This window comes from Micromonospora sp. MH99 (assembly GCF_021442385.1).
In the GTDB taxonomy this organism is placed as follows: Bacteria; Actinomycetota; Actinomycetes; order Mycobacteriales; family Micromonosporaceae; genus Micromonospora.
On record NZ_MUZA01000012.1, the window covers coordinates 57672 to 115342 of the forward strand.

General features: G+C 71.3%; 43 protein-coding genes (1 of these 43 only partly in view). 22 read left to right on the forward strand and 21 right to left on the reverse strand.

All coding sequences use genetic code 11. The features are described 5' to 3' along the window. The first annotated feature begins 165 nt into the window (after positions 1-165). From B0E54_RS09220 to B0E54_RS09240, 5 genes are all read left to right on the forward strand, one after another. Positions 166-1089 (forward strand): hypothetical protein, encoded by a 924-nt coding sequence (locus tag B0E54_RS09220; RefSeq protein ID WP_234582880.1) that lies wholly within the window; start codon positions 166-168, stop codon positions 1087-1089. Positions 1090-1108: 19 nt separating this feature from the next. Then, positions 1109-2875, forward strand: coding sequence for a hypothetical protein (locus tag B0E54_RS09225; RefSeq protein ID WP_234582881.1), 1767 nt, complete (start codon positions 1109-1111; stop codon positions 2873-2875). A 10-nt stretch (positions 2876-2885) separates the two neighbouring features. After that, a complete protein-coding gene (locus B0E54_RS09230; protein WP_234582883.1) occupies positions 2886-3245 on the forward strand; it encodes a hypothetical protein in 360 nt (119 codons plus the stop codon). A 666-nt stretch (positions 3246-3911) separates the two neighbouring features. After that, the gene (locus B0E54_RS09235) at positions 3912-5405 is read left to right on the forward strand and encodes an arabinofuranosidase catalytic domain-containing protein (protein ID WP_234582884.1); all 1494 of its coding nucleotides are present in this window, start codon (positions 3912-3914) and stop codon (positions 5403-5405) included. Positions 5406-5723: 318 nt separating this feature from the next. Then, a complete protein-coding gene (locus tag B0E54_RS09240) occupies positions 5724-6293 on the forward strand; it encodes a hypothetical protein (RefSeq protein ID WP_234582886.1) in 570 nt (189 codons plus the stop codon). A 762-nt stretch (positions 6294-7055) separates the two neighbouring features. Here the strand turns inward: B0E54_RS09240 and B0E54_RS09245 are convergent. After that, entirely contained in the window at positions 7056-8009 is a 954-nt protein-coding gene (locus tag B0E54_RS09245; RefSeq protein WP_234582888.1) for a phosphatase PAP2 family protein, read from the reverse strand. Between the two features lie 85 nt (positions 8010-8094). Next, entirely contained in the window at positions 8095-9735 is a 1641-nt protein-coding gene (locus tag B0E54_RS09250) for an MDR family MFS transporter (protein WP_234582889.1), read from the reverse strand. A 177-nt stretch (positions 9736-9912) separates the two neighbouring features. Here B0E54_RS09250 and B0E54_RS09255 point away from each other — a divergent pair, with 177 nt between their 5' ends. After that, a complete protein-coding gene (locus B0E54_RS09255) occupies positions 9913-10530 on the forward strand; it encodes a TetR/AcrR family transcriptional regulator (protein ID WP_234582890.1) in 618 nt (205 codons plus the stop codon). Between the two features lie 120 nt (positions 10531-10650). Here the strand turns inward: B0E54_RS09255 and B0E54_RS09260 are convergent, their stop codons facing one another. Together B0E54_RS09260 and B0E54_RS09265 are read right to left on the reverse strand one after the other, a co-directional pair. Continuing rightward, a complete protein-coding gene (locus B0E54_RS09260; protein ID WP_234582891.1) occupies positions 10651-12243 on the reverse strand; it encodes an arabinofuranosidase catalytic domain-containing protein in 1593 nt (530 codons plus the stop codon). A gap of 189 nt (positions 12244-12432) precedes the next feature. Continuing rightward, a complete protein-coding gene (locus B0E54_RS09265) occupies positions 12433-14268 on the reverse strand; it encodes an RICIN domain-containing protein (protein WP_234582892.1) in 1836 nt (611 codons plus the stop codon). A 300-nt stretch (positions 14269-14568) separates the two neighbouring features. On the opposite strand from B0E54_RS09265, the gene B0E54_RS09270 reads away from it, so the two are divergent. The 4 genes from B0E54_RS09270 to B0E54_RS09285 are packed head-to-tail and all read left to right on the forward strand — an operon-like array spanning position 14569 to position 19393. Further along, positions 14569-15813, forward strand: a complete 1245-nt coding sequence (locus tag B0E54_RS09270; RefSeq protein ID WP_234582893.1) for an extracellular solute-binding protein — start codon at positions 14569-14571, stop codon at positions 15811-15813. Positions 15814-15831: 18 nt separating this feature from the next. Further along, a complete protein-coding gene (locus tag B0E54_RS09275; protein ID WP_234582894.1) occupies positions 15832-16803 on the forward strand; it encodes a carbohydrate ABC transporter permease in 972 nt (323 codons plus the stop codon). Continuing rightward, entirely contained in the window at positions 16800-17624 is an 825-nt protein-coding gene (locus B0E54_RS09280) for a carbohydrate ABC transporter permease (RefSeq protein WP_234582895.1), read from the forward strand. The genes B0E54_RS09275 and B0E54_RS09280 overlap by 4 nt, the downstream gene beginning before the upstream one ends. A gap of 56 nt (positions 17625-17680) precedes the next feature. Beyond that, positions 17681-19393: an amylo-alpha-1,6-glucosidase gene (locus B0E54_RS09285; RefSeq protein ID WP_234582896.1), complete on the forward strand. Its 1713-nt coding sequence runs from the start codon at positions 17681-17683 to the stop codon at positions 19391-19393. Between the two features lie 48 nt (positions 19394-19441). On the opposite strand, the gene B0E54_RS09290 is transcribed toward B0E54_RS09285, so the two are convergent. Then, a complete protein-coding gene (locus B0E54_RS09290) occupies positions 19442-20455 on the reverse strand; it encodes a LacI family DNA-binding transcriptional regulator (RefSeq protein WP_234582897.1) in 1014 nt (337 codons plus the stop codon). A 252-nt stretch (positions 20456-20707) separates the two neighbouring features. Between B0E54_RS09290 and B0E54_RS09295 the strand changes: the two genes are divergently transcribed. Together B0E54_RS09295 and B0E54_RS09300 are read left to right on the forward strand one after the other, a co-directional pair. Beyond that, positions 20708-21157 (forward strand): iron chaperone, encoded by a 450-nt coding sequence (locus tag B0E54_RS09295; protein WP_234582898.1) that lies wholly within the window; start codon positions 20708-20710, stop codon positions 21155-21157. A gap of 45 nt (positions 21158-21202) precedes the next feature. Further along, on the forward strand, positions 21203-21514 hold the full coding sequence (locus B0E54_RS09300; protein WP_234582899.1) for a hypothetical protein: 312 nt from the start codon (positions 21203-21205) through the stop codon (positions 21512-21514). 71 nt (positions 21515-21585) lie between these two features. Here B0E54_RS09300 and B0E54_RS09305 read toward each other — a convergent pair whose 3' ends face one another. Beyond that, positions 21586-24432: a glycoside hydrolase N-terminal domain-containing protein gene (locus B0E54_RS09305; protein ID WP_234582901.1), complete on the reverse strand. Its 2847-nt coding sequence runs from the start codon at positions 24430-24432 to the stop codon at positions 21586-21588. 479 nt (positions 24433-24911) lie between these two features. Here B0E54_RS09305 and B0E54_RS09310 point away from each other — a divergent pair, with 479 nt between their 5' ends. The 4 genes from B0E54_RS09310 (at position 24912) to B0E54_RS09325 (ending at position 29258) form a co-directional block, all read left to right on the forward strand. Further along, positions 24912-26486, forward strand: a complete 1575-nt coding sequence (locus B0E54_RS09310) for a glycoside hydrolase family 43 protein (RefSeq protein WP_234582902.1) — start codon at positions 24912-24914, stop codon at positions 26484-26486. Between the two features lie 44 nt (positions 26487-26530). Beyond that, positions 26531-27595 carry a LacI family DNA-binding transcriptional regulator gene (locus tag B0E54_RS09315; protein ID WP_234582903.1) on the forward strand — a complete coding sequence of 355 codons (1065 nt, stop codon included), beginning with the start codon at positions 26531-26533 and terminating at the stop codon, positions 27593-27595. A gap of 101 nt (positions 27596-27696) precedes the next feature. Then, a complete protein-coding gene (locus B0E54_RS09320) occupies positions 27697-28104 on the forward strand; it encodes a YciI family protein (protein WP_234582904.1) in 408 nt (135 codons plus the stop codon). A gap of 8 nt (positions 28105-28112) precedes the next feature. After that, positions 28113-29258 (forward strand): RNA polymerase sigma factor, encoded by a 1146-nt coding sequence (locus B0E54_RS09325; RefSeq protein WP_234582954.1) that lies wholly within the window; start codon positions 28113-28115, stop codon positions 29256-29258. Positions 29259-29390: 132 nt separating this feature from the next. Here B0E54_RS09325 and B0E54_RS09330 read toward each other — a convergent pair whose 3' ends face one another. Beyond that, positions 29391-30284: an SGNH/GDSL hydrolase family protein gene (locus B0E54_RS09330; protein ID WP_234582905.1), complete on the reverse strand. Its 894-nt coding sequence runs from the start codon at positions 30282-30284 to the stop codon at positions 29391-29393. A 290-nt stretch (positions 30285-30574) separates the two neighbouring features. Between B0E54_RS09330 and B0E54_RS09335 the strand changes: the two genes are divergently transcribed. Next, entirely contained in the window at positions 30575-32203 is a 1629-nt protein-coding gene (locus B0E54_RS09335) for a lectin (protein ID WP_255786739.1), read from the forward strand. Between the two features lie 165 nt (positions 32204-32368). Then, on the forward strand, positions 32369-33082 hold the full coding sequence (locus B0E54_RS09340; protein WP_234582908.1) for a hypothetical protein: 714 nt from the start codon (positions 32369-32371) through the stop codon (positions 33080-33082). A 17-nt stretch (positions 33083-33099) separates the two neighbouring features. Here the strand turns inward: B0E54_RS09340 and B0E54_RS09345 are convergent, their stop codons facing one another. Continuing rightward, positions 33100-33936 (reverse strand): alpha/beta fold hydrolase, encoded by an 837-nt coding sequence (locus B0E54_RS09345; protein WP_234582909.1) that lies wholly within the window; start codon positions 33934-33936, stop codon positions 33100-33102. 47 nt (positions 33937-33983) lie between these two features. Continuing rightward, on the reverse strand, positions 33984-34547 hold the full coding sequence (locus B0E54_RS09350; RefSeq protein WP_234582910.1) for an alpha/beta fold hydrolase: 564 nt from the start codon (positions 34545-34547) through the stop codon (positions 33984-33986). A 292-nt stretch (positions 34548-34839) separates the two neighbouring features. Between B0E54_RS09350 and rph the strand changes: the two genes are divergently transcribed. Next, a complete protein-coding gene (gene rph, locus B0E54_RS09355; protein WP_234582912.1) occupies positions 34840-37467 on the forward strand; it encodes a rifamycin-inactivating phosphotransferase in 2628 nt (875 codons plus the stop codon). Here the strand turns inward: rph and B0E54_RS09360 are convergent. The 8 genes from B0E54_RS09360 to B0E54_RS09395 all read right to left on the reverse strand — a co-directional run bounded on the left by B0E54_RS09360 (position 37458) and on the right by B0E54_RS09395 (position 50754). Continuing rightward, positions 37458-38399, reverse strand: coding sequence for a hypothetical protein (locus B0E54_RS09360; protein ID WP_234582913.1), 942 nt, complete (start codon positions 38397-38399; stop codon positions 37458-37460). The genes rph and B0E54_RS09360 overlap by 10 nt on opposite strands. Before the next feature lie 134 nt (positions 38400-38533). Next, a complete protein-coding gene (locus tag B0E54_RS09365; RefSeq protein ID WP_234582914.1) occupies positions 38534-39589 on the reverse strand; it encodes an enediyne biosynthesis protein in 1056 nt (351 codons plus the stop codon). Beyond that, positions 39586-41556 carry a CRTAC1 family protein gene (locus B0E54_RS09370; protein WP_234582915.1) on the reverse strand — a complete coding sequence of 657 codons (1971 nt, stop codon included), beginning with the start codon at positions 41554-41556 and terminating at the stop codon, positions 39586-39588. Before B0E54_RS09370 ends, B0E54_RS09365 begins: the two co-directional genes overlap by 4 nt. Before the next feature lie 94 nt (positions 41557-41650). After that, the gene (locus B0E54_RS09375) at positions 41651-43009 is read right to left on the reverse strand and encodes a cytochrome P450 (protein ID WP_234582916.1); all 1359 of its coding nucleotides are present in this window, start codon (positions 43007-43009) and stop codon (positions 41651-41653) included. Then, the gene (locus B0E54_RS09380; RefSeq protein WP_234582918.1) at positions 43006-43545 is read right to left on the reverse strand and encodes a flavin reductase family protein; all 540 of its coding nucleotides are present in this window, start codon (positions 43543-43545) and stop codon (positions 43006-43008) included. The genes B0E54_RS09375 and B0E54_RS09380 overlap by 4 nt, the downstream gene beginning before the upstream one ends. After that, on the reverse strand, positions 43542-43982 hold the full coding sequence (locus tag B0E54_RS09385; protein ID WP_234582956.1) for a thioesterase family protein: 441 nt from the start codon (positions 43980-43982) through the stop codon (positions 43542-43544). Before B0E54_RS09385 ends, B0E54_RS09380 begins: the two co-directional genes overlap by 4 nt. A 2-nt stretch (positions 43983-43984) precedes the next feature. Beyond that, complete coding sequence (locus tag B0E54_RS09390) at positions 43985-49774, reverse strand: SDR family NAD(P)-dependent oxidoreductase (protein ID WP_234582920.1); 5790 nt, start codon at positions 49772-49774, stop codon at positions 43985-43987. Then, positions 49771-50754: a DUF1702 family protein gene (locus B0E54_RS09395; RefSeq protein ID WP_234582921.1), complete on the reverse strand. Its 984-nt coding sequence runs from the start codon at positions 50752-50754 to the stop codon at positions 49771-49773. Before B0E54_RS09395 ends, B0E54_RS09390 begins: the two co-directional genes overlap by 4 nt. Positions 50755-51038: 284 nt before the next feature. On the opposite strand from B0E54_RS09395, the gene B0E54_RS09400 reads away from it, so the two are divergent. The 3 genes from B0E54_RS09400 to B0E54_RS09410 are packed head-to-tail and all read left to right on the forward strand — an operon-like array spanning position 51039 to position 54228. Further along, entirely contained in the window at positions 51039-51608 is a 570-nt protein-coding gene (locus B0E54_RS09400) for a DUF5987 family protein (RefSeq protein WP_374109257.1), read from the forward strand. Further along, positions 51605-53242 carry an FAD-dependent oxidoreductase gene (locus tag B0E54_RS09405; protein WP_234582922.1) on the forward strand — a complete coding sequence of 546 codons (1638 nt, stop codon included), beginning with the start codon at positions 51605-51607 and terminating at the stop codon, positions 53240-53242. The genes B0E54_RS09400 and B0E54_RS09405 overlap by 4 nt, the downstream gene beginning before the upstream one ends. Continuing rightward, on the forward strand, positions 53239-54228 hold the full coding sequence (locus B0E54_RS09410) for a carboxymuconolactone decarboxylase family protein (protein ID WP_234582924.1): 990 nt from the start codon (positions 53239-53241) through the stop codon (positions 54226-54228). The genes B0E54_RS09405 and B0E54_RS09410 overlap by 4 nt, the downstream gene beginning before the upstream one ends. A gap of 56 nt (positions 54229-54284) precedes the next feature. Here B0E54_RS09410 and B0E54_RS09415 read toward each other — a convergent pair whose 3' ends face one another. From B0E54_RS09415 to B0E54_RS09430, 4 genes are all read right to left on the reverse strand, one after another. Further along, the gene (locus B0E54_RS09415) at positions 54285-54734 is read right to left on the reverse strand and encodes an SCP2 sterol-binding domain-containing protein (RefSeq protein ID WP_234582925.1); all 450 of its coding nucleotides are present in this window, start codon (positions 54732-54734) and stop codon (positions 54285-54287) included. Positions 54735-54767: 33 nt separating this feature from the next. Beyond that, positions 54768-55751, reverse strand: a complete 984-nt coding sequence (locus B0E54_RS09420; RefSeq protein WP_234582927.1) for a DUF1702 family protein — start codon at positions 55749-55751, stop codon at positions 54768-54770. 195 nt (positions 55752-55946) lie between these two features. Next, positions 55947-56756, reverse strand: coding sequence for a TIGR03084 family metal-binding protein (locus B0E54_RS09425; RefSeq protein WP_234582929.1), 810 nt, complete (start codon positions 56754-56756; stop codon positions 55947-55949). Between the two features lie 129 nt (positions 56757-56885). Next, positions 56886-57671: the 3' portion of an NAD(P)/FAD-dependent oxidoreductase gene (locus B0E54_RS09430; protein WP_234582930.1), read on the reverse strand. It continues 540 nt past the right edge of the window; only the last 786 of its 1326 coding nucleotides appear in the window; its start codon lies off the right edge, out of view; it ends in the stop codon at positions 56886-56888.

Consider the following 57671-nt stretch of genomic DNA (forward strand, 5'->3'; position numbering starts at 1 on the left):
GCGCCGCAGCCGGAGCCTCCGCCTCACGCGTCCTCCGTCGCGACCGAACCTCCCAACGCGACACCCGTCGCGGACGAACCTCTCAACGCGACACCGGTCGAGGCCTCGTCGTGGGGAGGGTCGCCAGTCGTCGGCGGTGCCTCGGGCGCGCTGTCGGGGGCTGCCGTGTCGCCCCCGCTGTGGGATCTGCTCGTGTGCGCGGTGCTGTTCGCCGGCTGGGTGCTGGTGCTCCTGCTCATCGCGCTCGCCAGGGGCGCCGAGGAGCCGTCCGAGGTGCCGGGTCGACTGGCCCTGTGGCACTACGTGCTCGCCGCCCTCGCCGTCGCCATCTACCTGTTGACGGCCGTCCGGGGCGTACCCGAGTCACCTGGGCACCTGTGGGCGCGCGCGGCCCGTGGTGACGGGCGTGACGGTGACCTGCGGCGAGGGCTCCAGCTTCTGGTGCCCACGCTCGTGGTGACAGTCGCGGTGGCGCTCGTCGCGGGCCTGACAGTGCCGCTGCCCGACGCCGTCTCCGAGGCGACGTCCACCTCGGTGACCCCGACCCCCGGGGACGAGGTGCCCACCGGGACGCCGCCGACGCCCGACCCGGTCCCGACGACGTTCGGCCCGGAGACACCGACACCGACGGTGAGTGACGATCCGGACGCCCGACGACGTACGCAGGCCGAGGCGGTGGACGCGCTGCTGTCGGAGTCGATCGCCTCGCGCGGCGACCTGGCCACGGCCATCGCGGCAGTGGGTGAGTGCCGTGACCTGAACCGCTCGCTCGGCCTGTTGAACGGCGTGACACGCCAACGCCGCGCCCAGCGCGACCAGGCCGCCGCACTGACCGTCGACGCGCTCACCGACGGTCCGGCGATGCGCTCCCACCTCGTCTCCGCCTTCACGTACGCCGGGGACGCGGACGCGGCCTACGCCGCCTGGACGCGACGCTCCATCAACTCCGGCTGCTCGCTCGACGCCAACTGGCAACGGGGCAACCAGCTCTCCGAGCAGTCCCAGAAGGCCAAGAACGAGTTTCTGCGCCGGTGGAACCCGATCGCCGTCTCATGCGGGCTGCCCACCCGCACCAGCAAGGAAATCTAGGGAGCCCGGAGATGACGACGTGACGGTGACCGAGGCGGCACAGACCGACCACTTCGATTTCCCGTCGTACCAGATGCCGCCGCGGCTGTCCGACACCACGCGGCACCTGTGCGGCGCGGCCTACCTCGACCAGGACTACGCCGAGACGGTGATCAGAGAGGTGATCGAGGACGAGCGGCGTGCCGTCGCGCCCTCGTTCGGCTTCGACCTCAACGCGGTCGTCCGACACTGCTTCCGGGCACAGCGCCGCTACCTGGTCCGCGACAGCCTCCTGTTCGGGCTGCTCGTCATCGGTGTGCTGACCTCGATCACCGCCACGGTGGGCTGGGTGGTGCTCGGGCTCATCGTGCTGCTGGCCCGGTCCCGGGAGTTGCGCGAGCTGTCCCTGCCGGTCCGCTTCCTGTTGTTCGGCACGCTGATCACCATCGTGCTGTGCACCGGCGGCCTGTCGCTCGTGCTGCCCCTGGTCAGTGTGTCCACCGGCCTTCAGATCTTCATCGACTCCCTGCTGGGTACCGGGTCCGACCTCAGTGGCGACTCACTGGTCGAGGCGCTGCAGATCAGGATGGCGGCCGGCGTCTTCGGGTTCCTGGCCTGGCTGCCCCTCCTGCTCGGTATCGCCACGCTCGTCGTCCTCGTCCGGTTCGAGCGCACCACCCACCGGATCCTGACCGGCGAGCTGGGCCCCGGCAGGCCACCGGTCCTGCCGACTCTGCCCAACGAACGGGTGGCCCGCCGACTCGACCTGGTGGCCCGCGCCCAGTACGGCAACATCACCGTCCAGGAGCGGGATCCCTTTCTGGGCTGCGGTGCGGCCGAACACGGCTGGTCGTACGCCATCCCGGTGCGGCCCGCCTCCCGCCGGGTCGCCGGCCAGGACGGCGGCCCGGAGGCCCCACCGATCGACCAGGCGGAGCTGGGGCCCGCGCTGACCGCGCACGTCCGGGCGGCGGTCCGGCGGATGCGGGAGGATCCACTCCCCCGCGCCGTCCGGGTGCCGGGGCTCTCCCTGGTGCCGCACATCGTCGCCGACGGGGTACGCCGGCAGGGTGACCCGCTGCTCGACCCGGAGACCGGGATGCCGCGCAGCCGCGCCTCGGAAGAGGTGATCGACGTGATCGTCCGGCATCCACAGGGTGGCCTGCGCTACTACGACCGGATCGTCGTCAGCGGCGCCGGCAAGCCCCTGCACACCGCGGACGGACGACTCGTGCTGCCCGAGCAGAGCCTCGGCATCGACATCTCCGCGTTCGTGCACGTCGCCGTCGAGGGTGGGTTGCTCTACGTCGAGTTCGTCACCACGGTGATGCCACCCATCAAGGGCCGGTACGCGCTTGTCGATCGGCTGCAACCCGAGCAGTCGATGGTCCGGATCGTGCGTGACGTGCTGGCCAACATGGTGACCGACTCGGTGCTCAGCGGCTGGCGCCTCGTCAAGCGGCTGCGGCACGATCGAGGCATGAAGACCCGGATGGACGACGCGTTCGCCGCGAGCAAGCAGTTCCGGACGCACGACTACGGCGCCCGGGTCAGTGTGCGTCAGCTCGTCGCCGAGCGGAACGCGGTCAAGCACCTGCAACTGCTCGACGAGTGGAAGTACACCAAGCTCCTGGAGCGGGCCGTGTTGGAGGCGGTCGTGTCGTTCCTGAGCGAGCGTGGCCTGGACACCGGCAATCTGGTGCAGCGCGCGTCCGAGGCCCAGAACATCTTCGGCAACGTCAACAACATCTTCGGCGGTCAGCAGGCGTTCGACAGCTCCAATGTCAAATTCGAACAGCACAACTAGGAGGCCCTCGATGGCGGACCCGGATCAGCCGGCCCGGTCGATCGTGTTCCACAACACGATCCATGGTGGTATGCAAGCCTTCGCCAGCGACCATTTCACGATGGTCCAGCACAACGGGACCAACGACCTCGCCGAGCGGTTCGACGCGCTGCTGCGCACCCTGAAGGAGCATGTCGGCGACTTCGAGGACCCGGAGCGCGCCGACCGCGAAGTGGCCGCGATCGAGGTCGCCCGCGAGCAACGGCAGCCGGATCCCAAGCCGGTGCTGACGTCGTTGGAGACACTTGCCGCGCTGGCCACGGTCGGCGGCACGCTGGCCGAGGCGGTCCAGGCCGCCATCGACATCGTTTCTCAGCACTGGCCGCTCTGACCGGTGGGGACGTTCCCGGGCCGTGAGCGGGCCCGGTGGCCGGTGCGACGCGCACTCCCGGGAGGGTCCGCAGGTCCTCGGCGGACCCCTGGGTGAGTCACGCTGCTGTTAGCGCCAACACCGTCGGTCCGACCGTGCGCGCGGCGGAATGTGGACCCCGCCGACCAGGAGCAGCCGGGCAAGATACCAACGGTCGTCTATGGACATGCCATCCTGTTAACGCTAACGTAGCCGACGACCGTCGATATCTGAGCGTAATCCGACCGTCACGAAGGGCCTGTCATCGCTGGTCCCGGCTGTGCGGTCGACATCGTTCGCGGCGTGGGCGGGTGGAGCGTGGCCGGCACGGGACGGCCCGAGATCACCACCGGGCGACTCGCGCCGAGGGCCGGACGATTCCAGGCCACGGCCACTTCATCGATCACCGCCGCGTCCCCGGGCAGGGCCGCGGGCGGTGGCCGGCAACCGTATCGCCACGTACCGAACCGCCTGTCCCGCCGACCGCGCCGTCGTGACGGCTCTCCCGGCGCAGCACGGCCCCGGTGTCGTCGTACGCGGCCGCAGACCGGGCCACGCCCGCCGTCCCCCTGCTCAGAGTCCGGGCCCGAGCAGGGGGAACGGGCCGGCCCCCGCACATCGTCAATCTCTCACCGATGAGGAGAGCACGTGCGACTCAGACAACCCCAACACCGGCGGCCTGCGCTCATCGCCGCCGCCGCCACACTCGTGCTCGTCGGCGCCGCCCTCACCCAGACCGGCGCCTCGGCGGCCGCCGCCGGATGCCAGGTCACCTACTCGGTCAGCTCCCAGTGGCAGGGTGGCTTCGGCGCCAACGTCACCGTCACCAACCTGGGCGACGCCGTCAACGGATGGCGACTGACCTGGACCTTCGCCGCCGGTCAGGCCGTCACCCAACTGTGGAACGGCAGCTACACGCAGGCGGGCAGCGAGGTCACCGTCACCAATGCCCCCTACAACGCCAGCATTCCCACCAACGGCAGCACGAGCTTCGGCTTCAACGGCAGTTGGACCGGCAGCAACCCCGAGCCGGCGTCCTTCGCCCTGAACGGCACCACCTGCACGGGAGGGGTGAGCCCGACGACCCCGCCGCCCACCACGCCACCACCCACGACGCCGCCGCCCACGACGCCACCGCCGACCACCCCGCCGCCCACCACCCCACCGCCGACCACGCCGCCGCCGAGCACGACGCTGCCCTGTGACATCTACACGGCCGGTGGCACACCCTGCATCGCGGCGCACAGCACCACCCGAGCCCTGTACGCCTCCTACAACGGCTCGCTCTACCAGGTACGCCGATCCTCGGACAACAGCACCCGCAACATCGGCGTGCTGTCGCCCGGTGGGCGGGCCAACGCCGCCAGCCAGGACAGCTTCTGCGCGAACACCACCTGCGTCATCACGATCATCTACGACCAGTCCGGACGTGGTAACAATCTCGGTTACCAGGGTGCCGGCGGCGTCGGTGGCGCCGTCCAGCCGGCGGTCGCGAACAAGGAGTCGGTGACGGTCGGCGGCGACAAGGTCTACTCGCTCTACATCCCCGGCAGGAGCAGCTACTGGCGCGACGGTCACCTGACCGGGGTGCCGACCGGCGCCGCCCCCGAGGGCATGTACATGGTCACCAGTGGCACCCACGTCAACAGCGGCTGCTGCTTCGACTACGGCAACAGCGAGACCACCCGCCGGGCCGACGGCGCGGGCGCGATGGACGCGATCTACTTCGGCACCAGTTGCTGGTTCGGCGGCTGCTCCGGCTCCGGCCCCTGGGTGCAGGCCGACCTGGAGTACGGCCTCTACCCCGGCGGCAGCAGCTCCTGGAACAGCAACCAGCGGGCCTTCACCAGCAAGTTCGTCACCGCCACCCTGAAGAACAACGGCACCTCACGCTTCGCCATCAAGGGCAGCAACGCTCAGTCCGGCGGCCTCTACACCCTCTATGACGGGTCGCTGCCACGCGGGTACAGCCCGATGAGGAAGCAGGGCGCGATCATCCTCGGCAGCGGCGGGGACTGCTGCATCGACAACACCAACCAGAGCGTCGGCACCTTCTACGAGGGGGCGATGGTCGCCGGCTACCCGTCTGACGCGACCGAGAACGCGGTGCAGGCGAACATCACCGCCGCCGGCTACCGCTGAGATCCCGCGGTCGCCACCTCCGCCTCGGCGGGTGTGGCGGCCGCGGCCAGGTCCGCTACGCCGCGTGGCCCGACTCGGGAAAGCTCCCGGATCGGGCCACGCGTGCGTTCGGGCCGCGCGTCGCGCACGCGCCCCACCCGCCACGACAGACCGGATCGAATACGCCTGACCGACGCCGTACATCCACCGGGAACCGGCAAAGGACGTTGTCGGTGGTGCCGCGCAGGGCGGATCGGTCGACCGATCGGTCCCCGAGCGGTACTCCGGCCGGGGTGAGCCCGCGCGGCGACGCCGAGCGACGGCAGGCATCATGTCGGCGTGAACTCAACCCTGGCCGCCCTGCTCGGCTCCGCCATCACCGCCTTCGCATCGCTGTCCGTGGTGTGGGTGCACAGTCGGATCAAGCGGCGGCAGCGGGAGCGCGCCGAGCTTCAGCGGGCGTACGTCCTGGTTCTGTCCGGCGCCCTACGCCTCGCCCACAAGGCCGAGGCGTTGCGGCAGACCAGGTACTGGCGATCGGGCCTGCCGGAGGCGGGTAACGAGCTGCTCGGAGGGCACAAGCCGCTGGGGCCGATGGGGCTGCACGACTGGCTGGCCCGGGACATGGTCACCGTGGAGGCCGCCTGGTCGGAGATCTGGACCCGCGCGGACCAGGACGGTATCGCGTTGGCCAACGGCCTCATGACCGCGTTCAACGCGGTGCTGGCCGCCGCGCTGCGGGCCAGCGGAACGGAGCCGTTCGAGGCGTCCGACGAGATGACGATCGCCAGCCGCCGCCTCGGCGAGGCACGTCGGCAGCTCGCCCTGCACGCCCGCCGGGTCGCCAAACTGGGCCCGCGCGACGTCGACCTGTTCACCGAGCGCGAGTACGGCGTACCGGTGGGCTGAGATCTCGTGGCCGTGTCGCAGCTGGTTTCGCCGCCCGCAGAGCGATTGGAGACGCCGCGTGGACTCCACGGTGCTGCATTCGATGGCGCGTCGCTACCTAGAGGCGCGCTACCTGTCGCTGCAAGCCGAGTACCGCACACTGTCGAACTCAGGTCGCCAGCCCGACGATTATCACCACACGGTGGATGCGCGGCGGATCTTTCCCCGTTACCAGGTGGTGGAGGCCATCCTCGTTGACGTCGAACGACTCGATCCCGACCGCCTTCCCAGCCTCGACGATGTCGCCGGAGCGCTGCTGGCTGCCGCATACGGCGCGCACTCCGATTTCACCACGTCGCCGACGGACGACGTGGCGGCGCAGGCAATCGCCGATGAGCGCCGGCTGTTCGCCGCGCAGGTCCCGCGGTGGAGAGGGCAGCCGGACCTGCGCGGCGGCCCGCTCCCGTACCGCCGGGTTCTGACGACCGGGGAGTCGTCGGCCTGGCGCACGTCGCTACAGAAGCGGTGGGGTGTACGCGACGACTGTTGGCACCCCTTGGTGAGCGATGAGGTCCCAACCGATGTCCTGGTGCTGACCGGTGAGTCGATGTGGGAGCACGACGGGGTCGATCAGGTCCGCCGGGCACTGCTGAACCTGCGACGGCGGCGTGTTGTCGAGATTCGCGAGTGGGGCCCCGACCACATCCTCGACCTCGAGATCTTCGCCCCGCGTTACACAGGCGCCGAGGGCGTGTGGACCGACGAGCAGCACGACTGGGTCGCCTACGCGTCGCACGAGGGGACTGTCGCGTTCGGCGGCGTGCTCGCGACAGGTCTGTGCCGCTCATGGGCCGATGTCGGTGAATGGCGGTGGCCCGGGTGGCCGCAACGCCTCACCGAGTGAGTTGCGCGTCTGCCGGGGCCTTGTCCTAGCCACGCACGAGCCGGGGTCTTGTCGTAGCCACGCACGCGTCGGGCCATCCGTGGCCCGTCCGGGTCGGGCCGCTCGACGGGCGTGGGCAGGAGGAGGTGGACGACCCCGAGCATCAGTGCCACCACCACACCGTCGAGCCAGTAGTGGTTGCCGGTGGCCACGACGACAAGCAGGGTGACGAGCGGGTGGGCCAGCCACAGCCACCGCAGGCGTCCGCGGGTCACCGCGACGAGGGCCACGGCCACGGCCAGCGCCCACCCGACGTGCAGGGACGGCATGGCCGCGTACTGGTTGCTGAGGGTGTCGGTGTCGGGTGGACCGTAGACCGTGGGCCCGAACCGGCGGCCGGTGTCCACCAGGCCCGTGAGCGCGGTCAGCCGGGGCGGCGCGAGCGGGACCAGGAGGTGCAGGGCCAGAGCCGCCGCGGTGAGACAGGCGAGCACGCGACGCGTCCACAGGTAGTGCGCCGGGTGTCGGAGGTACAGCCAGACGAGGGTGATCACCGTGGCGGGGAAGTGCACGTACGCGTAGTAGCCGTTGGCCAGGTGTGCCACCAGGTCGTTCGCGAGCAGCGGATGCTGGACGGCAGCCTCGTCGGGCAGGTGGAACAGCCGCTCGAGGTGCCAGATCGACTCGCCGTTGGCCAGCGCGGTCGACACCCGACCGGCCACCGCCATCCGCGCCAGCTTGTAGAGCAGGAACAGCGTGGCGACCAGCAGCAGCTCGCGCGCCGCGCGGCGTGCCGGAGCGGCCCGCCGGCCGGGTGCCACCGGCTGCGGCACCACCAGTTCGGCGATATCCACAGGCGCCTCGATTCAGTCACTGTCGCCGGGTGAAATGGGGCCGCCACCGTCTCCGAGACGGTGGCGGCCCGCTGCGGGTCGGACGTCAGCGCCGGTCGGGCGCCCCCTTCGGCGCGGGGTCGACGGAGACCTGGTCGAACGCGGGCGCCCCGTCGACCGCGTCGGCGCCGAGCGCCGTCGTCGTGGCGGCGTCCGGCAGGTCGAGGCTGGTCCGCAGGGTCACCGGCCGGAGCAGGAGCGCGGCGATGACACCGACCACCCCGATCGCGGCCGAGATGAGGAAGATGTGCCCGGTGGCGTCGCCGTACGCGGCCCGCACGATGTGCTGGATCCCGTCGGGCAGCGCGGTGATGTTGAGGTTGCTGTCGCCGCCGGCGCCGGAGGCGGGGATCCCGGCGGCGGTCAGGTCACGCGTGATCTGGTCGGTGACCCGGTGGGCCAGGACGGCGCCGAGCACCGAGACACCGATGGTGCCGCCGAGCGACCGGAAGAACGCGACGCTGGAGCTGGCCGCGCCGATGTCCTTGAGGGCCACCGTGTTCTGGACGGCGAGGACGAGGTTCTGCATGGTCATGCCGACGCCGGTGCCGACGATGAACATGGCGACGCCGACCAGGACGAGCGACGTCTCGTGGTCGATGGTGCCGAGCAGCGCGAACCCGGCGACCAGGATGATCGAACCGGCGACGATGTACGGCTTGATCCGTCCGCTCTTGGTAATCAGCCGACCGGCGACGATCGAGGAGCCGAGGACACCGGCCATCATCGGGATGGTCAGCAGACCGGCCTCGGTCGGGCTGTAGCCGCGGCCGATCTGGAAGTACTGGCCGAGGAAGACCGCGCCGCCGAACATGGCCATGCCGACCGCGAGGCTGCCGAGGATGGCCAGCGCGGTGGTGTGCTGGCGCACGATGCCGAGCGGGACCACCGGCTCGGCCGCCCGCGACTCCACCCAGACCGCGAGGGCCAGCAGGAGGACTGCGCCGCCCACCATGACCCCGGTCTGCCAGGAGACCCACGCGAACGAGCCGTCGACGAAGGAGATCCAGATCAGCAGCACGCTCACGCCGGCAGCGATCAGGGTGGCGCCCAGGTAGTCGATCTTGACATTCTCCCGCCGCAGCGTCGGCAGGTGCAGGGTCGCCTGGAGCAGGATCAGCGCGATGACGGCGACCGGCACGCCCACGAAGAAGCACCAGCGCCAGCCCAGCCAGGACGTGTCGACGATGAGGCCGCCGAGCAGCGGGCCGCCGACGGTCGCGACAGCCATGACGCCGCCCAGATAGCCGTTGTAGCGGCCCCGCTCACGCGGCGGGATCATGGCGGCGATCGCCACCTGGACGAGGGCCTGCAGGCCGCCGACTCCGATGCCCTGGAACGCGCGGGCCGCGATGAGCTGTCCCGCGCTCTGCGAGAAGCCGGCGATGACCGAGCCCAGCAGAAAGACCACGATGGCGACCTGGATGAGGAGCTTCTTGTTGAACAGGTCAGCCAGCTTGCCCCAGATCGGGGTCGTGGCGGTCGCGGTGAGCAGGGTCGCGGTGACCACCCAGGTGTACTGGTTCTGGGAGCCGTTCAACGACCCGATGATCTTGGGAAGCGCGGTCGAGACGACCGTGCTGCTCAACATCGCGACGAAGAGCACCAGCAGCAGACCGCTGAGCGCCTCGAGCGTCTGCCGATGGGTCATCGGCTCGGTGCCGGCCGTGGTGGTGGGTGCGCTCATCGCGCGGCCTCCAGCTTGTCGTGGGTGACGAGGGCGACGCCGAACAGGGCTGCGCGGGCTCACGAACCCGCGTATTCGCGCACCTGACTTGGTTGCCTCACGCAAGCATCTACCGATCTTGCCTAGTCGGCAAGTTTGCACATTGAGAAGCCGGTCACTCGACGTACGCTGAGCGCGATGGACGAGATCACCGGCCTACGGGAGCGCAAGAAGGCGGCCACCCGCCTCGCCCTGCACGAGTCAGCCCTGCGCCTCGCGGCCGAGCAGGGCCCCGACTGCGTGACCATCGAGGCGATCGCCGACGCCGCGAACGTCTCCCGGCGGACGTTCTCGAACTACTTCTCCAGCAAGGAGGAGGCGCTCTTTCACGGCGACACGGTACGCCTGCGGCGGCTGTTGCAGCTGGTGTGCGAGCGGCCGAACACCGAGCCGCCGTGGACCGCGCTGAGCCGGGCGGCCGAAAACGTCACCAGGGAATCATCAGATGATCGCGACGGCGGCTGGCTGACCCGACGCCGGCAGCTGCGCGGGCACCCCGGCCTGGCGGCATACCAGGTGGCGGCGTACACGGCGGTCGAGCGCGAGCTGGCGGCGGAGCTCGCACACCGGCTCAGCGGCACGGCGGTGGAGCTGCGCTCCCGTCTGCTGACCGCGACGTTCCTGGCCGCCCTGCGCGTCGCCATCCAGCACTGGATCGACCATCCCGGCCACGATCTGCTGGAGATCGTTCGAACCGCGCTCGCCGAGGTCGCTCCCCCGTCCGCGGCCGCACCGGCAGACGACTCGACGACCTGACGCCACGCGCACCGACCGCCGCCCTGCGCGCCCCGCGGCGCAACGACGGCGGGCCCCGTCGCGCCGGCCGCCACCGCTTGCGGCGGTGGTGGCCGGCGGACGAGGCCCGCCGTCGACGGGTCAGCGGTAACCGGCGGTCACCACGTTGGCCTGCACCGCGTTCTCGGTCGCGTCGGACGGATAACCCGCCACCATCGCGCCCTCGTAGAAGGTGCCGGCGCTCAGGTTCGCGCCCCCGTCCGGCTTGCAGCAGTCACCGCCACTGCCCAGGATGATCGCGCCCTGCTTCTTCATGGGGCTGTATCCCGACGGGAGCGAGCCGTCCCACAGCGTGTAGAGGCTGCCGGACTGGGCGTCGCTGCCCTTCATGGCGAAGCGGGACGTGCCGTTGTTCTTCAGCGTCGCCGTGACGAACTTGCTGGTGAACGCCCGCTGGTTCGGGTTCCACGAGCTGCTGCCACCGGGGAACAGGCCCCACTCCAGGTCGGCCTGCACCCAGGGACCGCTGCCGGAGCAACCGCCGAACCAGCACTGCTTGCCGAAGTTGATGGCGTCCATCGCGCCGGCGGCGTCGGCCTTGCGCGTCGTCTCGCTGTTGCCGTAGTCGAAGCAGCAGCCGCTGTTGACGTGGGTCCCGCTGGTCACCATGTACATGCCCTCGGGCGCCGAGCCGGTCGGCACGCCGGTCAGGTGCCCGTCGCGCCAGTAGCTGTTGCCGGGGTTGATGTAGAGCGAGTACGCCTTGGCGCCGCCGACGGTCAGGGACTCCGTGGTCGCGGTCGCCGGCTTGCTCTGCGGCGAGCCCGGAACCACGCTGGAGCCCTGGTACCAGAGGTCGTTCCCGCGCCCGGACTGGTCGAAGACGACGGTGATCACGCAGGTCGTGCCGGAGCAGAACGAGTCCTGCGTCGCCGCGTTGGCGGTGCCGCCCGTGCCGGTCAGGCCGATGTTGCGGGTGGTGTTGTCCGACGAGCGCCGGACCTGGTAGAGGTTGCCGGCGTACGTCGCGTAGAGGGCTCGCGTCGTGCTGTGGGCCGCCACGCACGGGGTGCCGCCGGAGGCGTAGATGTCGCACGGGCGCGCGCCGCTCGGCGGCGGGGTGGTGGTCGGCGGGATGGTGGTGGGCGGGGTGGTCGGCGAGGTCCACTGTTGGTTGGCGCCGCCGTTGCAGGCCCAGAGGATCAGTTTGGTGCCGTTCGCGGTGGCCGCGCCGTTGGCGTCCAGGCACAGCCCGGACTGCACACCGGTGATGGTGCCGTTGCTGTTGACGTTCCACTGCTGGTTGGTCTGGCCGTTGCAGTCCCAGATGATCGCCTGCGTGCCGTTGGTGGTGCCGCGGCCGGAGGCGTCCAGGCACTTGTTGCCGTACACCGTGAGCTGCTTGCTCGACGTCCAGGTCCAGGTCTGCCCCGCCGCGCCGTTGCAGTCCCACAGTTGGGTCTGGGTGCCGTTGGTGGTGCCGGAGTTGGGGACCTCGACGCATCGACCGGACGGGACGCCGACGATGGTGGTGCTCTGCCCGGGTGCGATGGCGGCGGCCAGCGGCGCGGCGGCGGCCTCGGCGGAGGAGGATCCGGCACCGGCCGCCGCACCGACGGTGACGAGGACGAGGACGCCGGCCACTGCGCTGGCCAGGACGGCCAGGCGCGGGAGGCGACGTCTCGGGATGGGATCGTGGGCCATGCCGGGCCCGGCGGGGGACGGGGTTCGCACGAGGTGGCTCCTCGGAGTCGTGACAGCGTGGAAGTGCCGACGCCGCAGGTGGTGGTGGCGGGGGCAGCCGAATCGATTCGCGGCAATCGTAGGATCAATTTTCGATGAGTGTCAATGTAAGCCCGCTCGGCGGGAGTCCGGCGGTGGCCGTCCGTGCCGACGGCCGCCGCCGGACCTCTTCCGCGACGCCTACCGCCCCCAGAGCCGCCAGCTCTGGTTCAGCGGACTGCCCTGGCCGACCGGGTTGCAGGTCCACTGCAGGACCGTCGCGCGGGCCGCCGTGGAGACCCCGTTGACGTCGACACACTTGCCGCTGTGCCGGGCGACGAGCTGGTAGTCGTGCGAGTCGTTACCGGAGTAGGTCACCTTCCGGAGGGTGAACTGCTGGTTGAGCCCGTTCTGGCAGGTCCACTGGTGCACGGCGGCGCCGTTGGCGGTGGAGACGCCGCTGACGTCCAGGCACTTGCCGCTCTGCTGGTTGACCACCGTGTACGTGTCGGCCACGCCGGCGACCGGCCGGAAGTTCCAGAGCTGCTGGTCACCGCCCTCGCAGTAGAACTGCTGCTGGACGTTGCCGTCGGCGGTGCTCAGGCCGGTGTTGTCCAGGCACTGCTGCGAGTGCTGGGCCACCGCCACCGACTGGAAGCCCGCTTCCGAGGGCGGCAGCAGGGTCACCGTGTACGTGTCGTTCTGGTTGCCGTACGGCAGGGTCACCGTGGCGTTGTTGTTGGACAGGGTGACGACGCTGTTCGAGACCGTGACCGGCCCCTGCACCGCGCCGCCGTTGTTGTACGGGATGCGCTGCGTGAGCACCCGCACCTGGTTGTTCTGCACCACGCCACTTATCGTGTCGAGGCGTCGCAGGTTGACGGCCAGGTTCCCGGTCGTACGACCGCCACCGACCAGCACCTTCGCCACGCCGCTCGCCTTCGTGGCGTACGCGTCGTAGGACTGGCTGCCGGTCACCGAGACGATCTGGCCGGCCTGGGAGGCGTAGTAGCGGTAGACCCACCACTCGCCCTTGGGCTGGTGCTGGCCGGCCGAGTTGCGGATCAGCAGGTTGCCGAGGTCGTTGTGCAGGTTGCCGGCGCTGGCCCAGTTGGCCCGCAGACCGTCCGCGCCGGCCCGCTCCAGGCGCGCGATGTACCAGGCGCCGTCGGCCGGGTTCTGCTCGTTGGACGCCCCGTACTCGTTGATCTGGTACGGGCGGGGATGCGGGATGCCGCGCGGGTCGAGGGTGGCGTTGGCGGCGGCGACGTTGGCGACCGGGTCGCCGGGCAGCGAGTGCCAGCTGATGATGTCCGGCACCGTGTTGGTCGAGCGCACGAAGTCCAGGTACTGGTTCCAGAACGCGTGGTTGGTCGACGGCACGCAGGCGCAGCTCGGCCCGACGATGAGCTGGTTGGGGAACTCCGTCCGGAGGCGCTGGTACGTGCGCCGCCAGAGTTCGAGGTACTGGGAGATCGGCCGGTTCCAGAAGATGGTGATGTTGGGTTCGTTCCAGATGTCCCACTGCACCGACAGGCCGGACGCCCGGACGTCGTTGATGACCCGGGTCAGGAAGTTGTCGTAGTCGGTCCAGTTGCCGTTGTCGCCCGGGAAGCGGGAGATGCCGGCGCCGTCGGCGCCCCACAGGTCGTGCGGCAACAGGATGAACTGCCCGCCGAGGGCGACGGTCCGACGGGCCTGGGCGACTGTGGCGTTCCAGCGGCGGTCGTAGTTTCCGCCGACCCAGCCACTGCCAGGCAACTGTGCGCCACCGGCGCGCATGTAGCGGAAGTTGACGTCGCGGTAGAAGTGGTCCGGCGGCCCACTGGCGTTCTCGGTCATGCCGTAGATCCAGCCGGACGCGCGGTAGGTGGGCGTGCCGGTCGTCGTGGAGAAGTTGACGCTTATCGACTCGTCGGCGGCCTGGGCCGGGGACGCGGCGACGGTGACGGCGGTGGTTGCGGCGAGCAGGCCGACGACGAGTCGGGCGACGAGCGCGTGGGCTCGCCCCGACCTGCTGCGGGACGGGGTTTTCACGGGCGGCTCCTTGGTGGGGCGCGGGGGACGCTCTCCGGAGGGCTGCGCTTGCGAATCGATTCGCACGGATCGTAGGTCGGGGACTCACCTGTGTCAATGAAGCGTCGATCGCGTGAAGCCGGTGTTTCCCAGCAGCACCTCCCTGGACGCGCACCAACCCTTGACCACCGTGCATGGGCGGTCCTATCTTCGTGCGAACCGTTTCGTCGAATCGGTTCGCCTCATGGTCGGACGTGGTCCGGCCCGCGACGGTCAACCCACGACACCCCACCTGACGATCGACTTGAAGTGAGGCAGCACATGACACGACCCAACCGACGGCGGCGCCTGGCCGCCGTTGCCGTGCTAGCGCTCGCCGCGGTGACGGCCAGCGCCTGCTCGTCGTCGTCCGGCGACTCCGACGACGGCGGTGGCGGCGCGTACCTCGTCTGGGACCCGTATCCGCAGTTCGCCGACGACTCCGACTGGGTCGCCCTGCTCAAGAAGTGCGGCACCTCGGCGGGCGTGACCGTCGAGCGAACCGGCTACGACACCACCGACCTCACCAACAAGGCGCTGCTCGCCGCCCAGCAGAGCAACTCGCCGGACGTGCTGATCGTCGACAACCCGGTCATCTCGACACTGGCCGAGGCTGGCGCGCTCACCACCACCGAAGAGAACAAGCTGGACGTGTCGAGCATGGCGGCGAACCTGCTCGGCGCCGGCCAGAGCGCGGGCAAGACGTACGGGGTGCCGATCGGGGCCAACACCCTCGCGCTCTACTACAACAAGGACCTGCTCACCGCCGCCGGCGTCGACCCGGCCTCGGTCAAGGACTGGACGTCACTGACCGCGGCGCTGACGAAGGTCAAGGCCAAGGGCAAGAAGGGCATCACGTTCTCCGCGATCGGCACCGAGGAGGGCAGCTTCCAGTTCCTGCCCTGGTTCTGGGGATCGGGCGCCCAGCTGACCAGCCTGGACTCGCCGCAGGCGGTGTCCGCGCTGAGCCTCTGGACGGACTGGCTCAAGCAGGGCTACGCCCCGAACTCGGTCATCAACAACACCCAGACCACGAGTTGGCAGGAGTTCGCCACCGGCGACTTCGCGTTCGCGGAGAACGGCACCTGGCAGCTGGCCAACGCCGAGAAGCTCGGCTTCTCGTACGGCACCATCGCGATTCCGGCCAGCGCCGGCGGGCCGGCCCCGGCGCCGACCGGCGGCGAGTTCGTCTCCATCCCGGTGCAGAAGAAGACCGGCCGGTACGCGACGTCGCAGAAGCTCGTCACCTGCCTGACCAGCGCCGACAATCTCCTCACCACCGACACCACGCTCTCCTACGTGGCGCCCGTCGCCGCCGTACAGGACCGGCAGGCTACCGAGAACCCCAAGCTCAAGGTCTGGGTGGAGGCCGTCCGGGCGGCCAAGGGTCGCACCGGTGACAACCTCGGCACGAAGTACCCGAAGATCTCCGAACCCCTGTGGACAGCCGTGCAGGCAGCCCTGAGCGGCGGGAAGTCGCCGCAGGAGGCGCTGACCGCCGCGCAGGCCTCGGCCACGAGCAAGTAAGCGCGTCGAACCGACACGATGACCCCCACGACGCGTATCTCCACCACCACGCGAGGCCACGGTGGGGCGGCTGAGGCCGCCCCACCCGGGCCCCCCGCGCCTCGCACCCGCCGGCCCGGACGATGGCTGGCGTGGGGCTTCCTGGCGCCGACGGTCGTCTACCTGCTGGCCTTCTACGCCTACCCGCTCTACCGCAACGTCGAGCTGAGCCTGCGCGAGTACACCGTCCGCTCGTTCGTGCAGGGCGGCGCACCCTTCGCCGGCCTGGACAACTACCGCACCGTCCTGGCCGACCCGGCGTTCTGGCCGACGTTGGCACACACGCTGATCTTCACCGGCGCGTCACTCGTCTTCCAGTTCAGCATCGGCATGGCCCTGGCCCTCTTCTTCCGCCAGCACTTCCCGCTGTCGGGCACCCTGCGGGCGCTGATCCTCGTACCGTGGCTGCTGCCGCTGATCGTGTCGGCCTCGACCTGGTCGTGGTTGCTCAACAGCGACTCGGGGTTGGTCAACGCCGCACTGGGCGTCGTCGGGATCGACCCGGTCAACTGGCTCACCTCGCCGACCTGGTCGCTCACCTCGGTGATCATCGCGAACATCTGGATCGGCATCCCGTTCAACCTGGTGGTGCTCTACAGCGGGCTCCAAGCGATCCCGGTCGAGGTCTACGAGGCGTCCGCGCTCGACGGCGCGACCGGCTGGCAACGGTTCTGGTCGATCACGTTCCCGCTGTTGCGCCCGGTCTCCGCGATCACGCTGCTGCTGGGGCTGATCTACACGCTGAAGGTCTTCGACATCATCTGGATCATGACCAGGGGCGGCCCGACCGGTTCCTCCGCCACGCTCGCCACCTGGTCGTACCGTCTCGGCTTCGGCAACCTGCTGCCCGAGTTCGGTCCGGGCGCGGCCGTCGGCAACCTGCTCATCGTGATGGCCCTGGTCGCCGGGCTCGTCTACATCAGGTCCCAACGGAGGCAGCACCTACGATGACCACGTCACCGCGTCGCGTCTGGTGGAAGACCGCGGTCGGTCTGGTGCTGACCGGGCTGATGCTCTTCCCCGTGTACTGGATGATCAACGTGTCGTTCACCCGGGACCAGGACATGCGCGCCAGTCCCCCGCACCTGTTCCCGACCAACGGCACGCTGGACGGCTACCGGGCCGTCCTCGACCAGCAACTGCCGTACCTCGGCACCAGCTTTCTCGTCGGACTCGGCACTGTGGCACTGACCGTGGCTCTCGCCGCCCCCGCCGGGTACGCGCTGGCGAAGCTGCGGCCACCCGGCGGCCCGGCGCTGAGCTTCCTGCTGCTGATCGCCCAGATGATCCCCGGAATCATCATGGCGATGGGCTTCTACGCCATCTACCTCACCCTCGGCGTCCTCAACACGCTGCCGGGCCTGATCCTGGCCGACACGACACTCGCGGTGCCGTTCGCCGTACTGATCTTCACGGCCTTCATGTCCGGCATCCCCGACGAGCTGCTCCAGGCCGCCGTGGTCGACGGCGCGGGACGGCTGCGCACCTTCTGGTCGATAGTGCTGCCGGTCAGCCGCAACTCGATCGTCACGGTGTCGCTCTTCGCGTTCCTGTGGTCCTGGTCGGACTTCATCTTCGCCTCGACCCTGGCCGGCGGCGGCGACCACCAGCCGATCACCCTCGGCATCTACCACTACATCGGCAACAACAACCAGCAGTGGAACGCCATCATGGCCACCGCCGTCGTCGCCTCGATCCCCGCCGCCGTGCTGCTGATTCTGGCGCAGCGGTACGTCTCGATGGGCGTGACCGCCGGCGCCGTCAAGGACTGACCATCCGCGGCGGTCGAGGACTGACCACCCGCACCACAGAAAGGCACCCGCCACCCATGACCGTCGCCCCGTCCGGTCCGGAGTTCGGAATCCAGGACATCCCGTTCAGCTACCGCGGATCCTGGTTCAACATCTCCCCGGTGGTAGCCGAGAAGACGTACGCCGACGACCTGCACCTGGTGTCGCACCAGACCGGGCTGCACCCGGTGCTGCGCCTCTCCCCCACGGCCGCGGGCTCCACTGTCGTGGCCACGCCCGCGCTGCTGACCTGGCGTGCCGGTTCCGGTCACATCGAGGCCGTCTACGACACACCCGACACCCTGCGGATCCGGGGCCGGCACCTCGGGCTGCGGATCGCCGCGGCCGCCGGCACCCTCACCCCGTTCAGCGGCACCTACCTCTACCTCGACCCGGTCGACGGCGCACACGTCTTCACCTCGTACGAGACCGGGCGACGCTACCGGGTCACGGTGCTCTCCGGCGCGCTGCGCCGCGCCGCCGGCGTCGAGGCGCTCGGCACCGCCGACCGTTGCCTGGACCTCCCCGGCGACGAGCCCTGGGAGATCGCCATCGAGGAGTACGCCACCGCCCGCCGGCCGTACGCCACCACCGTCCCCTTCGACCAGGTGTGCCGCGACCGCAGCGCCGAGTTCGCCGCGTTCGTCGACGCCATCGCGCCATGGCGCGGCGCGGACACGCCCGCCGCCGAACTGGCCGCGTACGTGCTGTGGTCCGCCACCGTCGCCCCGGCGGGCTTCGTGACCCGACCCGCCGTCCTGATGTCCAAGCACTGGATGGACAAGGTGTGGAGCTGGGACCACTGCTTCAACGCGATCGCGCTCGCGGCCGGTGAGCCGGAGCTCGCCTGGCACCAGTTCCACCTGCCCTTCGACCACCAGGACGGCGCGGGTGCCCTGCCCGACTCGGTCACCCACTCGGAGGTCCTGCACAACTACGTCAAGCCGCCCATCCACGGCTGGGCGCTGCGCCACCTGCGCCGACGCCTCCCTGAGCCACCGGACCGGGCGGCGCTCGCGCAGACGTACGACCGGTTGGCCCGCTGGACCGGTTTCTGGCTCGACGCGCGCCGCGCGCCCGGCCACGACCTGCCGCATTACCAGCACGGCAACGACAGCGGCTGGGACAACGCCACCACGTTCGACGACGGCCGGGTCGTGCAGACCGCCGACCTGGCGGCGTTCCTGGTCTCCCAGCTGCGGTGCCTGGCCGACCTCGCCACCGAGCTGGGCGAACCCGCCGACCGGTGGTCCCGGGAGGCCGACCGGATCCGCGCGGCAATGATCGGGCAGCTGTGGGACGGTGAGCGCTTCACCGCCCGCAGCCCGCACACCGGGCAGCGGCGGACCAGCCGCAGCCTGCTCGATCTGATGCCCGTCGCTCTCGGCGCCGACCTGCCCGCCCCGATCGCCGACGCGCTGGCCCGGGGCGTCGAGACCCACCTCACCACGCACGGGCTGGCCACCGAACCGACGGACTCGGCCCACTACCTGGCCGACGGCTACTGGCGGGGCCCGATCTGGGCGCCCTCCACGGTGCTGGTCGAGGACGGTCTGCGGCGGGCCGGGCACACCGGGATCGCCGACGACATCAGCCAGCGCTTCCTCGCGCTGTGCGAGAAGTCCGGTTTCGCGGAGAACTTCGACGCCGAGACCGGCGCCGGGCTGCGGGATCGCGCGTACACCTGGACGGCCAGCAGCTACCTCATCCTCGCGGCCGCCCAGGAGGAACGCCGGGCCGCGCGACGGTAGCCGTACGGCGCGGGCCCCAATCGGCGGGGCCCGCGCGCCGGTGGAGGATCAGTCGGTCCGGACCGGGCCGGTGCTGGACCGCAGCGAGATGGGTGGGCTGTAGAGGCGGTGCCGCGGCACGCTGCCGGGGGCCGCGATGATCTCCAGCAGCAGTGCCACCGCCTCGGCGCCCATGTCCCGCATGGGCACGTCCGCAGCGGTCAGCGGTGGGCGGAAGTCCTCCGCCCAGTGCTGGGCGGCGACCCCGGTGACGGAGAAGTCGGCCGGAACGGACAACCCGGCGCTGGTCAGCGCCCGCTGCATGCCCGGCAACGCCGCCTCGTTGATGGTGGCCACCGCCGTGACGTCCGGGTGCGTCCCGAGCAACTGCTCGACGCACGCCTCACCGGAGGCCGTGTCATCGCCGCAGCAGACGTCCACGCCGACCAGACCCCGTTCCGCCACCGCCGCCTGGAAACCGGCCAGGGCGCGGTGGCTGGGCCCGTAACCCGCCGCCACCAGCTCGGCGGAGCGGTTGACCAGCGCCACGTGCCGATGCCCCAGATCGGCCAGGTGGTGCACACAACGCGCGATCAGCCCGGCGTAGTCGATGTCGACCCAGCTCATGCCGTGCGCCTGCGCCGTCCGACCGATAGTGACGAACGGCAGACCCGTTCTGGCCAGGCGCGTGACCCGGTCGTCCTCCAAGCGGATCTCCATGAGGACCACGCCGTCCACCCGACGCCCGCTGACGATCCGCTCGAACGACCTGTCGTGGTCGCCACCGGACGGGGACAGCAGCACATCCAGGTCGTGGCGGGCGGCGGCCTCGACGACGCTGGCGACGAAGCCCAGCTGCATGTCGGTCAACCGCTGGCTCGCCGGTGGGATCACCAGCCCGAGGGTGCGCGTACGCCCCTCCTTCAGGGCGCGGGCGCTGGCGTTCGGCCGGTAGTCCAGCTCGTCGATGACCGCCTGGATCCGCTGCCGGGTCGCCTCCGAGACGGTCCGCTTGCCGCTCAGCACGTACGACACGGTGCTGCGGGACACCCCCGCCCGCCGGGCGATCTCCCCGATGTTCATACGCCGCCCTCGAATCGATTCCTGCCCCGACGGGGACGCGCCCAGCTCCGGTTCCGAGCATAGGCGCTTCGCGCCGACGCCCGGACGCGCCGCCCGGCCCGTTCGGCCTGCCCGACCGGGTCGACCCGCCCGTTGCGCCCGAGGCGACCCGGTCAGGAATCAAGAAGCGCCCGGCCGGCACCCCGGCCTAGCCTTTTTCCCAGGTAGCCGGCCTTACCGCCGGGCCGGAGAAACATCGAGAGGGAGCCCGACATGTCCGCGAAGACCTCCACGACCGAGTCCGACGGCTTCAGCGCCGAGGAGCGCGCCGCGATGAAGGAGCGTGCGGCCGAGCTGCGCGCCGAGGGCAAGAAGGGCGCCAAGCGGGCCGACGGGTTGCAGGCGGTCCTCGACCGCATCGCGCAGATGGCGCCCGACGACCGCGCGCTCGCCGAGCGCGTGCACGTGGCGGTGACCGCCGCCGCCCCCGACCTGACGCCGAAGACCTGGTACGGCATGCCCGCCTACGCGAACGCGGCCGACAAGATCGTCGTCTTCTTCCAGGACTCCGGCAAGTTCAACTACCGCTACTCGACCCTGGGCTTCCAGGACACGGCCAACCTCGACGACGGTGACCTCTGGCCGGTGTCGTACGCGCTGCGGACCTGGAGCCCCGACGTGGAGAAGAGGGTCATCGAGCTGGTACGCGCGGCGGTCTCCTGAGCCACGGCTCTGGCGCCCCTTGCGCGCGACGACGATGATCGCCAGGTGTCGTTCTGGGAGTTCGTCACGGACATCGGCGTACCGCTGGTCCTCGTCGTCGGCGCTGCGGTCATCGCGGTCGGCGCGTTCACCGACCCGCCGGAGGAGTTCTCCTGGCCGCGCGGCTGGGAGTGGGCGTGGGTGGGCGTGTGGGTCATGGCGAGCGGCGAGGCGGCGTTCGGCACCGACCGACCGTGGTGGGAGCGCGCCTGGAAGGGCGCCGCGGCCCTGCTCATCGCGGTGGCCTGCGTGGTCGCCGTCTGGCGGCACCAGCGGTGGCGCAGGCGGCCCCGATGGACCGGTGGCGACGCGACGTAGTAGCCAGCGGGTGGGCAGCGCGCCCGGCCCGCCGCCGACGCGGGGCCGGCGGCGGGCGGGAACGCGCCAGCTCAGGTGGTCGTGCAGGTGATGTCGGTCGGCGGGTTGTTGGTTCCCGTCGCGGAGGCGAGGAAGCCGAACGTGGTGGAGCCACCGGCCGGCAGCGACCCGTTGTAGTCGACGTTCGTCACCCGCACGTTCGCACCGCTCTGAGTGTGCGTGCCACCCCAGATCTGGGTGATCGCCTGCCCGTTGGGGAACGTCCAGGAGACCGTCCAGCCCCGGATCGCCGTCGCCCCGGCGGTCACCGTGACCGAGCCCTGGAAGCCGCCCGACCACGAGTTCGTCACCGTGTACGTGGCCCGCGCGCCGGACGGCGAGGGCGTGCTGGACACGGTTGGCGTCGGCGTCGGGATCGGGCTCGGTGTGTCGGTCGGACTCGGGGTCGGCGAGACGGTGGGCGAGGGCGTGCTGGTCAGCGTCGGTGACGGTGTCACGCCGGGCCGCGCGGCGCGGTAGGTGTGCCCGGCGCGGACGGCGAGTTGGACGACGTCCGTCTCGGGTCGGGTGGTGGTGGGCGTGCTGTCGTCGGTGACGTCGACGAGGGTGAAGGAACCGGTGAAGAGCCGGCAGCGGAGTCGTAGGGTGCCGTCGCGGTCGGCGCGGACGCTGATCTCGTCGGCCTGCCCGCTGGTCCAGGCCACGCCGACGGTGTATCCGCCACGAGCGCGGAGCCCCGCGACCTGGCCGGTGGGCCAGGCGCTCGGCAGCGCCGGCAGCAGGTGCAGCTCGCCGGTGTGGCTGTGCAGCACCATCTCGGCGATGCCGGAGGTCGCGCCGAAGTTGCCGTCGATCTGGAACGGTGGGTGCAGGTCGAACATGTTCGGCGCGAGCCGGTCGGTGCGCACGAGGTCCTTCAGGAGCTTGTGGGCGCGGGTGCCGTCCTCCAGCCGGGCCCAATAGTTGATCTTCCACGCGAGGGACCAGCCGGTGCCGTCGTCGCCGCGCAGCTCCAACGTCCGGCGCGCGGCCTCGTACAGCTGCGGGGTGCCGCGCCTGGTGATCTGGTTGCTGGGATGCAGGCCGTACAGGTGCGAGACGTGCCTGTGGTTCCGCTCGGTCTCGACCCAGTCGGCGAGCCACTCCTGGACGTTGCCGCGCGAGCCGACCTTCGTGGGCGCCAGCCGGTCCCGGGCCGTGCGCACCTGGGAGCGGAACGTCGTGTCGACGCCGAGCACCTCGCTGGCGCGGGCGACCGCGTCGAACAGGTCCCGCAGGATCTGGTTGTCCATGGTGGGGCCCGCGCAGACACTGGCGTTCGAGTGGTGCGGCAGCTCGGGCGAGTTCGACGGGTTCGTGACCAGGTAGCCGAGCGTCGGGTGGGCCACCAGCGTGTCGAGGAAGAACTGGGCGGCGCCCTTGAGGGCCGGGTAGTTGGCCGACAGGAAGCCGACGTCGCCGGTGAACAGGTAGTGCTCCCAGATGAGGGTGGACAACCAGGCGCCGCCGGTCTGCCACATGCCCCACAGTGCCCCGTCGACGACCGAGGCGCCGCGCCACCCGTCCGTGTTGTGGTGGGTGACCCAGCCGCCGGCGCCGTACTGCGCCTGGGCGACGCGCGCACCCGTCACCGTGAGGTCCTTGATCATGTCGAAGACCGGCAGGAAGCACTCGGCGAGGTTCGTCGTGTCGGCGGGCCAGTAGTTCATCGGCAGGTTGGCGTTGATCGTGTACTTCGAGTCCCAGGGCGGCGTCATGGAGTCGTTCCAGATGCCCTGGAGGTTCGCCGGCTGGGTGCCCGGCCGCGACGAGGAGATCAGCAGGTAGCGGCCGTACTGGAACAGCAGGGCGGAGAACTGCGGGTCGTTGGTGCTCGCGTGCTGGGCGATCCGCACGTCGGTCGGCTGATCGGCGGCGGCCGTACGACCCAGGTCGATGCTCACCCGGTTGAACAGGGCCTGGTAGTCGGCGAGGTGCCGACTGCGCAGCTGATCGAAGCCCACGCCCCGGGCGGCGGTGAGGCGGCTGCGCGCGATGCCCTGGTAGTCGCCGTTGACGATGCGGTAGTTGACGTAGCTGGAGCCGATCGAGATCAGCACGGTGACGCTCGTGGCGCCGGAGACGCGCAGGGTGCCTCCGGAACTGCTGACCGTGCCGCCGGTCGCGACCGCCTGGGCCAGGGCGAGGAAGCGCACCGACCCGTTGACGCCCTCCATCGCGCCGGAGATGCCGTCGACGGCGATCGTGGCGGCGTCCGGGCTCGACATGGTCGTCCGCTGCGGACTGTCGAAGGTGGCGTTGAACGTGATCGAGTTGGCGCGGTCGGCGGTCAGCCGGAGCACGATCACCCCGTCGGGAGCGCTGGCGAACGCCTCACGCTGGTACCGGACACCGTTGAGCACGTACGTCGTGGTGACGGTGGCGGTGGTGAGGTCCAGCGTCCGGTTGTACTGCGACGCGCTGGCCGAGGAGAAGGCCAGCCGGAGGTTGCCCACCGGCTGGTAGGCGAGCTGGCCGCCCGGGGTTCCCATCATCGTCTGGTTGATGAGGTCCTGCGCCTGGGTCCACTGGTCCGCAAAGACACGCCGCCGGATCTCGGCCAGGTTTGCCGCTCCCCGGGTGTTGGCCGAGTCGTACGGGCCGCCGGCCCAGATGGTGTCCTCGTTGAGCTGCAGCCGTTCGGTGTCGACGTTGCCGAACACCATCGCGCCGAGCCGGCCGTTGCCGATCGGCAGCGCCCGTAGCCAGTCGGTGCCCGCGGGCTCGTCGTACCAGAGGGCCATGTCGCCGGCGGCGAGCACCTGCGACGGCGCCACCGAGCCGGCGCGGGCGACGGCGGACCACGCGACCGGCAGCAGCGCGGCTCCGGCGCCCGCCGCACCGGCCCTCAGCACGTTCCTTCGTGTCACGTCAGGCATGGTCTCTCCAATCAGCGCAGCTAGCGGCGCAGGAGGGTGAAGAACGGCGCCCCTGCCGGGCCACCGTTGAGGAAGTCGAATGTCGGGGACGTGCCCACGGCCAGCGCGCCGTTCGAGGTCCCGTGCGAGACGTACGGCCGCTGTCGTTGGACGTGTGGTGAGGCGCCCTGCTGTTAGCGCTAACAAGTGCCGCCCGTTCGCACCCTGCAGCACCGTTCACAGCCGGGGACCGACGCCCCGAGCTCCCGGCGGCGCGTCAGCTCACCCTCTATAGACCTTCGTAGATGGCAGTGCCGCTCGTCAAGAGATGTCGGCCATGTTTCCCGCCAGCGTCCCCGCGAGGTCGCGCGGCTGGCCCCCGCCCCGGCACGCGGACCGGGTTGCCATCCCGACGGCATCTTCGTAGCATCCAGGGCACCCGATGTTATCGCGAACATTCTGTGGCATCAGGGCATGGACCGCGCGGGAGGTGGCACCCAGTGTTCGCAGGCACGGCGGCCGTCTCGGGCTACCGCAATCCGGTCGTGCCCGGCTTCTATCCCGATCCGAGTGTCTGCCGGGTCGGCGACGACTACTACCTGGCCTGCTCCAGCTTCGAGTACTTTCCGGGCGTACCGCTGCTGCACAGTCGGGACCTGGTGAGCTGGCGACAGATCGGCAACATCCTCGACCGTCCCAGCCAGCTGGAGATCCCGCCGGACGCCGACGCGTCCCGAGGCATCTTCGCGCCGACCATCCGCCACCACGACGGCCGGTTCTGGATGATCACCACCAACGTCAGCCTGGGCCGCCACCTCATCGTCACCGCGCGGGACCCCGCCGGCCCGTGGTCCGAGCCGGTCTACCTCGACCTCCCCCACGTCGACCCGTCCCTGGCCTGGGACGACGACGGCACCTGCTGGCTGACGACCTCGGGGGTGGACGCCTACCGGATCGACCCGGACCGGGGTCAGGTGCTGGAGGGGCCGATCCCGCTCTGGTCCGGCACCGGCGGCCAGTACCCGGAGGCGCCGCACCTCTACCGGATCGGCGACTGGTGGTACCTGCTGCTCTCCGAGGGTGGCACGCACACCGGCCACGCCGTGTCGATCGCCCGCGCACGCAGCCCCCGGGGGCCCTTCGAGCCCGCGCCGAGCAACCCCATCCTCACGCACCGCAGCACCAACCTGTCGGTGCAGGCCGCCGGGCACGCCGATCTGGTGCAGGCCACGGACGGCAGCTGGTGGATGGTCCTTCTGGGCATCCGGGCGAAGGGCCAGTGGCCGCCCTTTCACGTGCTCGGCCGCGAGACGTTCCTCGCGCCGGTTCGCTGGGACGGCGGGTGGCCCGTCGTGGACGTCGTCCGGGAGGTCACCGCGGCGCCCGCCGGCAGCGCACCGGCCCTCGCGGCCCCGCCCGGGCCGGTCGCCCACCACGACGACTTCGACGCGACAACCCTCGCGCCCGGCTGGATCTCGCCCCGCTCCCGCCCCGACGCGGCCTGGTCGCTGACCGAGCGGCCCGGATGGCTCACCCTGCACGCCACCGGTACGACGCTGGACCGGGCCGGCGCGACGATGGTGGCGACGCGCCAGCGCCACCATGACTGCCGGGCCAGCACGCGGGTCGATCCGGGCAGCGGCACGGCCGGGCTCACCATCCGCATCGACGAGGCGCACCACTACGACCTGGAGATTGGCGGCGGCAGCGTCCGCGTCGTCGGTCGGGTCGGGCCGTTCCGGCAGGTCTTCGCGTCCCTCGACGTACCCGCCGGCCCGCTGGTTCTGACGATCGCCACCCGGACCCACTGCCTCTACCCGCCGACCGTGACCTCGGCCGCGGGGCTGGCGGCCGCTGACGAACCCTTCGGCGTACGCCCCGCCACCTCCGACATGATCGCGTTCGAGGTGGAGACCTCCGAGGGCCGCGTCCTGTTGGCCGAACTCGACGGGCGCTACCTGTCCACCGAGGTCGCCGGCGGCTTCACCGGCCGGGTCATCGGCATGTACGTGACCGGGGACAGCGCCGCCTTCGACTGGTTCGACTACCGGCCGGCAGCGCGGCCTACCGACTGAGCGCGGACCGGCTCGCCATCGAGGGATCACCGTAGACTCCCCGTGTGATCGAGGAGAGCCGGCGGCATCACGCGCGCAAGCCCCGGCGCGGTGACCTGCCCATCGCCACGATCGCCGAGCTCGCCGGGGTGTCCCCTCCCACGGTGTCGAAGGTTCTCAACGGTCGCGCCGGGGTGGGCGAGCAGACCCGGCAGCGGGTGGAGGCACTGCTGCGTGACCATGGCTACCGCCGGCCGGAAACCGCCGCGAGGACGCTCTGCATCGAGGTGCTCTTTCACCGGATGCTGCCCTCGATCGCCCTGGAGATCCTGCGGGGGATCCAGGAGGTCGCCGGCTCCCGGGACTGCACGGTCGGCTTCATCGACATCCGCCATCGGGTGGCGGCGGGGCTGCCCTGGATGGAGCCGCTGCTGCTGCGACAGCCCACCGCCGTCATCGCGGTCTGCTCCCTGGTCACCGCCGAGCACGGCAGACAGCTCACCGCCATGGGCATCCCGCTCGTGGCGATCGACCCGGTCGGCGAGCTGTTCCCCACGCCCGCCGTCGGGTCGAACAACTGGAGCGGCGCCCTGGCCGCCACCCGGCATCTGCTGGACCTCGGCCACCGACGGATCGGCGTGGTCACCGGGCCGGAGCAGGATCTGTCGGCGCGGGCTCGCCTGGATGGCTTCCGAGCCGCGCTGGACCATGCCGGCGTTCCGTTCGACAGCAGCCTCGAACGGCGCGGAGTCTTCAGCTTCGAGGACGGCCGTGACCTCGGCCGCGAGTTGCTGACCCTGGCCGACCCCCCCACCGCCGTCGTCTGCGGCAATGACCTGCAGGCGCTCGGCGTCTACACGGCGGCCTACGAGGCCGGTCTGCGAATCCCCGACGACCTCAGCGTCGTCGGCTTCGACGACGTGGACCAGGCGGCCTGGACCACGCCACCTCTCACCACGGTGCGACAGCCGTTCAGCGAGATCGGGGCCACCGCCGCCCGGCTCGCGTTGGCGCTGACCGACGGCCATGCGCTGGCTCAGGAGCGGTACGAGCTCGGCACCGCGCTGGTCGTGCGTGCCAGCACCGGGCCGCCCGGTTCGCGGTTGTCGGAGGCCGCCCTCCGCCCGTGAGCCAGAAATTTCTTGGCGGCCATGTCGAGAAACGGCGCGCGGCTCCGTCCCCGAGGTGAACGTGACCGGAACGGGTCACACCAGCGAGGAGGAACAGGACGATGGCGAAGTACCTGCTGCTGAAGCACTACCGCGGCGGTCCGGCCGGGGTGAACGACGTGCCGATGGACCGGTGGACGCCGGAGGAGATCTCGGCGCACATGCAGTACATGAACGACTTCGCGTCCCGGCTGGAGAAGACCGGCGAGTTCATCGAGGGTCAGGCGCTCGCCCCCGAGGGAGCGTGGGTCCGCTACGACGGCCCGGGACGCCCGCCGGTCACCGACGGTCCGTTCGCCGAGACCAAGGACCTCATCGCCGGCTGGATGGTGATCGACGTCGACACGTACGAACGCGCCGTCGAGCTGGCCGGGGAACTGTCGGCCGCTCCGGGGGCGGGCGGGAAGCCGATCCACGAGTGGCTCGAGGTGCGCCCCTTCCTGACCGAGCCCCCCACCATCGCCGAGTGACCTCGGCGATGGACGACGCACTGCTCCGGAGCCTCACGCCGGGCGTGCTCGGCATCCTCGTCCGCCGCGGAGCTGACTTCGCGGCGGCCGAGGACGCCGTACAGGACGCGCTCGTCGAGGCCATCCGCGTCTGGCCGGCCGACCCGCCGCGGGACCCGAAGGGCTGGCTGATCACCGTGGCCTGGCGCCGGTTCCTCGACACCACGAGGGCGGACGCCGCCCGTCGCCGTCGTGAGGACCTCGTCGACTCCGAGCCGGCGCCGGGGCCCACACCGACGGTGGACGACGACCTCCAGCTCTACTTTCTCTGCGCCCACCCGTCGCTGACGCCGTCGTCCGCCGTCGCGCTCACGCTGCGGGCCGTGGGCGGGCTGACCACCCGTCAGATCGCGGACGCCTACCTGGTGCCCGAGGCGACCATGGCGCAACGCATCAGCCGGGCCAAACGAACCGTCTCCACCGTGCGGTTCGACCAGCCCGGCGACGTCGCCACCGTGCTGCGCGTGCTCTACCTGGTCTTCAACGAGGGCTACACCGGCGACGTCGACCTCGCGGCCGAGGCCATCCGGCTCACCCGGCAGCTCGCGGCCGCCATCGACCATCCCGAGGTGGCGGGCCTGCTCGCCCTCATGCTGCTGCACCACGCCCGCCGCGCCAGCCGGACCGCGTCCGACGGCAGCCTGGTGCCGCTCGCCGAGCAGGACCGCGGCCGGTGGGACACCGCACTCATCGCCGAGGGTGTCGACATCCTCCAGGCGGCCCTCGCCCGCGACCGGCTGGGCGAGTTTCAGGCCCAGGCCGCCATCGCGGCGCTGCACGCCGACGCGCCCACCGCTGAGGAGACCGACTGGGTGCAGATCGTCGAGTGGTACGACGAGCTGGCACGCCTGACCGACAGCCCGGTCGTCCGGCTCAACCGCGCGGTGGCCGTCGGCGAGGCCGACGGCGCCCGGGCCGGCCTGGCGGCGCTCGCGGCGCTTGACGACTCGCTGCCCCGTCACACGGCGGTGGCGGCGTACCTGCACGAGCGCGACGGCGACCTCGCGACGGCGGCACGCCTGTACGTTGAGGCGGCCCACCAGGCCCCCAACCTCGCCGAGCGGGACCACCTGACGCGCCAGGCCGCCCGGCTCAACGCCCGCCGACAGCGGTGACGGCGCCCGGCCGACGCGGGCAACGCGCCGGTCGACGACGGCAACGACGCAGAGCACCTGTCATCCGGACCGGCTTCGACCGCCGGCCCCGCCGTCGTCGCGTGACGGGGCCGGCACGAGCGATCCGCTCGGTCAGCGGTTCAGAGTGGCGAGCAGCGCGGTGCTCATGCCCTGCTCACCGCGCGCGTTCGGGTGGAAGGGCGCGGCCGCGTTCTGCGGCACCAGCCCCTCGACCCAACGGGTGCTGCTGCTCTTGCACGCGTCCCGACCGATCGACGGCGTGTAGACGTCGGCGTAGGTGGCGCCGTTCGCCCCCGCGGCGCTGGCCAGCATGGCGTTGAGCGACTTCTCGATGCCGCGCAGGTAGGGCACGTCCTGGTAGGCGATCGGGACGACGGGCCAGCAGCCGTAGCCGCTGTCGGGCAGGATCGCCGGGTATCCGAGCACCACGATCCGCGCGCTCGGCGCGGCCCGGCGGATCGCCTGCAGCGTGGTCGTCACCTTCGGCACGGTTGCCGCGATCCGGGCCTGCAGCTGGTCGGTGCCGCCTGCGGTGTACCGGTTCTTGCACGGCGAGCCGAGTGGGCTGCTGAGGCTCGCCTCCGCGCATTCGCCGATGATGTCGGCGAAGCCGATGTCGTTGCCGCCGATCTGCACCGTCACCAGCGCCGTGCTCGACGTGACCGCGTTGAGCTGCGGTGGCAGGTTGATGCCCAGTTGGCCGCTGCCGCCGTAGAGGATGTCGTCGGTGGTGGCGCCGGAGCAGCTCACGTCGGCGAACGACGTCGAGCCGGCGGACGCGGCCACCAGGGAGGGGTAGTTGCGGTTCGACCGGAGACAGTTGAGGTCGACCTGGGTGGGGATCAGCGGACCGGCGGTGTACGAGTCGCCGAGCGCGACGTAGCGGCCGGTGGGGACCGCGGCGCTGGCGGGTGTGGCGACGGCGAACAGCACACCGGCGGTGGCCGCGGCGAGCGCGGCGAGTCGGGTGGCTGCCCGCAGGAGCGGCAGGCGGGGACGGGGCATGACGCCTCCCAGGGGAGATCGCGGTGGCGATGGTGGTGCCGAGATCCTGTCGCCGCCCACCGAGCGGCGTCAATATAGATGACACTCACTAAATGCTGTCCCACAGTGTGGGTCAGGAGGGCTGCGCGGCAGGCTCCGACCCCCCGGCGTCCGCGCCGGACGTCGGCGACGTTGACGTCATATGTCGTACGAGTTAAATTGGCAGCGATCTATGTCGTTGGCTCCCTGTGGACCGGCAGCGGGCCCTCGCCGCCAACCACCCGCAAGGAGTGCACGTGCTCAGACGAAGAATGGCCCTCCTGCTCCCCGCGCTCCTCGCAGCCGCCCTCGGCACCGCTGTGGTCAGCGGCGCGGTCGTGCTCACCACCACGCAACCCGCGCAGGCGTTGGAGAACGGGCTGGCCCGCACGCCACAGATGGGCTGGAACGACTGGAACGCGTTCGGTTGCAACGTCAACGAGACGCTCATTCGGCAGACGGCCGACGCGCTGGTCTCCAGCGGGATGGCCGCGGCCGGATACCGCTACGTCAACATCGACGACTGCTGGTCCACCAAGCAGCGCAACGCCAGCGGCGACCTGGTCGCCGATCCGCAGAAGTTCCCGAGCGGCATCAAGGCTCTCGCCGACTACGTCCACGGCAAGGGCCTCAAGCTGGGCATCTACTCCTCGGCCGGGACCCTCACCTGCGCCGGGTACCCGGCCAGCATCAACTACGAGCAGCGCGACGCCAACCTCTGGGCGTCCTGGGGGATCGACTACCTCAAGTACGACAACTGCGGCGACCACCTCGGTCGGAGCGCGCAGCAGCGTTACACCGCGATGCGGGACGCGCTCGCGGCGACCAACCGGCCGATCCTCTACAGCCTGTGCAGCTGGGGGCAGGACAGCGTCTGGACCTGGGGCGCGGGGGTGGGCAACTCCTGGCGTACGACAGGTGACATCGGCGGTAACTGGAACTCCATCATGAGCATCCTCGACCAGCAGGTCGGCAAGGAGTCGTACGCCCGTCCGGGCGCGTGGAACGACCCGGACATGCTGGAGGTCGGCAACGGCCCGACCGACACCGAGTCCCGGGCCCACTTCAGCCTGTGGGCGCTGCTGAACGCCCCGCTGCTGGCGGGCAACGACATCCGCACCATGTCGGCGGCCACCCGCACGATCCTGACCAACACCGACGTGATCGCCGTCAACCAGGACTGGGGCGGCCAGCAGGGTCGCAAGATCAGTGACTCCGGTGATCTGGAGGTCTGGCGCAAGCCGATGTCCACCGGCGGGGTGGCCACCGTCCTGCTCAACCGCGGCAGTGGCACGACCACGATCTCCACCACGGCCAGCGCGCTCGGGCTCGGCAGCGCCGGCTCGTACGCGGTGCGTGACCTGTGGTCCCACACCACCTCGACGTCGACCGGCACGATCAGCGCGTCGGTGCCGGCGCACGGCGCCGCCATGCTCCTGGTCACCGGCGGCGGCACGCCCCCGCCGACCACACCCCCGCCGACCACGCCTCCGCCGAGCACTCCCCCGCCGGGCACGACGTCGACGATCCGCAGCACGTCCGCCGGCCGGTGCCTGGACGTCAACGGCGCGTCCCAGACCAACGGCGCCACGGCCATCATCTGGGACTGCCACGGCCAGGCCAATCAGTCCTGGACCTCGACAAGCGCCCAGGAGCTGCGGGTCTACGGAGGAAAGTGCCTCGACGTCAACAACGCCGGCACCGCCAACGGGACGTCGGTGATCATCTGGGACTGTCACGGCCAGGCGAACCAACAGTGGCGCTTCAACGCCGACGGCTCGATCACGGCGGTCGCCTCGGGCCGCTGCCTGGACCTGGTGGGCAACGGTACGGCGAATGGCACACGCACCCAGATCTGGGACTGCAACGGCGCGGCCAGCCAGCGGTGGAGCCGCAGCTGAGCGACCCGCCCCGACAGGCGGGGCCGGCCGGGCGCGGTCGCGGGCACCGACCCGCGTGGCGCCCGGCCGGCGCGCGCCGCGCCATGCTCACCCCTGCGGCACCCGGGGAACGTCCGACGCATAGCATTGCCACGGTTCGGGACGGCTCTGCTGAAACGAGGCGACATGCGTTGGCTCCAGCGGCTGCTGGGCGGCGGGCGGGTCCAGCTCGACCCGGGGCGGCAGCAGGCGCTGCTGCGAGACCTCCAGCACGGATACGGCACGCAGGCGCGGGTTCCGTTTCCCGCGCAGGTCGAAGCGGCGACCGGGATGCTGGGCGGCGACGACGGCCTGGTGGTGGCGGCCCGGATTCTGAACCAGGTCGCCGACGAGGCGCACGCGGATCTGCTGGCGCAGGCGCAGGACATCCACCGGCGCACGGGCCGGCGGCTGCTGGTGCACCGGCGGAACTACCGGCCGCTGTGGATGGAGGCCGGTCCCGGGCTGCGGTGGCCGCTGTTCGCGTTGCCGTGCGGCTTCCACCCGTACGCCCAGGTGGCCGCCGCCGTCGCGGTGGTCGGCGGGCGGGCGGCCCGGCTCGATCGGGTGACCGATCCGACCCCGCTGGTGACCCACGTGTTCGAGGTGCTCGACCTCACCACCGCCGGCTGGGAGTACGGCCGGGTGCGGGTGGACACCGACGCCGCCGCGTTCGTCGATCGACTGATCACGAGCGCGGCGCAGATCCTCGCCGCGATGGACGACCCACCCCGGCTGCCACCTGCGGTCCGTGCGCTGATGCGTCGCAACAACACGGTGGACGTGCACGATCCGGCCGGCCCGCGCGCGGTGGGACGGATCAACCTGGGCGCGCGGATGCGCGAACAGCTGCTGGCCTGACGGCGTGACCCGGGATCTCAGGCGCGGGCGTTCGCGCTCAGGAAGGCGAGCAGCAGGTCGGCCGTCTCGTCGGGGTACTGCACGTGCGGGTAGTGACCCGCGCCCTCGATGACCTCGAGCCGGCCCAACCCGGCCGGCAGCGCGGCCACGATCGCCTCCCCCTCGGCCCGCGGGTCGGCCCAGTCCGGGTCGAGCGACCCCTCGACGATCAGGGCCGGGCAGCGGACGTTACCCAGCTGCGCCCCGGCGTCGACCGGCGCCGACTGGCCCATCTTGCGCATCGCCGCCATCCGGCCGGGCTCGCGCATCATGGCGTCGATCCGGGCCGTGCGGGCGGCCCAGTCGGCCGGCTTCCTTTCCGGGTAGGCGATGTCGAGGTAGCTGCGCCAGAGCAGCACGCTGCCCAGCAGGCCGGTGCCGAGCAGCCGGGCCATGCCCTTGCGGTAGCGGGCGACCCGCAGGTCGCCCAGCTTGATCGACTGCTTGCGGGTGAAGGGGGCCAGTTCGACGATGCCGGTGATCAGCTCGGGTGCCTGGGCGGCGGCGATGGTGGCGGCCCCGCCGGAGATCGAGTGGCCGACCAGCACGGCCGGACCGCCGAGGTGGCGGATCACCGCGAGCAGATCACCCGCGATGTCGGTGCGGCTGTAGGACTGCCACTGCGCGCTCGACTCGCCGCAGCCCCGCAGGTCGACGGCTGCCACCCGGTAGCCGGCGGCCACCAGGCGCGGCACGACGAAGCGGTACGCCTCGCGGCTGTCGCCCATGCCGTGGGCGAGAACGACGAGCGGCCCGGAGGCGCCGGTCACCTCGTACGCCAGGGTGCCGCCGTCGACGGTCAGGTACTCGGTCATGGGATCCTCCGTGCTCGGCTAGTTGCGTTAGCTTTAAGCTAATACGGTTAGCCAAGAGCGTCAAGCCTGATCACCGCCGCCACGTCACCGAGGTCGTCGTTGAGCTGATGATCGCGCCCGGGCAGCCGGTACACCCGCGCCTGGCCGATGACGCCCGCGTACAGGTCCGCGTGCGACGGCGGCGCCGTCTCGTCCCCGAGCCCGTGAAAGACCCGCACCGGTACGCCCCGCGGCAGTCGGACGCCGAGGTCCGGTGGCAGCTCGAACTCGTCGCCGGGCCAGCCGCCCGCACCGACGAACGGGGCGGCGATCAGCACGATCATCGCGAGGTCCCGCTCGGGTGGCCGCTCGGCGAGCGCGTGGACGAGGATCGCGCCGCCCACCGAATGGCCCACGACGACTGCCCCGTCGTCCAGTGCCGCGATCTCCCGCCGGATGGCGGCGCTCCAGGTGGCGTAGCTCGGGTGGCCCTCGTCGGGCATTCGCGGGTACCGAACCTCGTACCCGTCCCCGAGCCCGCGCCGCAGGCTGTCGGACAACCTGTTGTCCCACTCGTCGTGGGTGCCGGCGCCAGCGCCCTGAATGAACAGGACCTGCGTGGTCGCTGCCATGACGATCCCCTCTCGCGTGCTGCGTCGAAGCGGCATCAATCTCGCGTGCTGCGTCGAAGCGGCATCAAGCGCCGGCGGCGGGGCGAGCCGCAGGGATCGACAGGCGAGGGATCAACAGGCGAGGGATCAACAAGGGGGGATCAGCGGAACGATTTCCTGCACAGCGGGGAAAAACACCACTGGTATCCGCTCCCACTTTAACGTATATCGCACCGGGGGCCTTGCCGCAAGACCCCCGTCTTGCCGCAGAATCGTCCGCCGGACACCGGAACGGACGAAGAAACGGGGCGCGATGATCGACAAGTACGTGCGAGATCTGGACGAGGTCGACGAGACTCAGGTCGCGATCGTCGGCGGCAAGGGCGCCCGTCTGGGGACGTTGTCGCGAATCGAGGGCATCCGCGTGCCGGCTGGCTTCTGCGTGACGACCGACGCCTTTCGACGGGTCATGGCCGAGGTGCCCTCGATCGACGATCAGCTCGACCAGCTGTCGCGCCTGAAGCCGGACGACCGGGAGGGGATCCGCGACCGCAGCGCCAAGATCCGCCGGGCCATCGAAGGGGTCGCCCTGCCCGACGACGTGGCGGTGGCCATCACCCGGGCGCTCACCCGGCACGGCGAGAAGGCTGCCTACGCCGTCCGGTCCAGTGCCACGGCGGAGGACCTGGCGACGGCCTCCTTCGCGGGCCAGCAGGACACGTACCTGAACGTGCGGGGTCCGGCGGCCATTCGTACGCACGTCAGCCGGTGCTGGGCCTCGCTCTTCACGGAGCGGGCGGTCACCTACCGTCAGCGCAACGGCATCGACCACCACGCGGTCCACCTGGCCGTCGTCGTGCAGGAGATGGTGTTTCCGCAGGCAGCCGGCGTCCTGTTCACGGCCGACCCGGTCACGTCCAACCGGAAGGTCGCCTCGGTGGAGGCCAGCTTCGGCCTCGGCGAGGCCCTGGTGTCCGGGTTGGTGAATCCGGACTCCTACCGGGTGCGCGACGGTGCGATCATCGAGCGGACGATCGCCAGCAAGCGTCTCGCCATCGAGGCGCTGCCGGCCGGCGGGACCACGAGACAGGCGATCAGCCCGGAGCGACAGGAGCAGCCGGCGCTGACGGACGCGCAGGTCCTGCGGCTGGTGGACGTGGGCCGGCGGATCGAGGCGCACGTCGGCAGCCCGCAGGACATCGAGTGGTGCCTGGTCGACGGTGACGTCCAGATCGTGCAGAGCCGGCCGATCACCACGCTGTTCCCCGTGCCGGCGGCCGGGGACGACAAGAACCACGTCTACCTCTCCGTGGGGCATCAGCAGATGATGACCGACGCCATGAAGCCGTTGGGACTCTCCATGTGGCAGCTGACGGCCATGGCGCCGATGCACGAGGCCGGTGGGAGGCTCTTCGTCGACGCCACCGGGATCCTGGCAGCGCCGGCGAGCCGCGCCGGCTTCCTCGACATGGCGGGACGGTCCGACCCGTTGACCCGGGACGCGCTGGAGACCATCCTCGACCGCCCCGACTTCGTACCGGCGCTTGCGGACGGTCCCGACATCCCGCGGATCAGCGGCAAGCCGACCACGATCGAGAACGATCCGACTATCGTCACCGAGCTGATCGAGCGCAGCGAGGCGTCACTCGCCGCCCTGAAGCGCGACATCGCGACGGTGACGGGACCGGAGCTGTTCGACTTCCTGCACAAGGCGTTCGAGGAGCACAAGCGGCTCCTCAGTGACCCCCTGAACATGCAGGCGATCATGGCGGGGATGCAGGCCACCTGGTGGCTCAACGAGCAGCTGTCCGAATGGCTGGGCGAGAAGAACGCCGCTGACACCCTCACGCTGTCCGCCCCGGGCAACATCACGTCGGAGATGGGCCTGGCGCTGCTCGACGTCGCGGACGTGATCCGACCGCATCCGGAGGTGGTGGCCTTCCTGCAGGAGGTCGACGACGACGGCTTCCTCGACGAACTGCCGAGGCTCGCGGGCGGAGCCGAGGCGCGCGACGCCATCTCGGCCTACCTCGACCGGTACGGCATGCGCTGCGTCGGCGAGATCGACATCACGAGACCGCGCTGGAGCGAACGCCCCACCACGCTCGTACCCCTGATCCTCGACAACATCAGGCTCCTCGAACCGGGCGCCGCCGTGCGGCGCTTCGAGCAGGGGCGTCAGGCGGCGCAGCAGAAGCGCGAGGAGCTGCTGGAACGGCTGCGGGCCCTGCCGGACGGGGACACCAAGACCGACGAGACCACGCGCATGATCGACCGGGTCCGCACCTTCATCGGGTACCGGGAGTATCCGAAGTACGCCATCATCAGCCGCTACTTCGTCTACAAGCAGGCCCTGCTTTCCGAGGCGGAGCGCCTCGCGCGGGCCGGTGTGCTCCGCGACAGGGACGACATCTTCTATCTCACCTTCGCCGAGCTGCACGACGCCGTGCGGACGCACCGGGTCGACGACCACCTCATCGACCAGCGCAGGGACACCTTCCGGTGGCACCGGACGCTGACGCCGCCCCGGGTGCTCACCTCCGAGGGCGAGACCATCGCCGGGGCGTACCGCCGCGACAACGTGCCGGCCGGAGCGCTGGCCGGCCTCGGAGTCTCCGGCGGGGTCGTCGAGGGCCGCGCCCGCGTCCTGCTGGACATCGCCGAGGCCGAGCTGGAACCCGGCGACATCCTGGTCACCTCCTACACGGACCCGAGCTGGTCACCAGTTTTCGTCGCGGTCCAGGGCCTGGTGACGGAGGTGGGCGGCCTCATGACCCACGGGGCGGTCATCGCCCGGGAGTACGGCCTGCCGGCCGTCGTCGGGGTGGCGGACGCGACCCGGCTGATCCGTGACGGGCAGTGGATCCGCGTGCACGGCACCGACGGGTACGTCGAGATCCTGCCACCGCCGGACGACGCCGACGGCCGCGCTCAGTTGTAGGGCATCGTCGGGAACCAGCCGTAGCCGAACATCGCGGGCACCCGGACGGTCCAGTAGACGAGGGTGAAGACGCCCAGCGCGAGCAGCAGCGAGCCGGTGACCGCGAGGGTGCGTGCCGGTCGCGCGGACAACCAGCGGATCAGCCCTCCGCGGGTGGCGAGGACGACGAGTGCGAACAGGATGCCCACGATCGCGATGTTGCCCAGCGACTGCAGTACGAAGGCGGCCGAGCCGTAGAGGGGGTTGCCGTTGTCAGCGGCCCACTGGAAGAGCTTGTGGAACAGCGGGTAGGGCCGGCCGATCAGGAAGGCGCCGACCAGCATGCCGAGCACGAACACGCGGGCGAACGGGCGACGCGCGAAGGGATCGGGGACCTTGTCGAGCGCCGCGAGACCGAGATAGATGAACGCGAGACCGATCACGCCGAAGACCACCACCGACTGCACGAGTCGGACGGGCATGCCGCCGGCAGTCGTCTCCGTCGACAGCTGCGGCAGCGAGTCGCCGAGCAGGACTCCGATGAAGCCGTACGTGGCGGAGACGACGACCATGCCCAGCGCCAGCAGGCCCACCGGCCGGAGCATGAAGCGCAGCCCCGCCGCCGGTGTGCCGCCGGCGCCGGCGTGTGTCATCGGCCCGATCGAGGCGGCCATGGCGATGTTGCAGGCAGTGAACGTGCCCGCCAGGCCGGAGACGAACGCGAACAGCAGGCCCGCCGCGGTGCCGCCGATCGCTGTCGCCTTCGCGTCGTGGCCCAGCAGGGTGTTGGCGACGTTGTCGCCGATCGTCTGGTCGACGAACTGGTACGACCAGAGCAGGGACAACGCGATTCCCGCGAGCACACTGCCCACGATCAGCGCGCCGCGCCGGACCGGGCGTGCCGGCGTCGGGGAGGGTGGGGTCTGCACGGCCGGTCTCTGCGTGGCGGTCATGGCAGCCTCTCTCCGAATCTGTGACGGCGGGATGCACTGACTGATTGTTCGCGCCGCGGACCGGCCGGTCGTCTTCCTGCTTGCGGTTTTCCGCGTGCGGAGGACGGCCGGCCGGTCCGGGGCGACCGACGGGGTCAGCGGGCGATCGGCAGCTCCACGGCCGCCGGCGGCGGCACCGGCTGCACGGGGGTGCGGGCGCCACGCCGTTCGGCGAGCCACCTGCCCCACCAGAACAGACCCCGGGCCAGGCACACGATCGTGACCGCGAAGAACAGGGTGTAGACGACGTTGAACAGCATCAGGACGCCGTACACCATGGCCACGGAGGAGCCGAACATGAACTGCCAGCGGGGCTTGGAGGGCGTGGTGCCCGGGTCGGTGATCATGTAGTTGGTGAACAGCACGAACGCCACCCCGGTCATGATGCTCAGCGCCGACCAGAGCTGGACGTCCCAGACGTAGTGCCGGATCAGGGCCTGGATGACGAAGCCGCCGACCCAGCCGACGATCAGCGCGACCTTCTTCGTGAGCATCGCGTTGAGGATCGTGCCCGCGGTGAGCACGACCATCGGGATGAACATCCGGAAGACGTCTGGCACGTTCTCCGTGAAGTGGTACGGCGGGGCCACGTTGACCCAGGAGAACGCGAGCAGCGTGATGGTGATGCCGAAGTTCGACGGGTTCATGAAGTGCCGCATGCGTCCGGCGATCGGGGCCTGCAGCACGGCCTTCTGCCCGACGGCCACGACCACGGCGAAGGCGATCGGCCAGAACATGTCGTTGGCGTACAGCAGCATGTTCGCGGCGAGCGCGGTGATGTGGGTCGGCAGCAGGAACGTGTAGACGCCCCACGCGCCGTTGCCGCTGTAGGCCGGTCGGCGGCCCAGGGAGCGGGCGGCGACCGCCTCGATCGCGATCTCGACCGTGTACCCGATCGCCAGGGCGAACAGCGGCCAGGTCCAGGGCTGCTCGAACCCGAGGATCGTGTAGCCGAGGATGTTGAGGATGGACATGGAGATGGCGAAGTTCCGCAGGGCCAGGTAGCGGGGGTCGCGCTTGTCCACCCGGGGTACGGGCGGTCGCCTGTCGACGCCGGCCGCTGCCCGGTCGGGCCCGCTGCCGTTGCGGGTCGCGTCGGCGACCTCGGCCGTGGTGGTCACGCCCACCGGGGCGCGTTTGACGTCCGTCATGGTGTGGTCAGCTCCTGGGCTCGGTCGGTGAGCGTGAGGTCGTGCCATCCGGCGGAGAGGGGCAGGGTCTGCTGATGCTGGACACCGTCGAGGTCGCGCCAGCTCAGTTCGACGGTGACGGGCGTGCCGCCCTGGTCACCGAGTCCGAAGAACAGGTCGAAGCTGCGCTTGCCGGAGTGCCCGCCGCCGCCGTCGAGCTGGGCGAGCTGGGTGCGGCCGTCGGCAGTGGTCACCCGAGCCTGCGCGCCGTACGCCGGGGTGCGGGCGTCGTTGCCCGTGGCGGCGCCGAGCGCGGGCCGGTGCAGCCGCAGCCCGAGGAAGTCGCCGACCTGCGCCTTGGTGTTGTGGTAGTAGGCGGGCGGTCCCCACTGGCGGGCCACCGCGAAGTCCTGGCGGCCGTCGCCGTCGGTGTCACCCACGGCGATACCGCGGGTCGGGGTCCGGTCGTCGAGTCCGAGCTGCGGACTCAGGTCGACGTAGCGGCCGTTGTCCTCCGGTGCCCAGAACGCCAGCGCGTTCGAGCCGGCGATGTCGTCGCCCGGCTGCGCGTTGGGCCACATGTCCGGCTCGCGCAGCATCAGGTCGTTGCTGGCGGCCAACTCCTGGAGCCAGTTGAACCGGTTGACAGTGCCCTTGACGAAGCCGCAGGACTGGACCACGACGAGGCGTCCGCTGTTGTCGAAGTCGGCCATCTTGACGTCCCAGCCCCAGCCGACCCAGGCGAGGTTCTTGGCCGAAGCCTTGTTCTCGAAGGGCGCGATGCCCTTGGAGAGCCGTTCCCGCGCCTCCTGCGGGTTGGCGGCGGTGTTCTGCCAGACGAAGTTGCTCTCCTCCAGCCCCCACGACTCGGTGATGTTGCTGACGAAGGCGTCGAACCGGCCGGTGCCCCGCAGATCGGCGAAGTCGACGGCCATCCCCTTGAACGAGTCGTGCCCCACGACCAGCGACTTCGGGTCCAGCGGGCCGCGGCGTCCCTCGGCCAGGGCGAACCTGATCCGGCCGGGAGAAGACACGTTGTGGAAGAAGCGGTCGTTGCCGAAGTCGTTGGCGAGGTACAGCTCGGGCAGCAGATCCCCGTCGAGGTCGGCGGAGGCCGAGGCGAGCGTCCATCCGGTGGCGTACCGGGGGTCGATCGCGCTCTGCTGCTCGTAGGTGACGCTCGGCTCGGCGCCGGTGGTGGCCGCGGTCCAGCGCAGGATGTGCGCCCCGCCGGCGTTCTGCGCGCGGGACATGGAGTGGTTCATCTGCACGTTCGGCAGGCCCTGCGCGTCGAGCACCTGGGAGTCCGGGAAGTAGTTGAAGATCCCGATGTCGGGCCGGCCGTCACCGTCGAAGTCCGCGACAGCCGTCGCGTTGGTGTTCCACAGTGGCCCGTGGTAGCGGCCGTCGGCGGTCTGCTGCTGCGGGATCAGCTCGACCGGATGGTACGACGCGAGGCTCAGGCCCGCCGCGTCTCCGGTCTGCAGGAACACGACAGGCGTGCGCCCCCAGTAGACGACGAGCAGATCGGTCCGGCCGTCGACGTTGAAGTCGCCGGGTGTGCAACCCATCGGGGCGATCGCCGGTCCCATCGGCAGCGGCGCCGGGTCCAGCACGAACGGCGCGTAGCGGGCGCCGCCGCCGGGCGCCGGCGTCACGATGGCGCTGTCGCTGCGGGGGTCGACGAGGCAGAGGTCGTTGGCGCCGCCCTTCCCGTCGAGGTCGTTGACCGCCACTCCGGCGCCCACCGACGAGATCCAGGACCGGATGTGCTCGTACTTCGGGTTCACCGTCCGGATCGTGCGCTGCGGCAGACCCGGCGGCAGGGCGATGGGCATCTCGGTGAACGCGAACTGTGACGCCATCGCGCGTCGGTCGGCCGCGGATGCGGTCGGCAGCCGCGAGATCGTGAACAGCCCCGCGACGAGTACCAGGACGAAGACGACGGGAATGAGTCTGCGCAGCGGACCCACTGGTTTCGGTGGCAACGATCCCCCTCGGGTGGTGCCCGACCCGGCCGGGTCGGGCGTTCGGGTGGTGCGGTAGTGGGTGACAGCGGTCCGCGGTCACCCGGCGGTGTCCTCAGTCCGCCGGACGCACGGTCATCGGCAGGCCGCCGCGTATGCGCAGCGACAACATCGGCTCGGGTACGACGGTGTGCGTGGCGACCGTCGTGAGCGTCAGGTCCCGGGCCAGTACGGCGAGGACGAAGGCGGCCTCCATCAGGCCCAGGTGGTTCCCGACGCAGAACCGCGGTCCCGCGCCGAACGGGATGTAGGCGTACCGCGGGCGGTCGGTGGTGCGGGCCGGGTCGAAGCGCTCCGGATCGAAGCGTTCGGGCTGGTCCCAGAAGTCCGGGTGGCGGTGCAGCGTGTAGGGGCAGATCAGCACGTCGGCGCCCGCCGGCACCGCGTACCCGCCCACCACGTCGGCGGCGAGCGCCTTGCGGGGCAGGATCCACACCGGCGGGTACAGGCGTACCACCTCGTCGATGACCATCGCGGTGTACCGCAGCCGGCCCAGGTCGTCGAAGGTCGGCAGCCGGTCGCCAAGCACCTCGACCGCCTCTTCCCGCAACCGGTGGCGCACCTCGGGATGCCTGTCGAGCAGGTAGAGCGCCCAGCTCAACGTGCTGGCGGTGGTCTCGTGCCCGGCGAGCAGCAGGGTCACGAGCTCGTCGCGCAGCCGCTGCCGTCCGACCCGGGGGTCGGGCTCGGCCCGGGCCGACACGATGAGCCGCGACAGCACGTCGTCGCGGTCACCGGTGTGGCTCCCGCGCTCGGCGACGAGCTGGTCGACGATCGTCTGGAGACGGCGGCGGGCCCGCCGGAACCGCACCTGCCGCGGCAGCGGCACCCAGGGCGGCACGGCGCTCAACGACGCCAGCTCGAACATGGCCTGGTCCTGCACCACGGCGAAGTCGCGCCCGATCGACGGGAACCGCCCGAGGTCGGTGTCGAGCAGGGTGCGCCCGAGCACGCCGAGAGTCAGACCCGTCATCTCCTGGAGCACGTCCACCGGACCCTGGCGGCCGAGCGTCCGCAGCCGGCCGACGAGGGCCGCCGCCTCCTCGGCGACGATGCCGGCCTGCTGGGCGATGCGTCGGCTCTGGAACGCCGGCTGCGCCACCCGGCGCTGCTTGCGCCACAGCTCACCCTCGCTGGTCAGCAACCCGTCGCCGAGTGCCCGGCGGGCGTGCACCAGGCCGATGCCCTTGTGGTAGTTGGCCGCGTTGTCGGCGAGCACGTGCTTGGCGTGCTCGGGGTGGTTGAAGAAGTAGAGCTCCTTCGGACCGACCGGCAGCAGCGCGGCGTCGCCGTAGCGGGCGGCCGCCGACGTCATCATGCCGAGGCGGTCGCGGCCCATCGTGATGAGCATGCTGACGGCCGACGCACGCGACGGACCGGGAAGGGACGGCGCCGGGCCGGTGACGGCGGTCATGACGCCACCACCGCCGACGGCGCCCGCTCGAGCCGGCGGAACCGGCCACCGAGGAACACGAGGGCCTCGCCGTCGCCGTCGTCGTACCGGCGCATCCCGCACGGACGGCCCAGGAAGATCGTGTGATCTCCCCCGTCGTACGACCGCCAGAGCTCGCACTCGATGTGGGCGGCGGCGCCGCCGAGCAACGGCGCCGCCGTCCGCGCGCCCGGCCGCCACTCGGTGAACTCGAACTGTTCCGGTCCGAGTGGACGGCGGCGGTCGGCGTAGTAGCGCGCCACCGCCTCCTGATCGGCGGCCAGGACGGAGACGCCGAACGCGCCGGCCCGGCTGAGCGCCTGGTGCATGAGGGCGTCCCGCCCGACGCACACCAGGATCAGCGGCGGGTCGAGGGACACCGCGCTGAACGAGTTCGCGGTCATGGCGTGCGGTTCGTCCCCGCCGACGCTGACCACCGTGACACCTGTGGCGAAGGTCCCGCAGACGCGGCGCATCAGCACCGGGTCCGTCAACTCTTCCGTCCCGAAGGTCGTCATCGTCGGACCCCGGCGGCGGCGTACGGTTCCAGAGCGCGTTCGAGCGCCTCCGGGACCCGGGTGGGAACGGTCCGGTTGTTCGGGCCGCGCATGCAGGCGACCCGCTGGGCGCCGCGGGCGACGAGTGTCTCGCCGGCCGGTCCGGTCCGCACGTAGTCGAAACCGAATTCGAGCTGCGTCTGGGCCAGTTCGAGCAGCCGCATCCGGACGGCGATCTCGTCGAACGCGGTGATCTCGGCGAAGAACTCGCACTCGACCTTGAGCGTGAACAGTTTGAGGTCGTTTTGCAGGTCGGCGAGGACTGTCGGCGCCCGGTCCTTCAGGAACATCTCCCGGCAGCGGCCCTGCCACCGCAGGTAGTTGACGTAGTAGACGTTGCCGACGATGTTCGTCTCCTCGAACCCGACGGTGTGCCGCAGCTCGTAGTAGCTCTCCATGCTCATCCCTCCGCACCGGCCAGAACAGTGATGACGACCCGTCCGTCGCTGCCGCGCAGGCTCGTGACGAACGAGGCGGCCCGAGCGCCACCGGCGGCGAAGAGCACCCAGCCGGGACGTGCCGTACCGCCCAGGACGAGTGGGCCGCGCATCGGCAGGCCGGCCTTCTGCATCGCCTCGACAGCGGTCCAGACCCGGGTGGAGGCGGTGTCGGCGTCCTCGCCCGAGTCGCCGGCCAGCTGCTCGGCGAGTTCGGCGTGGGGGCCGAGCAGGCCCTTCCACTCCTCGGGGCTGCGCCGCGCCACGCTCTCCAGGTCGCAGCCCAGGACGCCCGTCCCGGCGACGGCCAGCGTCACCCCGGCGCCGTGGGCGATCGACACGGTGTGCTCCCCGGCGACCTCGGGCCGTCCGTCCGGCCGGTAGGTGATCTCGACCGGCCGCCCGAGCGCCTGCCCGACCGCGCGGACGCTGTTGCGTCGGCGCGTGGCGGTGTGCTCGCCCGGCTCGGGTGACACCGCGTCGGGCTCGATGGCGACGGCGACGCCGGTGAGCCCGAGGTCGCCGAGCACACGCTCCAGGTAGGAGCCGAGCAGCGGTGGCACCCAGGGGCCGGCGCCGTCCTGCTTGCGGACCGCGCGCAGCCGCAGGCCCTCCCAACGCTCGACGGTCATTCCGGACTCGGTGCGCAGGGCGATGTCGTAGACGTACGTGTCGCCGTCGCGCTCGCGTTCGGTGGCGCAGTACCGCAGCTCGCGGGCAGACGACAGCTTCTCCCCGCCGGGGTGGATGCGTTCCACGCCGACGGGCAGCAGCGTGGCGTCCGGCACGCACACCTGGTTGCCGTGCATGAGCGCGTCGCGGACGCCGGGGTCGCCCAGCAGCAGCGTCGCGGAGACGTACGGGGCGAACCACGCCGTCGAGTCGTCGGCCTCCACTATCGCGTCCACGTGCCGGGCGGCGGCCCGGTGGTACTGCCGGAGCCGCTGGAACCGGCCGCCCTGGAACAGGGTGTCGCCGTACAGGTCGTCGAGCGGGGCGATCGAGGCCGGCGCAAGACCGTCCGGCACCTGGTCCGGAGGGCCGTCGGGCACCGTGTCGGCGCCGAGGCGCAGCCGGGCGGTGAAGTGGTCGGCGGTGAAGCCGGTCTCCTCGCTGCGGATCGCGACCTCGACGACGTCGTCGTCGGTGACCAGGGCAGCCACCCGGATCCTCGTGTGCCCGTGGGGCGCGACGATGATCGGCCGCAGGAACTCCGCCCGTTCGATGACCGGGAGGACGTCGGCGCCGGAGAGGGCCGCGGCCACCTGCGCCATGGCCTCCATCCCGAAGACCGCGGGGAACAGCAGGTTGCCGTCCAGGTCATGATCTTCGAGGTAGCGGTCGGTGCCCACGTTGAGTTCCGTCTCGACCACGAGTTCGACCTGGTGGTAGCGGACCAGGGCGCGGTCGACGAAGCGCAGCAACGGCAGCGCCGGCTGGTGGTACCGGACCGTGTGGATGCCCTCGGTGCGGCCGCTGATCACCACCACTACCGGTGCGGTGGTGTCCGCGACCAGACGCCGCAGGATCGCGATGCCCTGGTCGGGGGTGATGGGCGTGACGCCCTCGCGGCTGAGCGACTCGACCACCGACAGCCGCTCCCCCATGCCGACGCCCGACCAGACCGACCACTCCAGGCACCGGGTGCGGCACTCGGGGTACGCCCGGGAGAAGGCGACGGTCTCCTCGGCCAGCCAGTCGTTGGCGGTGGCGTAGTGCGCCTCGCCTCGCAGCCCCGCCCGGCCGATGATGCTGCCGAGCGTCACGAGCAGCCGGAGCCGGGGCTTCTCGACCGCGTCGAGCACCGCCCGCAGGCCGTCGACCTTCGGTGCCAGAGTGCGTCGGAACGCGGCCGGGTCCAGGCTGGTCAGGCCGGCGGGTTCGTTGCGGCCCGCGCCGTGCAGAACACCGGTGATCGTCCCGAGTTCGGCCGAGAGGTCCTGCACCGCCTGCCGTACGGCGGCGGCATCGGTGACGTCGGCGCGGGCGTACCGCACGGTGACACCGGCGGTGGCGATCCGGGCCAGGTTCGCGGCGAGTTCGGCGTCCTCGGCGGGGTCGGAACGGCCCAGCACCGCGAGGCTGGCGCCGCTGTCGGTGGCCAGGGCGAGGGCGCACTCGGCAGTGATGCCCTTGCCCCCGCCGGTCACCAGCAGCACGTCGTCCGGGCCGAGCGGGGCCACCGCCGTCGCGGGGCGTACCGGCAGCGCGCGCAGCGTCGGGACGCGCCGCACCCCGTCGTCGTGGTGCACCTCGGTGAAGCTGGTCGTGGCGGCGACCTCCCGCACCACCAGCTCCACCGCCGGGTCGCCGGCGGCCGGCAGGTGCACGACGGTGACCCGCACGGACGGCGCCTCTAGATGCAACGTCCGGGCGATGGCCGCCGCGCCCCGACCGTGTCCGACCAGGACGAAGCGGGTGCTGCCGGTGGAGATGGCCTGCTGCGCTCCCCGCAGGGCCGGCTCCAGTTGCTCCTCGGTGCAGTCCGGCGGCAGGCAGACCAGGACGCCGCCGCCGAGCCCGGCCTGTTCGAGCGCCGCGCCGAGAGCCGCGGCGAACGGGTGGTCCGCCGACGCGTGCACGTGCCACGGACCGTTCGCTGCGGTGGCGTCGCCGGGGACCGCCGGCAACGGCACCTCGTCGAGGTCGAGCCGCCAGGGCCGCGCCCAGCCGGCCACACCGGCCACCACCGGCGTGGCGGTGGCGTCGCTGTCCCGGGCCGTACGCGCGAGGGTCTCCATCGTCGCCGCGAGTTCCCGGACGGTGGCGGTCGCGAAGTTGAGCGGCATCTGTGCCGGTGGCAGTTCCAGACGCTGGGCGAGCTGGTTGGCCACCTGGCCGATCGTGATCGAACTCAGGTGCAGGTCGTCGAGCAGGCGGCTGTCCGGGCGGACGAGTTCGATCGGCAACTCGGCGCGCTCGGCGGTGAGCCGCCGCATGAGGTCCTCGGTGGACTCCTCCCCCACCTCGACCGGATCGGTGGTGGTGGTGGACGTGGCCGTGGCCGTGGTGGGCCCGCGCTCGATCGCCGCGCTGAGCTCCGGCGCCTGCTCGCAGGGGCTGGTCAGGAAGGAGAACGCGGCGCCTACCTCCAACGGCCGCACGAACCGCCCGTCGAACAGCGCCGCCGGGGCCGGGGCCGCGCCGACGACGTACGCGGCGCCGGCGACCCGCAGCAGACTCGCGAGCGAGTCGTCGTCGGTGTCCACGGCGACCGCCGGGACGTCAGTGACAGTCGTGGCCAGTCCCGTGAGCACCCGCCCGGGCCCGACCTCGACGAACAGGTCGGTGCTCTTGGCGGCGAACGCGACGGCCTGGTTGAACAGGACCGGGTCGGTGATCTGGCGGCGCAGGAGGCCCCGCACGTCGGTACCGGCGGGCAGCACCTCACCGGTGACGGTGGAGACCACCCGGGCGCCGACCTGGTGGAAGGTCTCGCCGGCGAGGGCGTCGGCGAACGTGTCCGCGGCCGGCGCGACAAGCGGGGAGTGGAAGGCGTGCGAGACCCGCAGCCGCGTCGCGCTCAGGCCGGCGGCCCGAGCCTTGTGGCAGACCGCCTCGATCGCGTCGACAGATCCGGAGACGACCGTGTGCTCGGGCCCGTTGTAGGCAGCCACCACCACCGGCAGCCCCGCGATGATCCCGTCGACCGTCTCCGGGGGCGCCCCGATGTCGGCCATCGTGCCGGCCTGGCTGTACCCGGCCATGGTCCGGCCCCGGACGCCTGCGACGCGCAGGAGCGCCTCCTCGTCGAGGACGCCGGCCCACTGCAGGGCCACGATCTCGCCGAGGCTGTGCCCGATCGCGGTGGACGCCTCGATGCCGAGCAGCGCCAGGGCGTGCTGCCCGGCCAGTGACCCGGCGACGATGCGCGGCTGGGCGACCTCGGTCGCGACGACGTCGCTGCCGGTGGGCAGCGCGGCGCGCAGGTAGACGTCGTCGACCTCGGCGAACCGCCGCCGCAGCGCGCCGCCGCTGACGCCGCGTCCGGAACCCTGCCCTGGGAAGAGGAAGCTGATCCGGGCCGGGCCGCTGACGTGCCCGAGCAGGAACCGGCCGTCGGGGCGGATCAGTGCCGCCTCGCCGGATTCGACGGCCTCGCGGGCCGCGGTCAACAGCCGCTGCGCCTCCTCGGGTGACGAGGCCACGATCGCGGCCCGGAACGGCCGGTCCTGCAGGTCGCGGTGGAGCGTCGCCGCCAGGTCGCCCAGCTCCGCGTACGAGATCGCGGACACGAAGTCGCTCAGCTCGGCGAGCCGGACGGCCAGTTCCTGGGGCGAGGCCGCGTCCACCAGCAGCAGCTCGGCGTCCTGGGCGGAGGCGGCCAGGGTGCGGACGCGGCGATCCGGCACGGGCCGGCGCGGGCCGTGGCGTTCGAGCACGACGTGCGTGTTGATGCCGCCGAAGCCCATGGCGGTGATGCCGGCCCGCACCGGGACCGCGCTCGGCCACGCCTCGGCCTTGCGCAGGGTGCGCAGCCGGGCGCCGTCGGCGGTGAGAATCTCGTGGGGGTCGACGGAGCCGACGCTCGGGGGAAGCACCTCGTGGTGCACGGCCATCGCGGCGCGGATGAAACCGGCCACCCCGGCGGCGGCCTTGGTGTGACCGATCATCCCCTTGACCGAGCCGATGACGGCCGGCGGCGCGTCGGGATTCGCCGTCTCGCGGGCGCTGGACAGCGCCGTGAGCTCGGTGGTGTCCCCGACCTTGGTGCCGGTGCCGTGCCCCTCGAACAGCCCGACGGTGTCGATGCCGAATCCGGCCCGGTCGTACGCGCGGCGCAGGGCGAGCTGGTAGCCGTCGACCTCGGGCCGGGTGATGCCACCGCGGCCGTCGGACGAGACGCCCCAGCCGGCCACCGAGGCGTAGATCCGGTGACCCGCCTCGGCGGCCTCGTCGGCGCGCATCAGGACCAGCATGCCGCAGCCCTCACCCGGCCAGAACCCGTTGGAGGCGCGGTCGTAGACCCGCATCTCCCCGCTGGCCAGGGCGCCGGTCTTCGCGAAGCCGATGACCTCGAACGGGTCGATGGACAGGTCGACGCCGCCGGCGATCGCGACGTCCAGTTCTCCGTCCAGCAGGGCCCGGCTCGCGGTCACCACGGACAGCAGCGACGACGAGCAGGCGCCGTCGACGGTGTAGCCGCCGCCCTTGAGGTCGAAGTGGTTGCAGATGCGTCCGGCGATCGTGTTCGCCAGGGCACCGGCGAGCGTGTCCTCGTTCACCGGCGGGAACGGGCTCTTGTACGCCTCCTCGTAGGTGGCGAGGAAGGCCGACAGCTTCTCGTCGTCCCAGCCCTCGGCCCGCAACGCCGCGGCCACGGTCCGCCGCACGTACGGCCAGCGCAGCCGCATCTGGTTGGCGCGGGAGAACTCACCGGTCAACGTGTTGCCGACGATGACGCCCGTGCGTTCCTGGGGCAGGCCCTCGCCGGCCGGGAAACCGGCGTCGGCCAGTGCCGTCGCGGCGGTCTCCAGGGCCAGCCAGTGGGCCAGATCGGTCGACCGGTACGTGCTCCCGGCGACCTTGTAGCCGACCCGGTCGAACTCGTAGCCCTCGATGACCGCGGCGTTGCGCGCGTAGAAGCGGTCCGGGGCGGCCGGGTCGGCGTCGAAGTAGTCGTCGGCGTTCATCCGGACGTCGGGGAGCCGCCGGAACGCCCGGCGACCCGCGATCGCGTTCTCCCACAGTTCCTGCGGTGAACGGGCGTCGGGGTAGCGGCACGCCATCCCCACCACGGCGATACTTGTCATTGCTCACTCGGCTTTCGTGTCGCTGGCGACGGGTCGAAGGCATTCCTGATGCGCTGGCGCCACACCTCGTAGGCGGGCAGGACGTCGTCCGGGGGCAGCCCGACCCGCGCCTCGTCGGTCACCCGCGTCGCGTCGCTCACCGTCATGCCACAGAGGACACGGGTCGCCAGCTCGTTGTGCGGCGTGACGAGGTCGGCGCGCAGCCGGGCCGCGGCGCCGAACGACGCGCCCTGCGCGAGGTCCGGCCGGTACGTCCCCGCGCACTCGGCGAGCCAGGTCAGTTCCCGTTCACTCGCGCCGCCCGCGTAGCAGACGGCGAGGCCCGCCCCGGCGTACAGGTCGCGCCGGCGTTCGGCGGGGAACTCGTCGAGGAGGCGGACGAGCTGCTCCGGGTCCGTTCCGGCGACGAACCAGCAGGCCCGGCCGATGCCCTGGTCGATGGCGCGTACCGAATAGTCCCGGGGGCCGTCGGCAGGCCAGGCGAAGGTGGACGGCCGATACCGCTGGCGCACGTACCTGTCGGTCTTGAAGTACGCCTCGTGGAACCCGTAGCCGTCCAGAACGAGCCAGCGCAGCAGCGGGTCCGGGGCGTACAGGCGGGGCCACAGCAGACGCGGCAGGCGGGCCATCGCCCAGCCCACTCCGACGTACGCCATGTAGACGTGCTCGTCGTGGTCGGCGAGGAACCGCGCGACGTGCCGCGACCGCCCGGGCAGGGCGTCGCGGATGGCGAAGGCCATCGCGGCGCCCTCGTAGGCGAAGCCCCGGTACGCGGCAGGCGTGGCCTCGACGGTGGGTGCCGCATCCGCCGGGCCGTGCGCCTCCGCGGCGGCCCCGAATCCGTGCAGGAACGAGCTGCCGACTGTTTCGAGGCGCTCGCGGGCCTGTTCGTCCTTGAGATGGAATCCGCGCGTGCTGACTTTGGTCTCCCGCACGTCGGGGGTCATAATACGACGTCGCAGTCTGGTCAATGAACTCATCGTATGCTCCGGCCTTCCCGCTGAGACCTCATTGTTACGCGACTATGCGCGACGGAACTTCTCCAACATTGCGGCGGTTGCCGATGACGCGGGGAAGGTGGCAGGTTTCCGCAGGTCAAAGCCATCTGCCGGCGACCGAGTGGATAGTGGACAGCGGGAATGACCATTGCGGCGCGGTTAGCGCAACACAGGAGATGGACTCGGGGGCGGCCCGATACCACGATGACTGGCATCCGACCGACACCTCCGGAATTGACATCCGGACTTCCTCGAAGGAGCGTGCCGTGGAATCCGACGAAGCGGCCGAACACCGGGTGCGTACGATGATTCTGGAGGCATTTGCCGACACCATCATCCCGGGTGAGAAGCGCGGCCCTGACGATGCGGCGATCGCCGGCGTCGACGTCGGCGGCGGTGCCGTCGCGGGTGGCGCGATCGAACTGCTCGAAGACCCCGCCGGAGGGCTGGCACCGGCGCTCGACACGATCTGCGTGGAACTCGACGAGTACGCCCGGGAGCACGCCGCCACCACGGGCCTCGACCTGAACCCGGACCTGCCGCCCTTCGTGGGCCTGCCGTTCGAGTCCCGGACCGCGCTGATCGAGAAGCTGACCAGCCCCGATCACCCGGACAAGCAGATGTGGGTGGGGTTGGCGCTCTTCTGCAACATGGCCTTCGACAGCGCGCCACACCTGCACACCGTGGAGGCGCTGGCCACCGGGCATCCGGGCCTGCTCGCGATGGGCTACGAGACGCCCGACTCGGACGGGCTCTGGCGGTTCCCCACGTTCTCGTACGGCCGGCAGCTCGCCAACCCCCATCCGTCCACCACCGCAACGGGGAGCCCCGCATGACGGCCACCGAGTCCACCGACGTCCTGGTCATCGGCAGCGGCTTCGGAGGCGCCATCGCCGCGTACCACCTCGCCGCCGGCGGCGCCCGGGTGACGGTCCTGGAGCGCGGTCCGTGGCTCAAGGCCGACGATTTCGAGCACGACTTCAAGCTGGGATCGTCGTACACCCGGGTCTTCGACTTCGTCATCGGTGACGGCATGAGCGTGCTGGGTGGCAACTGCGTGGGCGGCGGCAGCGTCGTCTACTTCGCCACGATGCCGCGGGCGCCACGTTTCGTCTTCGAGCGCCACGGCAGCATCGGGCGACGCATGTGGCCCGCCGCCATCAGCCGCGACACCCTGGAGCCCTGGTACGACCGGGTGGCCGAGGCACTGCCGATCACCCAGCAGACCTGGGACCGGGTTCCGTACGCCGGTGGCCTGTTCGGCGCCGCCTGCCACCACGCCGGACGTACCGCCAACCCGGCGCCGTCGGCCATCGACGTGGACATGTGCACGAACTGCAACTGGATGATGGCCGGCTGCCGCTTCGACGCCAAACGCTCGCTGCTGCTCAACTACCTGCCGGCCGCCCTGGCGCACGGCGCCGAGATCCGGCCGCTGCACGAGGTGCAGCACCTGGTCCGTAACGACGACGGCAGCTACCGGGTCCACTATCGCGTGGTCGACGAGGAGGACTACCGGATCCTGCACGGCGAGGGGACGATCGACGCGAAGATCGTCGTGATCGCCGCCGGCGCGGGCGCCACACCGGTGATCCTGCAACGGTCGGAGCCCCATCTGGGCCGGATGCCGCAGGCGGTCGGGCGGTACTTCTCCGGCAACGGTGAGCGCCTCAACACTGCCGTGTTCGACGAGGACCGGGTCCGCGAGGTGCTGAAGCTGTCGCGGCCGGACGGACGGGCCTACGAGGCGTACCAGATCGGGCGGGGCCCGACGGTCGCCAGCTGGGACCGGCTCGACGGCACCCTGCCCGAGTACGAGCGGTACTCCCTCGAACAGCTCTACTTCCCGCCGGCGCTGGGCACGATCCTGGCGCAGGTGCCCGACGCGAGCCCCAGCTGGTTCGGCCGGGACAAGAAGGAGATGCTGCGCCGCTGGCAGTCGTGGCTGACGATCTTCACCATGTCGGAGGACGACAACGAGGGCGTCTTCGGCCCGCCGCCGGAGACCGGCAACGCCCACCGCTTCTCGCAGCAGATGCTGGGCCACGGCCCATTGCGGTACCAGCCCACGGCGAACACCCGGCGCGGGTGGTCCCTGGCCGACGCCGACGTCAAGGACATCCTTGAGCGCGACGGGCTCTCCCGCGTGATGCCGTGGACCAACGACCTGGTGGGCGCCTACACCGTGCATCCCCTGGCCTCGTGCCGCATCGGCGACGACCCGGCGACGTCGGCGCTTGACGACCGCCACGAGCTGCGGGGGCATCCGGGCATCTTCGTGACCGACGGATCGGCGGTGCCCGGCGCGCTGACCGTCAATCCGGCGTCGACGATCGCGGCCCTCGCCGAACGCGCCATGCCGGGCATCGTGCGGGCCGCGCGGGAACGGGGTGTCGAGGTGACCTACGGTGCGCCGTCGCCGGACGGCGAGACCGCCGGACGGCGTGCGGTCGCCCACCTGCGGTCATGAGTTTCACGGTCGCCGGGCTCGCCCGGCGGAGCACCTTCGCGCACCTGCGATACGTCTCCCCGGTGCCTCCGGGGGCCGCGCCGGTGCCGGTCCGCCGGGTGTACGAGCAGGTCGAACGTGACTTCGGCCTGCTCGCGCCGCCCATCGCCCTGCACGCCCCCGCGCCGGGGCTGCTCGCCGCGGCCTGGTGCATGCTGCGCGAGACGCTGCTCGTCTCGGGCACGACGAGCCGTCGCGAGCGCGAGGCGGTGGCGGCAGCGGTGTCGGCGGCCAACGCCTGCCCCTACTGCGTTGACGTCCACCAGGCAGCCGTACGCGGGCTCGGGCGCCGGGGCACCTCGCCGCCGCCGCTGCCGACGGTCCTGTCGCCGGAGCTGATCGGCGTGGCCGTCGACTTTCACTACCTCAACCGTATGGTGAACGTCTTCCTACGGGAATCACCGCTGGCGGCGGTTCCCGCTCCCCTGCTCGGTGGCGCCCGGAGCGTCGCGGCACGGTTGATGGGTCGGCTGGCCGGTCGGGAGGCGGTGGCCGGGCAGTCCCTGCCGCTGCTGCCCGGCACGGCCGGCACCGTTCGGCGCCTACCGGACGACCTCCGGTGGGCTGCGGGGCTGCCGCACGTCGCCGCCGCCATGACCGGAGCGGTGGCGGTGATCGAGGACGCCGGGCAGCGGGCGGTGCCTCCTGCCGTACGGCAGTTGGTACGCGAGTGCCTCGTCGACGACGCCGCCCCTGGCGACCTGGCGGGCATGGCGGACTGGCTCGACAGGCGGCTGGCGGGGCTCTCCGTCGCCGACCGGGCGACCGGACGACTGGCGATGCTCGCCGCCTTCGCCTCGTACCGGGTTTCCGACTCGGCGGTTGCCGCGGTACGCGCCGAGGGCCACGACGACGTCGCGTTGCTCGCCCTGGCGGCCTGGGCCGCCCTGACCGCGGCACGCCGGCACGGCGACGTGCTGGCCACCGCGTACGAGGCGGTCGGCTGACCGGCGCACGATCACAGGCCCGGCCGGATGTCGGCCGGGCCTGTCTCGGTGCGCTGTCAGACCTTCGGCACGTCGAACAGGGAGGGGAACTTCGCGATCAGCGCGAGGTCGCCCCGGGTGCGCAGTCGGCCCTTCATCGTCAGCACGACCGGATGCGCGTTGCCCGTCACCACCAGCAGGAAGTCGGCCCCGCCGATCGTCAGCGTCAGCTTCGGCTCGCGATCGGCGACCGGCGACACCCGGCACACCCCGTCCGCGATCTCCAGCTGGTAGCGGTCGACACCGCCGTCGGGGCGGTCACCGATCACCCAGTGGATGACGGCGTCGAGACCTGCGGCCCGGTCGGCCCGGAACACGTCAGGCATCCGCCGGAACACCTCCCGCAACAGGGCGTCCCGGCGTTCCCCGCTCATCAGCGCGCGGACGTCCGGCATCGGGGTGCTCTTGACGAAGATGGCGAGATCACGGGGCGCCAGCGCCGCCGGATCGGCGTTGTTGGTGGTCATCGAAGGCTCCTCTGGTCGTCGTCCGCGGCGGTCCTAGCTGTCGCTGACGCCGGCGGGCTGGATGACCCGCTCCCGGATCACCCGCCGCCACTCTTCGTAGGCCAGGCCGTCGGCGGGGGCGTCGACCGCCGCGGCATCGGCCAGCTCGGCGGCGGCCTGCGACGACAGGCCGGTCAGCGCTCGCGCCGCCGCGTCGGTGTGCTCCGGGCAGTAGCCCGCCCACGTCCGCGCCTTGGCCGCGAAGACCGAGCCCTGGGCGAGGTGCGGGCCGTACTCGCCGGCCAGCGACCGCAACGCCTCGAAGCCCGCGGTGTCGCATCCGCCGGCGAACGTCGCGGCCAGTCCCACACCGCTCCACAGGTCCGCGCGGCGCGCGGCCGCGAAGCCGTCGACGGTCACGGCCACCGCCGCCGGGTCGGCCGCGTGCCGGAACCACAGCGCCCGGCCGACGCCCTGGTCGAACGCCCGCGCGAAGTAGTCGGCGTGCCCCTGCCACGGGTACGGCCGCGGCAGTCGCTGCCCGGTGATCCAGGTGGCCTGGTCGAAGTACGCCTTGTCGAAGCCGTAGCCGTCGACGGCCAGCCAGCTCATCGTCGGGTGGTACGGGACCCCGGTGAGGTCCGGCAGCACCTTGCGCCACAACACGCGCGGCAGCCGGGCCATCGCGAAGCCGATACCGATGCAGGCGAGGAAGTAGTGCGGGCGTCCCGGCCCTTCCAGCAGCTCCCGGGTACGGGAACCGCCTGCCGTCGCGTCGAGGACTGTGTAGGCCATCGTCGCGCCCTCGTAGGCGAAGCCACGACGTTCCGGGTCGACGAGAGCGAGCCGGCGTTCCAGCTCGGCGACGCTCGGACCCTCGATCCCCCACTCGAAGCCGCAGACCACCGCCTGCGGGATCGCCTCCAGGTGGACCGTGGTGGCGGAGGTGGTGACCGGGAAGCCGAGCGTGGCGAAGGAGACCTGCTTTAGCGACGGCGCGAGAACCATCCGGCGCATCGAACCCAACACTCTGGACATACCGGCCACCCTTCGTTCGGGGCCACGGCGGCGGTCACCGCGGCGATTTCATCCTCACCGGGTTCGGTGAGCCGCGCGTCTCCGAGCGTGCCCGGTCGATTTCCGGCCCTGCGCTGGGCTTTCGACGTGGTCCCGCACGCCCGAGGTGGGACCGGCGTCGTCGCCGGGTGTGTCCACCCGGCGACGACGCTCAGCTCAGTTGGCCCGATCCGCGAACTGACCCGGCTCCCGGCCGGGGCCGGCGGGGCCCCGATAGGCCTGGGCGATCTCCAACCAGTGCGTGGCGATGTCCCCCTGCGCACGTACCGCGAGATCATCGCGGTGCCGGCGGCGGGTGACCAGCAGGCAGAAGTCCTCCGCGGGCCCGGTGACGCGCTCCGGCGACTCCGCGGGGCCGAACTCCCACAGCGCGCCGGACGGTGCGGTGATCTCGAAGCGGAACTCGACGTCCGGGGTTTCGAGCCCGCGCGCCTGGTAACCGAAGTCCCAGGTCCGGACCGCGAACCCCACGATCTGCCCGATCCGGTCGGTGAACGTGCGCCGGACGCCGAGGGCGTCGGCGATGTCCTGACCGTGGGCGAAGAGCTCCATCATCCCGGCCATGGCCAGCACCGCCGCCGGCAGCGGACGCACCAACCACGGGACGAGCTGGTTCATCGGCAGAGCGCCCAGCGCCTTCTCGGCCCACGCCCGCTCCTCACGCCACCGCCGCAACAACTCGGCGGGCTCCTCGGCGAGGTAGCCGGACAGTGCCGCTGTCACGTTGGCGTTGAAGTCGGCGCCCAGCCGCCCGGTCATGGCGACGAACCGGTCGGGGTCGGCCGCCGCGAGTCCGGCCATGCGGAAGGTGGCCGCGAGGTGGGCGACCTGGTGGGCGACGGTCCAGCCGGGCGCGGGGGTCGGCAGCGCCCACGCGGCCGCGTCGAGGTCGCTGACCAGGCGGTCGAGATCCTCGCCGTCGGCCGTCAGGTCGGCGATCACCTTGGGATACTGCTGTTCGGTCACGGTTCTGCCTCTCGGTTCGATGGCGTCCGGATAGCTCGGTCAGTGCCGGGGAACTGTCGCGAGCTGGGCGGGGGCGACCTGCCGGCGTCCGCCCAGCAGGGCGATGGCGGTCTCGATGGCGGAAGCGGGTCAGCGCCGCGAGCGCAGCACGCGGGAGATGATTGCGGGGCGCATGAGCGCCTGCGGCGGGTCGACCAGGCCGGCGGAGCGCAGGAAGGCAGTCGTCAGCACGCCGTCGTGAGCCGCTGCCGCCTGCAGGCGGGGGATGTACAGATTGCCCATCCGTACCTTTGCCGTCCGTCGGCCCACGACACCGGGGAAGCCGAGGTCGGCTCCGGCTGACATGTCCCAGGGCGCGTCGATGAGCCGGGACAGGTCGCGGAAGAAGGCCCGCGGCGCGGGCGGACCGGAAAGCACGTGTTCACCGAGCAATCGGGCGGACATCGCCGCCACCGTCATGCCCTGGCCGTAGACGGGGTTGAAGACGCACGCGGCGTCACCGAGGACGATCAGCCCGTCCGGCGTCCGCGCCAGCCGCTCGTAGCGTCGGCGGATGCTCGCCGGGAACCGGAAAGTGGCCGCCGGTCCCATCGGTTCGGCGTCGCGGACCGCCTTGTAGATCTCCGGTACGGGCAGGGACTGCACATAGGACAGGAAGCCCTCGTGGTCGGTCGGCGGCCGGTCGCCCAGGATGCCGGTCAGCGAGATGGCGTACCGGTCGGGCATCCGGGCGAAGATCGCGCCGCGCGGCTGCGCCGGGGTGGCGACCGGGAGCAGGGCGATGTCCTCGCCGATCGGGTCGAACGACAGCGGGCCGTGAAAGTCCATTGTGGTGTATGTCAGGTCCATCTTGACCCGCTCTTCCGGCACCCGCTGGTAGCCCAGCTCCTCCAGCCAGAGCGGCGTCCGCGAGCC

Excerpts from the sequence above, each read along its gene's own strand:
- B0E54_RS09320 (WP_234582904.1), top strand. The coding sequence starts at position 27,697 with ATGGCGAAGTACCTGCTGCTGAAGCACTACCGCGGCGGTCCGGCCGGG.
- B0E54_RS09270 (WP_234582893.1), top strand. The coding sequence starts at position 14,569 with ATGACACGACCCAACCGACGGCGGCGCCTGGCCGCCGTTGCCGTGCTA.
- B0E54_RS09330 (WP_234582905.1), bottom strand. The coding sequence starts at position 30,284 with ATGCCCCGTCCCCGCCTGCCGCTCCTGCGGGCAGCCACCCGACTCGCC.
- B0E54_RS09390 (WP_234582920.1), bottom strand. The coding sequence starts at position 49,774 with ATGACAAGTATCGCCGTGGTGGGGATGGCGTGCCGCTACCCCGACGCC.
- B0E54_RS09365 (WP_234582914.1), bottom strand. The coding sequence starts at position 39,589 with ATGACGGACGTCAAACGCGCCCCGGTGGGCGTGACCACCACGGCCGAG.
- B0E54_RS09230 (WP_234582883.1), top strand. The coding sequence starts at position 2,886 with ATGGCGGACCCGGATCAGCCGGCCCGGTCGATCGTGTTCCACAACACG.
- B0E54_RS09275 (WP_234582894.1), top strand. The coding sequence starts at position 15,832 with ATGACCCCCACGACGCGTATCTCCACCACCACGCGAGGCCACGGTGGG.
- B0E54_RS09325 (WP_234582954.1), top strand. The coding sequence starts at position 28,113 with ATGGACGACGCACTGCTCCGGAGCCTCACGCCGGGCGTGCTCGGCATC.
- B0E54_RS09350 (WP_234582910.1), bottom strand. The coding sequence starts at position 34,547 with ATGGCAGCGACCACGCAGGTCCTGTTCATTCAGGGCGCTGGCGCCGGC.
- B0E54_RS09340 (WP_234582908.1), top strand. The coding sequence starts at position 32,369 with ATGCGTTGGCTCCAGCGGCTGCTGGGCGGCGGGCGGGTCCAGCTCGAC.
- B0E54_RS09255 (WP_234582890.1), top strand. The coding sequence starts at position 9,913 with ATGGACGAGATCACCGGCCTACGGGAGCGCAAGAAGGCGGCCACCCGC.
- rph (WP_234582912.1), top strand. The coding sequence starts at position 34,840 with ATGATCGACAAGTACGTGCGAGATCTGGACGAGGTCGACGAGACTCAG.
- B0E54_RS09305 (WP_234582901.1), bottom strand. The coding sequence starts at position 24,432 with ATGCCTGACGTGACACGAAGGAACGTGCTGAGGGCCGGTGCGGCGGGC.
- B0E54_RS09250 (WP_234582889.1), bottom strand. The coding sequence starts at position 9,735 with ATGAGCGCACCCACCACCACGGCCGGCACCGAGCCGATGACCCATCGG.
- B0E54_RS09280 (WP_234582895.1), top strand. The coding sequence starts at position 16,800 with ATGACCACGTCACCGCGTCGCGTCTGGTGGAAGACCGCGGTCGGTCTG.
- B0E54_RS09395 (WP_234582921.1), bottom strand. The coding sequence starts at position 50,754 with ATGAGTTCATTGACCAGACTGCGACGTCGTATTATGACCCCCGACGTG.
- B0E54_RS09380 (WP_234582918.1), bottom strand. The coding sequence starts at position 43,545 with ATGACGACCTTCGGGACGGAAGAGTTGACGGACCCGGTGCTGATGCGC.
- B0E54_RS09375 (WP_234582916.1), bottom strand. The coding sequence starts at position 43,009 with ATGACCGCCGTCACCGGCCCGGCGCCGTCCCTTCCCGGTCCGTCGCGT.
- B0E54_RS09385 (WP_234582956.1), bottom strand. The coding sequence starts at position 43,982 with ATGGAGAGCTACTACGAGCTGCGGCACACCGTCGGGTTCGAGGAGACG.
- B0E54_RS09290 (WP_234582897.1), bottom strand. The coding sequence starts at position 20,455 with ATGAACATCGGGGAGATCGCCCGGCGGGCGGGGGTGTCCCGCAGCACC.
- B0E54_RS09335 (WP_255786739.1), top strand. The coding sequence starts at position 30,575 with ATGGCCCTCCTGCTCCCCGCGCTCCTCGCAGCCGCCCTCGGCACCGCT.
- B0E54_RS09345 (WP_234582909.1), bottom strand. The coding sequence starts at position 33,936 with ATGACCGAGTACCTGACCGTCGACGGCGGCACCCTGGCGTACGAGGTG.
- B0E54_RS09420 (WP_234582927.1), bottom strand. The coding sequence starts at position 55,751 with ATGTCCAGAGTGTTGGGTTCGATGCGCCGGATGGTTCTCGCGCCGTCG.
- B0E54_RS09285 (WP_234582896.1), top strand. The coding sequence starts at position 17,681 with ATGACCGTCGCCCCGTCCGGTCCGGAGTTCGGAATCCAGGACATCCCG.
- B0E54_RS09360 (WP_234582913.1), bottom strand. The coding sequence starts at position 38,399 with ATGACCGCCACGCAGAGACCGGCCGTGCAGACCCCACCCTCCCCGACG.
- B0E54_RS09415 (WP_234582925.1), bottom strand. The coding sequence starts at position 54,734 with ATGACCACCAACAACGCCGATCCGGCGGCGCTGGCGCCCCGTGATCTC.
- B0E54_RS09295 (WP_234582898.1), top strand. The coding sequence starts at position 20,708 with ATGTCCGCGAAGACCTCCACGACCGAGTCCGACGGCTTCAGCGCCGAG.
- B0E54_RS09410 (WP_234582924.1), top strand. The coding sequence starts at position 53,239 with ATGAGTTTCACGGTCGCCGGGCTCGCCCGGCGGAGCACCTTCGCGCAC.
- B0E54_RS09405 (WP_234582922.1), top strand. The coding sequence starts at position 51,605 with ATGACGGCCACCGAGTCCACCGACGTCCTGGTCATCGGCAGCGGCTTC.